The sequence below is a fragment of the Arenibacter catalasegens genome (assembly GCF_002909235.1).
GTDB lineage: Bacteria > Bacteroidota > Bacteroidia > Flavobacteriales > Flavobacteriaceae > Arenibacter > Arenibacter catalasegens.
This window is the reverse complement of record NZ_PHQQ01000023.1, coordinates 57,672-105,797: the sequence shown is the minus strand read 5'-3', so window position 1 is coordinate 105,797 and position 48,126 is coordinate 57,672. Positions and strand designations below refer to the sequence as shown.

Here is a 48,126-nt window from a genome sequence, read left to right as displayed (position 1 = left end):
AAACAAAATCACAGGAATCCTTGGGATCCGTACCGTCCTCTATCTCTTTTTCATTGGTTACTCCGTCACCATCACAATCGGCCGTCAAATAGTCTCCGCTTTGTGCCAAGGTAACATGGGCTGGAACGTAATCGCAGGGATCCAAGGGATCCGTACCATCCGTTTTCTCGTCCTCATTCGTAACACCATCACCGTCACAATCGGAATTCTTCCAATCAGAAGTGGGGGTACAGTTTTGATGCGCTAAAATAAAATCGCAGGAATCAAGTGGATCTGTACCATCTTGTTTCTCCTTATCGTTAGTAACCCCGTCACCGTCGCAATCGGCATTCTTCCATGCAGAGGAGGGAGTACAATTTTGATGGGCTAAAATAAAATCGCAGGAATCAAGTGGATCTGTCCCATCTGTTTTTTCTTTATCGTTGGTAACACCGTCACCATCGCAATCGGCATTCTTCCACGCGGAGGAGGGAGTACAATTTTGATGGGCTAAAATAAAATCACAGGAATCAAGTGGATCTGTACCATCTATTTTTTCTTTATCGTTGGTAACACCGTCACCATCGCAATCGGCATTCTTCCACGCGGAGGAGGGGGTACAATTTTGATGTGCTAAAATAAAATCGCAGGAATCAAGTGGATCTGTACCGTCCTGCTTTTCCTTATAATTGGTAACCCCGTCACCATCACAGTCGGCATTCTTCCATGCAGAGGAGGGGGTGGAATTTTGATGGGCTAAAATAAAATCACAGGAATCATTGGGATTGGTTCCGTCCTCATTTTCTTTAACATTGGTTACTCCGTCACCATCACTATCCGTTGGTGGCACAATCTCTGAACGAAGCTGTAACCCTGAATTAGGATGAAATCCATTTTTGGGATTTAACTCAATATCTACAGAATTAATTCTCTTGGCACTTATTTTGTTTGATGTGGAAAAGCTATTAACTAAAAATGGACTCCAGTAGTACTTCAGTTCATTACCGTCTACCTTAGAGGCAATTCCTATGTCATGACCAAAAGCAAGCACCTCATTTGATTTGGAAGAAACGTCTTTAGGCACATCCGCAAATGTGGGCGTAATTCCAAAAACAAATAAAACGGCAATAAGTAAAATTAAGGGTACTGAATTTCTCCTATATTTCACAAAAGTAATATTCTCCATAAATGATAGTTTTGTTTCAACTAATCACCATGGCATAATAGGTAACAATAGATGTAAGAAGTTGGGGCCAACTCCAAAGTTATATGCAAGATATATCTAAAAAATCAATACTCATAAGGTTTTCAAACCATAAATTAAAGAAAATCTTCCAATAACCGTATTACTCGACAAAGTGTTAATTTTCATTATGAACATCTATAATTAAGTACTGTTTATCTAATAAAAAACCATCACACCGCAGTAAGCACATCTACATTTTTACTTACAAATAAAGTCAGAAAAGTATTCTACTACATAACTATAAACATATAATTAATCTAATAACCAATACGGCTTCTTAAGCTAAAAACCATAAACATAAGTTTCTATAATTTTAGTAGGTACTAATATCTTAAACCAAAAAAGATAAGCCAACTTAAAAAAACGAATAAAAAGTCTACAGATTTGTGTATCGTTACCCTACTTTCCACCAGTATATTCGAAATGCATAAGCCGTAACCCATCTTTTGTCCGACCTACTAAACCCGAATATCTTACAATTAGAAATTCTTTGTTGTATTTAGCAGGATTTGCCAGTAGAAAAAATTAATTTGACTTATTTTTGCCGAAATCAAATGATTGATGAGTTTTAAGGAACAAATTGAAAGAAGGAGGACTTTCGGAATAATATCGCATCCAGATGCGGGAAAAACAACACTCACAGAAAAACTACTGCTTTTTGGCGGAGCCATTCAGGAAGCAGGAGCGGTAAAGAACAATAAAATAAAGAAAACTGCGACGAGCGACTTTATGGAAATTGAAAAACAAAGGGGTATCTCCGTTGCCACCTCTGTTCTTGCCTTTCTATACAAAGACAAAAAAATAAATATCCTGGATACACCAGGCCATAAGGATTTCGCAGAAGATACCTTCAGGACCCTTACGGCCGTAGACAGCGTTATTGTGGTTGTTGATGTTGCAAAAGGTGTAGAAGAGCAAACTGAAAAATTGGTCGAAGTCTGTAGGATGCGAAACATTCCCATGATTGTTTTCATTAACAAATTAGACCGGGAAGGAAAGGATGCCTTCGATTTATTGGACGAGGTAGAACAGAAACTTGGACTTTCCGTAACTCCATTAAGTTTTCCCATTGGAATGGGATATGATTTTAAAGGAATATATAATATATACGAAAAAAACATTAATCTGTTTAGTGGGGATAGCAAGAAACATATTGAGGACACAATTGCATTTGATGACATAAACAATCCTCAACTTGAAAAGATTATTGGCACGAAAGCAGCTACAGAACTAAGAGAGAATTTAGAATTGGCAACAGGTGTATACCCTCCCTTTGATAAAGAAAGTTACCTAAAAGGAACCCAACAGCCCGTATTCTTTGGCTCGGCACTTAATAATTTTGGAGTACGCGAACTATTGGATTGTTTTATAGACATAGCCCCTTCACCGCGCCCAAAAATGGCCGAAGAGCGATTAGTTGAAGCCAATGAAAAAGAATTAACCGGTTTTGTATTTAAAATACACGCCAATATGGATCCTAAGCATAGAGACCGCTTAGCATTCATAAAAATAGTTTCAGGTACCTTCGAAAGGAACAAACCTTATCTTCATGTCCGCCAAAACAAAAACTTGAAATTCTCCAGTCCCAATGCTTTTTTTGCTGAGAAAAAAGAAATAGTAGATATTTCCTATCCTGGGGATATTGTTGGATTGCACGATACCGGAAACTTCAAAATTGGAGATACCTTGACCGAAGGTGAAATATTACATTACAAGGGTATCCCAAGTTTTTCTCCAGAGCATTTTAGATATATCAATAATGCCGACCCTATGAAAGCCAAACAGCTAAACAAGGGTATTGACCAATTGATGGATGAAGGGGTAGCACAATTATTCACCTTGGAAATGAATAATAGAAAGGTGATTGGAACTGTTGGTGCTTTACAGTTTGAGGTAATCCAATACCGTCTGGAACACGAATATGGCGCCAAATGTACCTATGAAAATTTTCCGGTTTACAAGGCGTGCTGGGTAGACCCAAAAGATAAGAACAGTGAAGAATATAAAGAATTTAAACGTGTTAAACAGAAGTTTTTGGCGAAGGATAAGCGGAAGCAACTTGTTTTTCTTGCCGATTCCCAATTTTCATTGCAAATGACCCAGCAAAAATATCCAAATGTAAAGCTTCATTTTACTTCGGAATTCAATTAAAAAATACAATGAAACAAAAAAACCTTCTGTTCGCACAGAAGGTTTTTGCTTTTTAAGCCTCGCCTGTAGGACCAAAATTTAATGGTATCGGGGGCTGTTCATAATCCTTTATTGTACCATGGGCCTTTTCAAAGCGACTCACATTCTCTGCCAGTGCCTTTAAAAATTTCTTGGCATGTTGCGGGGTCAGTACAATTCTACTCTTAACCTTGGCCTTGGGAGCCCCTGGCATCATACTAATAAAGTCCACTACAAACTCGGAAACAGAATGATTAATTATAGCTAAATTGGAATAAATTCCCTCAGCTGTCTTTTCATCCAATTCTATATTGATCTGTTTTTGTTTTTGATCTTTATCACTCATTTTATAAAATGATTAACTATTACTTGTTTGTTACACTACATTGAACTATTTCCTGTCCGAATGTCCAAAAAAAAACCTCGGTGAATAACACCGAGGTTCTAATTATTTAGAATTTCAATTCTTCTTTTCGAGCCATGATTTCATCGTATTCTTCTTTTGAACCTACAATGATATTCTCATAATCCCTCATTCCCGTACCTGCAGGTATTTTGTGACCAACAATTACGTTTTCCTTCAATCCTTCCAACGTATCTATCTTACCACTTACCGCAGCTTCGTTAAGTACTTTGGTCGTTTCTTGGAAAGAAGCAGCAGAAATGAATGATTTAGTCTGTAAAGATGCACGTGTAATTCCTTGAAGAATAGGTGTCGCCGTTGCTGCAACAGCATCTCTAGCAGAAACCAAATTCTTGTCATTACGCTTAAGGATTGAGTTTTCATCCCTTAAATCACGGGCACTAATAATCTGACCCGGTTTTAAGTTTTCTGAATCCCCGGCATCCTCAACCACTTTCTGTCCATAAATCTCATCGTTCTCTTTGATGAAGTCATCCTTATGGACCAATTGATTCTCTAAGAAAATAGTATCTCCTGGATCAACTATTCGCACTTTACGCATCATTTGACGAACTACTACCTCAAAATGCTTGTCATTGATCTTCACTCCCTGTAAACGATATACTTCCTGAACTTCGTTCACCAAGTATTGTTGTACAGCTGAAGGTCCTTTGATAGACAAAATATCCTCAGGAGTAATAGATCCATCGGATAATGGCATACCGGCACGTACATAATCATTTTCTTGAACAAGAATTTGATTGGACAATTTAACCAAGTATTTCTTAACCTCACCCAATTTGGATTCGATGATTATCTCACGATTACCTCTTTTAATTTTACCAAAGGAAACAACACCATCAATTTCGGAAACAACCGCCGGGTTGGATGGGTTACGTGCTTCAAATAATTCGGTAACTCTTGGAAGACCACCGGTAATATCTCCAGACTTAGCTGATTTCCGTGGTATCTTAACCAAAATCTTACCTTCGTTGATTTTGTCTCCATCGTCTACCATGATATGCGATCCAACCGGAAGGTTATAAGAACGCAATACTTCATCCTTATTGTTCTTGATCAAAAGGGTTGGTATTAATTTCTTATTCCTAGATTCCGAAATTACTTTCTCTTGGAATCCGGTTTGCTCATCGATCTCCACCTGGTAGGTAATACCTTGGTCAATATTCTCATATGCGATCTTTCCAGGGAATTCTGAAACAATAACCCCGTTATATGGATCCCAAGAACAAATAACCTGACTCTTTTGGATTTTTTCACCGTTCTTAATGAACAATTGAGAACCGTAAGGAATATTATTAGTACTTAAGGTTATGCCAGACTTAGCGTCTACAACCTTTATCTCAGAAGTCCTAGAAATTACAATTTCAGATTTTTTACCTTCACTATCTTGACTAGTAACCGTTCTTAAATCTTCTATTTCTGCAATTCCACCAAACTTGGCTTCCAATTTATTTTCTTCAGAAATGTTACCTGCAATACCCCCAACGTGGAATGTACGCAAAGTTAACTGTGTTCCTGGTTCTCCGATCGACTGAGCAGCAACAACACCAACAGCTTCCCCTCGTTGTACCATTTTATTGGTAGACAAGTTTCTTCCGTAACACTTACCACAGATACCTTTCTGAGCTTCACAGGTTAGGGCTGAACGAACCTCCACTTTTTCAACAGGAGATGCCTCAATATTCTTAACATCAGACTCCATAATTTCTTGACCTGCCTTTAAAAGCAATTCTTCAGAAATAGGATCATAAACATCGTGTAAAGAAACCCTACCTAGGATTCGCTCCCCTAAAGTCTCCACAATCTCTTCGTTTTTCTTTAGAGCCTCTACCTGTACACCTCTTAGCGTTTCACAATCTTCAATATTGATGATTACATCTTGTGAAACATCCACTAGACGACGTGTCAAGTAACCTGCATCCGCCGTTTTCAAGGCCGTATCCGCAAGACCTTTACGTGCACCGTGAGTAGAAATAAAGTATTCCAAAATGGATAGACCCTCTTTAAAGTTGGATAAAATAGGGTTCTCAATGATTTCCCCACCTCCAGCTGTAGATTTCTTAGGTTTCGCCATTAATCCACGCATACCGGTCAACTGGCGAATCTGCTCCTTAGAACCCCTTGCACCAGAATCCAACATCATATACACAGAGTTAAATCCTTGTTGATCTTCACGAATACGCTTCATTGCCAATTCGGTCAACATAGCATTTGTGGAAGTCCATACGTCAATTACCTGATTGTAACGTTCGTTGTTGGTGATAAGTCCCATGTTATAGTTGGCCATAATACCATCTACCTGAACATTGGCTTCATCAATCATGGATTGTTTTTCAGGTGGAATAATAATATCCCCCAAACTAAAGGACAAACCACCCTTGAAGGCGAATTCATACCCCATCGTTTTAATCTTATCCAAGAAATCAGCAGTTGTTGGTACATCGGTAACTCTTAAAATATTACCAATAATATCCCTAAGCGATTTCTTGTTCAATACCTCATTGATATATCCCGCTTCCTCTGGAACTACCATGTTAAACAATACTCTACCAACTGTAGTTGGTATAATTTGATTAACCAATTCCCCTGCTTCATTAAAATCTTTGGCACGAACTTTTATACCGGCGTTAAGATCCAATCTTCCTTCATTAAAGGCGATTACCACCTCTTCATAAGAGTAAAAGGTTAATCCTTCACCTTTTACAGTTACCTCAGGTGTAGTCTTCCTTTCTTTAGTCATATAATATAGACCCAAGACCATATCCTGTGATGGTACGGTAATAGGTGAACCGTTTGCAGGATTCAAAATATTATGTGAAGCCAACATTAATAATTGGCATTCAAGAATAGCCTCTGGACCTAATGGTAAATGAACTGCCATTTGATCTCCATCAAAATCCGCATTAAATGCAGTACATACCAATGGATGTAAGCGAATGGCTTTTCCTTCAATAAGTTTTGGCTGGAAAGCTTGGATACCCAATCTGTGCAATGTAGGGGCCCTGTTCAACATTACAGGGTGTCCTTTTAATACATTTTCCAGGATATCCCAGACTACTGGTTCCTTCTTGTCTATTATCTTTTTAGCCGATTTTACGGTTTTCACAATACCCCTTTCTATCAACTTACGGATAACAAAAGGTTTGTAAAGCTCAGCTGCCATATCTTTTGGCAAACCACATTCGAACAATTTCATTTCAGGTCCAACAACGATTACCGAACGGGCGGAATAATCCACACGTTTACCTAAAAGGTTTTGACGGAAACGACCTTGCTTTCCTTTTAATGAATCTGAAAGGGACTTTAATGGTCTGTTGGATTCAGTTTTTACTGCAGATGCCTTACGAGTGTTATCGAATAAAGAATCTACTGCTTCCTGAAGCATACGTTTCTCATTTCTAAGAATCACCTCTGGTGCCTTAATCTCCACCAATCTTTTTAGACGGTTATTTCTTATAATTACCCTTCTATAAAGATCATTCAAATCCGAAGTTGCAAAACGACCTCCATCCAATGGCACTAACGGACGTAATTCAGGTGGAATTACAGGAATAACCTTCATGATCATCCAATCTGGTCTGTTTTCCCTATTTTCCTGAGATTCCCTTAATGCTTCCACAACCTGAAGTCTTTTCAAGGCTTCGGTTTTACGTTGTTTGGAAGTTTCAGTATTGGCTTTATGTCTTAAATCGTAAGACAATTGGCTCAAGTCTATTCTGGCCAAAAGATCAATAAGACATTCCGCACCCATTTTAGCAATAAACTTGTTGGGGTCAGAATCTTCCAAGTACTGATTCTCTTGTGGAATGGACTCTAATATATTTAAATATTCCTCTTCGCTCAAGAAATCCATTTTTTGAATTTCCTCGCCGTCTGGTCCTTTGGCAATACCTGGTTGAATTACTACATAACGTTCGTAGTAAATGATCATATCCAATTTCTTGGAAGGTAAACCTAAAAGGTAACCAATTTTATTTGGCAGGGAACGGAAATACCAGATATGGGCAACAGGAACTACCAAATTAATGTGTCCTACCCTATCTCTACGTACTTTTTTCTCTGTTACTTCTACCCCACAACGATCACAAACAATACCACGATAACGGATTCTTTTGTATTTTCCACAGGCACATTCATAATCCTTTACAGGACCAAAAATACGCTCACAGAATAGACCGTCCCGCTCAGGCTTGTGCGTTCTATAGTTAATAGTTTCAGGTTTTAAAACCTCACCTCTTGACTCTGCCAAAATAGCTTCTGGAGATGCCAAACCGATTGAAATTTTATCGAACCTTTTAATGGTATTATTATCTTTTAGTCTAGCCATAACTATATTCTGATACTAATTTAATTCTTGTTATTAGGAATAGTGTTCAAAACCTATCCTTGTTATTCTTCCAATCTAATATCCAAACCTAATCCCTTAAGTTCGTGCATTAGTACGTTGAAAGATTCTGGCAAGCCAGGTTCTGGCATGGTCTCTCCTTTTACGATCGCCTCATAAGTCTTGGCCCTACCAATAACATCATCCGACTTAACGGTCAATATTTCACGTAGTGTAGCTGAGGCACCATATGCTTCAAGGGCCCAAACTTCCATCTCCCCAAAACGCTGTCCACCAAATTGTGCTTTACCACCCAATGGTTGTTGCGTAATAAGTGAGTATGGTCCAATAGAACGAGCATGCATCTTATCATCTACCATATGTCCTAATTTCAACATATAGATAACCCCAACCGTTGCAGGTTGATCAAAACGCTGACCTGTTCCACCATCATAAAGGTAGGTATGTCCAAATCTTGGAATTCCAGCCTCATCAGTATAGGCGTTAATTTGATCTAAGGTAGCACCGTCAAAAATTGGGGTCGCATATTTCTTCCCTAATTTTAGACCTGCCCATCCCAATACAGTTTCATATATCTGCCCAATGTTCATACGGGAAGGTACCCCAAGTGGATTCAATACGATATCCACAGGTGTTCCATCCTCCAAAAATGGCATGTCTTCATGACGTACAATTCGGGAAACAATACCCTTGTTTCCGTGACGACCCGCCATTTTATCACCAACCTTAAGCTTACGTTTTTTGGCGATATAAACTTTGGCCAATTTCATAATTCCAGCTGGCAATTCATCTCCTACAGAAATCGTAAACTTATCTCTTCTGAGGTTACCTTGAAGATCGTTTAACTTTATCTTATAGTTATGTAAAAGATCTGTCACCAATGTATTGCTTTCCTTATCCGTAGTCCAAGTTCCACCAACCAAGTGAGCGAAATCATCAACAGCATTCAACATTTTCATGGTATACTTCTTCCCTTTAGGAAGCACTTCTTCCCCAAGGTCATTTAATACCCCTTGTGAAGTTTTACCATTCACCAATGTAAATAGCTTTTCAACTAGAACATCTTGAAGTTGTTGGAATTTTACCTCATATTCCAATTCTAATTTAGCAAGGTCTTCCTTATCTTCAGAACGCTTACGCTTATCTTTAACTGATCTAGAAAATAATTTCTTTTCAATAACTACTCCTCTTAATGATGGAGAAGCCTTTAAAGAAGCATCTTTTACATCACCGGCTTTGTCACCAAAAATAGCCCTTAATAATTTTTCTTCAGGAGTAGGGTCAGATTCACCTTTTGGAGTAATCTTACCAATTAAGATGTCTCCAGGCTTAACTTCTGCACCAATACGAATCATTCCGTTTTCATCCAAATCTTTAGTAGCTTCTTCAGAAACGTTGGGAATATCGTTGGTCAATTCCTCAGCACCTAATTTGGTATCCCTAACCTCTAAAGCATACTCATCAACATGAATCGAAGTAAAGATGTCCTCACGAACCACTTTTTCTGAAATTACGATCGCATCCTCGAAGTTATAACCTTTCCATGGCATAAATGCCACTACCAAGTTTCTTCCAAGTGCCAATTCGCCACTTTCCGTTGCATATCCCTCACAAAGAACCTGTCCTTTTTTAACTTTGTAGCCCTTTTTAACAATTGGCTTTAGGTTAATACTGGTACCCTGGTTTGTTTTTCTAAACTTGACCAATTCATAAGTCTTGGAATCTTCTTCGAAGCTAACCAATCTTTGTTCTTCGGTACGGTCGTATTTTATGGTGATTTTTTGTGAATCAACATACTCTATAACTCCATCTCCTTCTGCATTGATCAATACCCTTGAATCAGAAGCTACCTGACGCTCCAAACCTGTACCCACAATTGGAGATTCTGGTTTTAACAAAGGAACCGCCTGGCGCATCATGTTAGACCCCATCAATGCCCTGTTAGCATCATCATGCTCCAAGAACGGAATTAAGGAGGCTGAAATAGATGCAATTTGGTTAGGCGCAACATCGGTATACTGAATTTCTCCTGGATCTACTACCGGGAAATCTCCTTCTTCCCTTGCAATTACCTTTTCGGATGTAATTTTACCATTTTCATCCATAGGAATGTTTGCCTGAGCAATTTTCATTCCTTCTTCTTCCTCTGCACTTAGGTAAGTGAAGTCATTAATATTTACGGTACCATTATCTACCTTACGGTATGGTGTTTCCAGGAAGCCCATAGGGTTTACCTTGGCAAATACCGATAATGAGGATATTAATCCAATATTAGGTCCTTCAGGAGTTTCTATAGGACAAAGTCTTCCGTAGTGAGTATAGTGAACATCACGTACCTCAAACCCTGCTCTTTCCCTAGAGAGACCACCTGGTCCCAATGCCGATAATCTTCTTTTGTGCGTAATCTCTGCCAATGGATTTGTTTGATCCATAAACTGTGATAACTGGTTGGTACCAAAGAAAGAATTGATTACCGAAGACAAGGTCTTGGCATTGATCAAATCTATCGGGGTAAACACCTCATTATCACGTACGTTCATACGCTCACGAATTGTTCTGGCCATACGTGCCAAACCAACACCAAATTGCTGGGATAATTGCTCACCAACAGTCCTTACCCTACGGTTGGAAAGGTGATCAATATCATCGATCTCAGCTTTTGAGTTGATCAACTCGATCAAATATTTTATAATGGTAATGATATCTTCTTTGGTCAAGACCTGCTTGTCCATTCCAATATCCAATCCCAATTTTTTGTTCATTCTATAACGTCCAACCTCACCAAGATTATAACGCTGATCAGAGAAGAACAATTTATCTATAATACCACGAGCTGTCTCTTCATCTGGCGGTTCAGCATTACGCAATTGACGATAAATATGTTCAACAGCCTCTTTTTCAGAGTTTGTTGGATCCTTTTGAAGGGTGTTATGGATAATGGCATAATCGCTTTGTGCATTATTCTCTTTGTGCAAAAGAATAGTTTTCACATCAGCCTCGATTATCTCATTTATATGATCCTTTTCTAAAATGGTATCACGGTCAAGGATAATCTCATTTCTCTCAATAGATACTACTTCACCGGTATCCTCATCCACAAAATCCTCGTGCCATGTATTCAATACTCTAGCCGCCAATTTACGACCCAATACTTTTTTCAAGCCGGCATTGGAAACCTTAACCTCTTCAGAAAGGTCAAATATCTCCAAAATATCTTTATCCCTTTCAAAGCCTATAGCTCTGAACAAGGTGGTAACCGGTAATTTTTTCTTTCTATCAATATAGGCGTACATAACACCATTGATATCTGTTGCAAATTCTATCCAGGAACCTTTAAAAGGAATAACCCTAGCAGAATACAATTTAGTTCCGTTTGCATGGAAAGATTGACCAAAGAATACCCCTGGAGAACGGTGCAACTGAGAAACAACAACACGTTCTGCTCCATTGATAACAAAGGTACCACTAGGAGTCATATAAGGAATAGTACCTAAGTACACATCTTGTACAATTGTTTCGAAATCCTCATGCTCAGGATCCGTACAATATAATTTTAATCTTGCTTTTAATGGAACACTATAAGTAAGTCCACGCTCAATACATTCTTGAATGGAATATCTAGGTGGGTCTATGAAGTAATCTAAAAATTCTAATACGAACTGGTTCCTCGTGTCTGTAATGGGAAAGTTTTCCATGAAGGTGTTGTACAACCCTTCATTGCCCCTTTCGTCAGATTTAGTTTCAAGCTGAAAAAAATCTTGAAATGATTTAATCTGAATGTCCAAGAAATCCGGATAGTTCGGAGTGTTCTTAGCGGATGCGAAACTTATTCTTTCAGTCTGATTTGTGAACATCTATGGACAAAATTTTGAACGTGAATATTTTAATTGGGTAGTGTACTATATTATACACGATATGTATAAAAAGGCTTAGGTCTAGCCACAAAAAGCGGAAAGACCTAAACCAAAATAATAATGGTTGTTGTTACTATTATTTAAGCTCAACTTCCGCTCCTGCTTCTTCCAAAGATTTTTTAATTCCTTCAGCTTCGTCTTTAGAAACACCTTCCTTAACGGCTTTCGGTGCGCTATCAACGATATCTTTAGCATCTTTCAATCCCAAACCAGTTAATTCCTTAACCAATTTAACTACAGCCAATTTAGAAGCTCCAGCTGCTTTCAATATAACATCAAACTCTGTTTGCTCTTCAGCAGCCTCACCACCATCAGCAGCACCGCCACCAGCAGCAACAGCAACTGCAGCAGCTGCAGGCTCTATACCGTATTCATCTTTTAATATATTAGCCAACTCATTTACTTCCTTTACTGTAAGGTTAACCAATTGTTCTGCGAAATCTTTTAAATCTGCCATTTTTCTATCGTTTAATAAAATTTTAAAATATAATTGTTTTTAGTGCGTACAAATTATCTTTCTGATAATGTCTTAAGGATTCCGGCAAGTTTACCACCACCAGATTTAAGTCCAGAAATAACATTCTTGGCTGGGGATTGTAACAATCCAATAATTTCTCCAACCATTTCTTCTTTAGACTTAATGCTTTCTAAAGCATCCAATTGATCATCACCAACATAAATCGCCTCGGCAATATATGCTCCTTTCAACAAAGGCTTATTAGACTTTTTTCTAAAAGTCTTAATTAGTTTTGCAGGCGCATTTCCGGTTTCCGAAAACATTAAAGAGGTATTCCCCTTCAATACAGTAGGAAGTTCACCGAAATCTTTATCCGAAGCTTCCATTGCTTTTGCAAGCAAGGTATTTTTAACTACAGCAAGTTTTATATCAGCTTTGTAGCAAGCCCTTCTTAAAGCTGAAGTTGTTTCAGCATTTAATCCAGAAATGTCAGCTAAATATATAGTGGAGCTATCCCCTAACTGTGCAGTTAAATCTTGTATAACATTTAATTTCTCTTCTCTTGTCATAATAAAAACTTTTAACTACCAGTTAAACTACTTTTGGATCTAATGCAACACTTGGACTCATTGTACTGGACATGTAAATAGTTTTTACATAAATTCCTTTAGAAGCTGATGGTTTCAATTTCATCAAGGTATCCAACAGTTCGTTGGCATTATCTGCAATTTTATCAGCTGAGAAAGAAACTTTCCCTATTGCAGCATGCACAATTCCCGTTTTATCAACTTTAAAATCGATTTTACCAGCCTTTACTTCTGAAACCGCTTTGGCAACATCCATAGTAACCGTACCAGTTTTTGGGTTCGGCATAAGACCTCTTGGCCCTAAGACCCTACCTAAAGGACCTAACTTACCCATAACACTTGGCATAGTGATGATAACATCAACATCGGTCCAACCGTTTTTAATTTTCTCCAAATATTCATCCAACCCAACGTAATCAGCGCCAGCTTCTTTAGCTTCTGCTTCCTTGTCCGGTGTTACCAAAGCCAAAACTTTCACATCTTTACCGGTACCATGGGGAAGTGTAACTACTCCACGAACCATTTGGTTGGCCTTTCTTGGATCAACGCCCAAACGTACTGCCAACTCTATAGATGAATCGAATTTTGTATTGGTTATTTCTTTTACTAAAGCAGATGCCTCTTCAACAGAATAAAGTTTATTCTTATCTATTTTGCTGTGGGCTTCTTTTTGCTTCTTTGTTAATTTTGCCATTCTAAATTGCTTTTAAGATTTTAAAAAGGTCTATTACCTGAAACTTTTAAACCCATAGATCTAGCTGTACCTGCAATCATACTCATTGCGGAATCTACCGTAAAGGCATTTAGATCTACCATTTTGTCTTCAGCGATCAACTTGATCTGATCCCAAGATACACTTGCAACCTTGTTTCTGTTAGGCTCGCCAGATCCTTTTTTAATCTTAGCCGCTTCCATTAATTGAACTGCCGCCGGCGGTGTCTTTACAACGAAGTCGAACGACTTGTCTTTATAAACCGTGATCGCAACTGGCAATACTTTGCCTGGCTTATCCTGTGTACGCGCATTGAATTGCTTACAGAATTCCATAATGTTGACCCCGGCAGCACCTAAAGCGGGTCCAACCGGTGGCGACGGATTCGCTGCACCTCCCCTAACTTGTAGTTTAACTACTTTACTTACTTCTTTTGCCATTGTTTTAAATTAAATTTAAAAAGTGTTAATTTGGAAGCAACACTTCTTTTAACTATGTAACAGTTCTTATTAAACTTTTTCTACTTGCATATAACTGAGTTCCAATGGTGTTTTTCTTCCAAAAATTTTCACCATCACTTCCAGTTTGCGTTTTTCTTCGTTAATTTTTTCTACAGTTCCGTTAAAACCATTAAATGGACCATCAATAACCTTTACAGTTTCACCAAATACAAATGGTATAGCAACACTATCGGTCGTTATAGCCAATTCATCTACTTTCCCCAGCATTCTATTCACTTCCGACTTTCTCAAAGGAACAGGATCCCCGCCTTTGGTCTCGCCCAAAAATCCAATAACATTGGTAATCGAACGGATAATATGAATCATCTCCCCTCCAAGGTTAGCTTTGACCATAATATAACCAGGAAAATAAACACGTTCCTTATTTATCTTCTTTCCATTTCTTATTTGAATCACTTTTTCAGTAGGAACAAGAACCTCTTCCAAATAATCTTCAAAACCAAGTCTAGCGACTTCCGCCTCTATATAGCCTTTAATTTTGTTTTCCTGACCACTTACAGCTCTTACAACATACCATTTCTTATCCAATACCTCTGACATACAGTGCTTCTTAATTGATTATGTTATTGAAATAAAGTTTTATCAACTTGCCAAACAAACTATCAACACCCCAAGTCATTAGCGCAAAAATTATAGAAAATACCGCAACAATTACCATTAAGTTGGAAGATTCCGCCCTTGTAGGTAAAGTAACATTATTCCTAAGTTCGTCTATAGATTCTTTTATATATGTAAACATGCTGCGAAATATTTATTTTCTTAACTTTAAAACAAGGCCTTAAAGACATACTGACCACCCTTATCACAATCAGAAAAGAACTCATTATATTTTGCACGGGCGGAGAGGCTCGAACTCCCGACACCTGGTTTTGGAGACCAGTGCTCTACCAACTGAGCTACACCCGTTTATATTTACATTGAAAGGTATCCCGCTTTAGCAAGACACCCTCAATGTAAAAAATACTGTACTTAAATATTAATCCAAAATCTTGGTAACCTGACCAGCACCAACTGTTCTACCACCTTCACGGATCGCAAAACGCAGACCATCGCTAAGAGCAATTGGAGACAACAGATCAACAATAATGGTAAGGTTATCACCAGGCATAACCATTTCAACTCCACTTGGAAGATTAATAGTACCAGTAACATCGGTAGTTCTTACATAGAACTGAGGACGATAGTTATTATGGAATGGAGTGTGACGTCCACCTTCTTCTTTTTTAAGGATATACACCTCAGCTTCAAATTTAGCGTGTGGCTTAACAGAACCTGGCTTACAGATTACCATCCCTCTTTTGATTTGAGATTTTTCAATACCTCTCAAAAGGATACCAACGTTATCACCAGCTTCACCTCTATCCAATATTTTACGGAACATTTCAACCCCAGTAATTGTAGAGTTCAATTTCTCAGCTCCCATACCAATGATCTCAACAGGATCTCCAGTATTTGCAACTCCAGTCTCAATACGACCAGTAGCAACAGTACCACGACCTGTAATAGTAAACACATCTTCAACTGGCATTAAGAAATCCTTATCAACATCTCTCTTAGGCAATTCGATCCAGCTATCAACAGCTTCCATCAAAGACATAACTGTATCAACCCATTTTTGTTCACCATTAAGAGCTCCCAAAGCAGAACCAGAGATAACAGGACCATTGTCACCATCATACTCATAGAAAGAAAGCAATTCCCTTACTTCCATTTCAACTAATTCCAAAAGCTCCTCATCATCAACCATATCAACCTTATTCAAGAAAACAACGATTCTTGGAATACCAACCTGACGTCCTAAAAGGATGTGCTCACGAGTCTGAGGCATAGGACCATCAGTAGCAGCAACAACCAATATAGCACCGTCCATTTGAGCAGCACCAGTAACCATGTTCTTTACGTAATCCGCGTGACCTGGACAATCCACGTGAGCATAGTGACGGTTCGCGGTAGAATATTCTACGTGAGAAGTATTAATAGTAATACCTCTTTCCTTTTCTTCTGGAGCGTTGTCGATAGAATCGAAACTTCTCATTTCAGAAAGTCCTGCGTTTGCCAATACCGTAGTAATCGCAGCAGTCAATGTAGTTTTACCGTGATCCACGTGTCCAATAGTACCTATATTTAGATGCGGTTTGGAACGATCAAATGTTGCCTTTGCCATGTTTGTTAATTTTAATTCTTAGTTTATATTAGTGTACAAATAATGCCTTAATTGAGCCAATGATGAGATTTGAACTCATGACCTCTTCCTTACCAAGGAAACGCTCTACCCCTGAGCTACACCGGCATCTTTAATTTTAACTATTGAGCCAGGCCCAATCTAAAACTATACCCTATACCCAAAGTTTAAGAGCGTTGACGAAGTTTACCCTCGGCGTCGCTCTGGACAGGATACTACAATCATGTCCAATTAATTTTAATTGCGCAAAGCCCCATCAAAGGAGCTTTTGCTTTTAAAATCTTGAGCGGGAGACCGGGTTCGAACCGGCGACATTCAGCTTGGAAGGCTGACGCTCTACCAACTGAGCTACTCCCGCATTGTAATTTTTAGGCAAACCTAAAAATTAATTTCATTATTTCAAAAAAAACTTTCTGTATTTTCATACAAAGACTAATAAAAGCCTTTTTGTGGGGAGAGCAGGATTCGAACCTGCGAAGACGTAGTCAGCAGATTTACAGTCTGCCCTCGTTGGCCGCTTGAGTATCTCCCCAAACCATATTTTAAAGAACTTAAGAAAATTAAATTTTCTTACTTTTTTTTTGAGCCGATAGAGGGACTCGAACCCACGACCTGCTGATTACAAATCAGCTGCTCTAGCCAGCTGAGCTACATCGGCTTTTATTCCTTTTTTAGTTAAAAAAAAGTCCGCTATTTCTAACGGACTGCAAATGTAGATATTTATTTATTTAATCAAAACTTTTTTTGATAAATTTTTTACGCATTTAATCTTATTTTTTCTTTTCGCTTAACCAGCTTTCTTTCTAGCGAACTACAAGCAGTGTCGATAGCCTCTTCAAAAGACTTACATTGTTTTTTAACTACAAACTTATCTTTTGGCACTAGCACCTTGATTTCCACAATTTTATTCTCCTTAGCACTTGTATTTTCCACCTTGAGATATACATCAGAGCTAATTACTTTATCATAAAACAGTTCCATTTTATTCAACCTTGTCTGAATAAAATCAATAAGCTTTCCGTCTGCAGTGAAATTCACCGATTGTGCATTTACTTTCATAGAATGAAGTTTTAATAGAGTTAAACAATCTAATACAACTGGAGCACTATTTCTTGTTTCTAGGATGGGCCAAGAAATGTACCTTTTTTAATTCCGCAATACTGTTATGGGTATACACCTGTGTTGACGCCAAACTGGAGTGCCCCAACAATTCCTTCACGGAATTTAAATCCGCACCCTTATTTAGCATATGTGTAGCAAAGGTATGTCTTAAAATATGCGGACTTTTTTTTACCTTGGCCGACACTAAACTAAAATACTTATTTATTATTCTATAAACAAGCGTTTCATACATTTTATTGCCTTTTTCCGTAAGAAAAATATACCCCTCATCCTCGATTGCTCCCAATTCATTGCGCAGTAGAATATAACTCAAAAACAATTCTTTGGTCGCTTCCAAAAGGGGGATTATCCTTTCTTTATTGCGCTTCCCCAAAACCTTTATTGTCATGGTCTGATAATCAACATCTTTCACTTTAAGCCCAATCAGTTCAGCCCGTCTTATCCCTGTAGTGTATAGCAATTCGATAATCAATTTATCGCGCCTGCCTTCAAAATTATCCTCGAATGGCATTTGGGAATGTACCCCTTCCATTTCTACTTCTGAAAAAGGAATCTCAATTTTTTTTGCAGTTTTTAGAGCTTTATGCTTAGCCAAGGGGTTGATAGCTAAAATTCCAAGACCTAACAAAAACTTGTAATATGCTTTTAAGGAGGCTATTTTCCGATTTACCGACCTATGGGATACACCGGATTCCACCAAATACACAACCCAACTCCTAATTAAGCTATAGGACACTTGATCAATGTCATCGACATTAAACCGTTCCTCACAGAAGCTTTGAAACGCCATTAAATCGTTGTGGTAGGCTTTGGTAGTATGCGGAGAATAGTTTTTCTCCAATGACAAATAGGAAATAAAGGATTTGATGGCCATAAATCAAAGTTACAAAAGATAATACCCATTTTGATATGGCACAAAAAAAAAGTCCCACATTAAGTGGGACTTTTTATACTGATATGCATTCAAGCGGAATTAGATTTCTTCGTTATCCCTTAGACCTTGAATATATTGAGCTTTCTGAATCTTAGCTCTGTTCACTACAGATGGTTTTGTAAACTGTTGACGTTTTCTCAACTGTCGCATTGTACCTGTCTTATCGAACTTTCGCTTGAAACGCTTTAAAGCTCTATCGATGTTTTCTCCTTCTTTTATTGGTATTATTAGCATGGGCAATAACCTCCTCTCTTTTGTGATTAAGGCTGCAAATATAAACCTTAATACCGAAATACAAATTATTATTTTAAAATTTTTCTAGCAATGACCACTTTCTGTATTTCAGTAGTTCCCTCTCCAATGGTACAAAGCTTGGAATCCCTATAAAATTTTTCCACCGGAAAATCCTTCGTATAGCCATATCCACCGTGAATTTGAACCGCTTCATTAGCTACTTTTACACAAACTTCCGAGGCAAACATTTTAGCCATAGCACCCATCTTGGTCACATTACGACCTTCATTTTTAAGAAAAGCAGCCTTGTGCAGCAGCAATTCCGAAGCCTCAATTTCAGTAGCCATATCAGCTAGCTTAAAGGAAATGCCTTGAAATTGACTAATAGGCTTTCCAAACTGAACTCTTTCCTTAGAATATTTTAAGGCCGCTTCATAAGCCCCTTTAGCAATACCCAGGGACAACGCTCCAATAGATATTCTTCCTCCATCCAAGATTTTCATGGACTGCACAAAGCCTTCCCCTACTCCTCCCAGCCTATTGGCATCTGGAATTTTGCAATTATCAAAGACCAATTCGGCCGTTTCACTGGCTCTCATTCCCAATTTATTTTCTTTCTTTCCACTTGTAAACCCAGGAGTTCCCTTTTCTACAACAAAGGCGGTCATACCATGACTATCCCCTTTCTCTCCAGTCCTTACAATCACTACTGCAACATCCCCACTCTTGCCGTGGGTAATAAAATTCTTTGCTCCATTCAACACCCAGGAGTCACCTTCCTTGACCGCTGTGGTACTCATTCCTCCTGCATCGGAACCTGTATTGTGTTCCGTAAGACCCCAAGCACCTATCCATTCTGCAGAGGCCAATTTTGGGATCCATTTTTTCTTTTGACCATCATTACCAAAAGTCAAAATATGATTGGTACACAAAGAATTATGTGCCGCAACAGATAAACCAATAGAAGGATCCACTTTAGATATCTCTTCTAGTATAGCTACATATTCGTGATAGCCCAAACCTGACCCACCGAGCTCCACAGGAACCAAAACTCCCATAAAACCCATTTCCCCTGCCTTCTTGAATACTTCAACAGGAAAGGTCTGTGCCTCATCCCATTCCATTACATTGGGTCTAATATGTTGTTCAGCAAATTCTTTGGCAGAAGCAGCTACCATTTGTTGAGTTTCAGAGTAATCAAAACTCATTGTTGAAGGGGTATCAATAACCATTTTTAGCAATTTTTTTTATAATTGCAAATATAACTCAATTATATCTATTTTTTCTGCGGGAAAATCTTCGATTTTTGTTAATTCATCAAACGAACTAATACCTCCGTTCATCTCCCTAAAGGCGACAATCCTGGAAGCTACATCATATGGAATATAAACCAATTTTGAAAGATCATATTGTGAAGCTTGATTAATATTGATTTTAGATATGGATGGACTTTCCAAAATTTTAAATCGACCAAGTATTCTTTCAATTACCTGCGGCTCTAGGCCGTAGACATGATCTAGTTGCTTTTCGACCACAAAGCCTCCTAATAGATCCCTAAATTTTACAATGCGATGGGACAAAACATCCCCAACCCCATAAATCGACCTTAATTCCGCTGCACTGACTTTGTTAAGATCTTTGATCGGACCTTTATTGGCAGAAAGCAATGTTGCTTGAATCGGTCCTATTTCAGCGTTATTTGAATGACCCGACCTAGCACCAACTGTAGATTGTCCCATACCAGGATTTGTCCATTCCGGAAACTTAAAATAGGGCGATATACTTTCCAATAGTGAATCTGAAACCAAGGTAACATTTTGAAATTCCATACTGGAGTTTACGTATTGGTCCTTAGCCCTAAAGGCGTGCAAACGATCTATTTCTTCAGTAGACATCCCTAGGGTATAGCCCTTATAATCTGATATAAAGTTGGGATTAAATGGATATATCAAAAGGGAATCCTTGTTTTGGCTTTTACCTTTAAGTTCATCCAATTTGGCTTGGTATGCCTCATCCACCACAAAAGAATTATCCTTATCGGATATCGGATAGGACTTGCCAACAAAATAAAGTATTTGAAAAATAACTATAAAAAGCAGTAAAAAGAAAATCCCACTTCGCTCCTGTTTATTGAACTTAAAGTGGGATTTAAATGAATTTCTGTTCACAACTCAATCTTTTTGCCCAATCATCAACCTATCGTTATCTGAATAGGAGTCCGGTTCTGGTTTAGTTGACGTGGTCAAAACTCTATAAAACAAATAGGCCGCAAAGGAGATTACAATTCCTTGTGCCAAAAGCATTATTACCATAGCTGCTGAATTCATAAAGTTGCCATTTCTTTGCGTCTTCGCTTGTTGAAATCTAAATATACTAAAATTGGGATAAATATAAAAAGCATAGCAATAAGAATTTGCCACTATCCCTTATTCATATTTTATATAAAACTTGGGAGACTTACCCTGAAACCTTTCCAACTGATGCCCAAATAACAATTTAACAGACTAAATAATCTATAAATCAGATCCTTTTAAACCTGTCGCCATTCCAAATATTCAAGCGAATAGGATTCCTTAAACAACTGCAGTATTGAATTAATTGTATTAAAAGAAAAATCCCACCTCATTCCTGTTTTTGGAATTCAAAGCGGGATTTAAAATTATGAAGCGAATATTTATTTATGCATCACCTTTTTTCTTATAAAGCAAATTCGCTTTTAGCTTTATCAAATATTCATCAAGATCTCTTTTTACCTCACCAGACATCAGATACAGTCCAATAATATTAGGAAAGGACATGGCTAGAATCATCATATCGGAAAAATCCAATACTGCTCCCAAACTTACCGATGCACCGATGACCACAAAAACAAGGAATAGCATTTTATATATAAATTCCACTTTTTTACTCTTCCCAAAAAGATAGGTCCAAGCACGCATCCCATAATAGGACCAAGAAATCATAGTAGAAAATGCAAACAAGAAAACCGCCAAGGCCAAAACATATGGGAACCATGAAAGAACACTTCCAAAAGCATCGGAAGTTAATTGAGCGCCTGCCATCCCCTCTACCTCATGCATTCCAGTAAATATTAATACCAAGGCAGTTAAAGTACAAACCACCACAGTATCTATAAAGGGCTCCAAAAGTGCTACAAACCCTTCAGAAGGCGGATGATTTGTCTTCGCCGTACTATGTGCAATTGCAGCAGAACCTACACCTGCTTCATTAGAGAATGCAGCCCGCTGGAAACCAACGATCAAAACTCCTACAATACCTCCCTTAAGTGCACTTGGGCTAAAAGCACCGTCCACAATGGCTGCAAATGCAGGTCCAACATTCTGTATATTAATAATGATTACCGTTAAGGCAGCTAGAATATAAATGGACGCCATAATGGGAACCACTTTACCGGTTACTTTTGCAATACTATTTATTCCTCCAATGATTACCACACCAACTAGAATTGCAGTTATAATTCCAAACCAGAATCCATTGCCCTGTAACGCTGGGAACTGTCCTGAAAGCTGTTCAAAAGATTGATTGGCCTGAAACATATTTCCTCCTCCAAAGGAAGCACCTACCGCCAACACAGCGAATAGCCCAGCAAGAACTTTACCTAAGCCCTTTAAATTTCTTTTCTCCAAGCCGTAACGCAAATAATTCATGGGGCCGCCAAAAACTCGACCATCCGGAAGGATATTACGGTATTTAACGCCCAAAGTACATTCCACAAATTTGGAGGACATACCCAACAATCCACAAACGATCATCCAAAATGTTGCGCCCGCACCACCAAGAGAAACCGCTACTCCTACACCGGCAATGTTCCCTAGCCCCACAGTACCAGACACCGCTGTGGCCAAAGCTTGAAAATGTGTTACTTGCCCTGGTGCATCGGGGTCATCATATTTACCTCTTGCCAAATCAAGGGAATGCCTGAAGCCCCTTATATTAATAAAGCCCATTCTCAAGGTAAAGAAAGCTGCTCCAATTACCAGCCAAACTACTATAAATGGAATTGCCTTTTGTTGTGGGTCCCCATTGGGATGGGTAATAACAACGGGTTCGTTATATTTTATCTGGGCCAAAATATGCGCCCCTTGTTCTATAACATGTTCTTGGTTTTCGGAGTTGTAGATTACCCCACCTTCCTTGGCTAAGTGTTTTAGTTCCCCGTTCACTGGCGAAATAATCGTTTCAGTGGTTCCATTACTTCTAGAAATAATAGCAATTTCATCTCCCTTTTTAACTTCTTGCCCTTCAGTCTTCAACCACTGTTTTAAAATAAATTTATCATTTACCTCTGTAGACCATCCAGGAATCCCAATACGTTTAACATCTGAGTACATCACCGGGTCATAGATTCCAATTGCAGCAAATGGATCCCAAAAAAGAACAGACCCCAAAGCACTTACAGCTGGTGTCATAATTCCATTAAAAAATTCAGTAATGGCCTCCGCTGGAACCTTGAAGGATTTGGTGACCTGTTCCGCCTTGGCATCCGTGACAATGACGGTATAAGCTAGACCTTCCACCAAATTAGTGGCCTGATTGGAAGTTAACGAAGTGTTTTGGTTACTCCACTTATACTGGTATGGCGGAGTACCTCCTTCGACCTCCAATTTTATTACGCCGTCATTGATATTACTTGAAGGATTATAAATAGACTCCTTAACAACAAGAATTTGAGAAAATAAAGTAAATGAAAATAATAAAAAAAAGATAGATATATATTTCTTCATAAGTAGTTGAAAAGGGTTATTTTTTGTTGGTTTGGCCTAAAATATCTTAGCAATATCTTAAAAAAAATTCGTGGAATCAAATATAATTGGTAATATACTTAATCTATATGGAACATGTCATTTAATTTTTTAATCTGTTCCGGCCTTCCCAATACAATTACTTTACCCTGTGGCTGCAATTTCAAATCGGCCTCAGGATTTATAATATAATTGCCGTTTGGTTCTATATAACCAATGATCGTACAGCCAGTCTTATTTCTCAAGTCCAGATCGCGCAAGGAATGATTCTCCACCTTTGCCATAAAAGTTTCTATAGTTACCTCTTCCAAATTCGTAGTATGCTCACCTTCAGTAGAAAGTTTGTCCATAAAAGTGATCAGGTCTGGCATGACCACCAAGGACGCCATATGATCTCCGCCTATCTTATCCGGCATTATTACTTTGTCCGCGCCCGCAAGTCTTAATTTTTTTTGGGAAGTTAATTGTGATGCCCTACTTATTATAAAAAGATTCTTATTTAGTTGTCTAGCAGAGAGCACTACAAATAGGTTCGCTGCATCATCCGGCATTGCGGTAATTAAATATTGTGCTCTATCAATCCCAGCTTCGACCAAGGTTTCATCCTCATTGGCATCACCTTCAATAAAAAGAATCTCCTCTTCAAATTTCTCGATAACTTCCTTGTTCCTTTCAATTACCACAAAAGGTTTGTTATACGCCTTTAATCTTTCTGCGGCCTGATTACCGTTTCGACCAAAGCCGCAAATAATGACGTGATTGCTTATACTGCTTATTTTATTTTTCACTTTTTTTTTCTTTAAAAGTTGAAGTGAATTTCGACTTAGGACATATTCTGTTATTACTGAAATTGCAAATGCAAATATAAATACACTGGTGATTATTAAAATTACTGTAAAGATTTTAGCCTCAGCATCCAAAGGACGTACCTCAGAAAAACCAACGGTAGTTACCGTTATTATAGTCATATAAAAGGCGTCTATCCAAGTATAATCTGACAAGAATCTGTATCCTAATACTCCGAACAACAAAACCATGACCAACAAAGCCATCGCCAAGTACATTCGAGAGCGAAAAAGTCTAATCATATTTAAAGATCAAATACCGAGGTTCTTTTAGTGTATAACAAGTCCTTTATCCTTAGCCAAAAAGCCATAAAAAGATACAGTGCAAAACCAAAGCCCAAGGTAACGAAAGTAAGATATATAAAAGTAGTACGGACCACTCTGGTTCTTATTCCCAAACGCTCAGCTATTCGCCTACAAACCTCAAATCCTCTTTTCTGAAAATAATAAAGTACTTTGTAGAAAATGTTCATGCGTTAAAATTAGGGTTTTCTATTTAATAATTGATGACCCACAGCACATTGTAAACATTTATTTTTTGTACAGTATTCATTGTACAACTGCAAAACAGCCTGACTCTCTTTGGCCGAAGGAAATTGAAGTTTAAGCATCCCAAATTTTGAAATGACCGTATTGCTTTCAGATGCAATATCGGATATAATATTAATTATCTCCTCATTTACATCCCTTCCCAAATGCTTTGCGTAACTTAATTTTATAGGGAGTATGGTGTTAATAATTAATAGATCCACGAACTTTCTTGAAAGCTTCTTGCTATAATTCTTGGAAATTTTTCCAAACGTATAATGGTTGTCCCAATATTCGCTAGCCGTAACCTTAAAAACCGAATAAATTTCCTTAGCACTCTTAGCTCCAATAACTTTGCTGAAAATGCTCTGTTGCAATGTATACAAATTAGCCAATTGCGACAGTCTTATTGTGGGAAAATTGGAAGGTCTTAATTTAAAAAATTCAGGTTTACGCAACAGGGTATCCAAAAGAGTATACTTTGCTTTCAGAAAAACAAATTCACTTTTAAGACTTTTAAAATAGTCATCATTAATAGTATCATCTTCCAAAAGTCCGGCAAGACCATAAAGTACACTTTCCAATTGTAAGGGATGGCCCTGTATTTTGCGTACTATTGGAAATTGCAACTGTTTAGCAATTTCAAAAAACACCTCGCCATTTATTTTTAAACCAAAATTTTTGGCCAAAAGGATAAAAAAAACTTGCTCCCAATCGTTGTTGAATTCAATAAGAAGTTCGTCAACCTGGTTCGTTTTCTTTTCCAAACGCTCAAAATAGAGTACCTCCAACCAATTCTGTAAAACGAAATCATCTATATTACCAATCTCATTACTACAATTGATTGCTGCCTTGCCTTTGTGATAAAACAATTTTTGATATTCCAGTAAAATATTTGAGGAAATATAATCTTTGAGTATTAAGGTGGTAATTGCCGTATTATCACTCCTAAAAACATCACAATCGTCCTCCCAAACCACATGGAGTATTACGTTATGATAATTGGGATCAATTTCGTGATTATGGGCATACCAATCTGAAGACTTTATATGCATTTCTACAGTACCCGCCCATAACTGTTGATCTATCTCTATCTTGGCGTTAAAAAAATCGGGGCCCGATAAAAGGTTGTGAGATCCCACATCCAATATTTGAATGGACTCGTTCTTGGAGCCAAGTAAATTCTTCAACTGAAGTTTTTTGTACTTCCAAATAAAATGCAAAAGATCTTCCCGCATAAACCAATGTAAAGAAAAAACTACTACATCACAAAGTTAAAACCGGAATAAGATATGCACTACCAAGATTCCTAGCTAACCTTGACTTAAGGATTATGGACTTGCAACTAGGTTACTCTACTACCTCACCTTCCCAGTTCATAAAACCACCTTCTAAGTTAAAGGCGTTTTCAAAACCTAATTTGTTCATAATGGCACATGCCTGACCACTACGCTGACCAGACCGACAATAAACGTAATAGTTCTTTGTTTTGTCCAACTTTTCCAATTCGGTTACAAAATCCTGCCCTAAGTATATATCTATATTAGTAGCGTTCGGGATATAGCCTTCTTCTACTTCTTCCGGAGTCCTAACATCCAATAAGAAGGCATTCTCATCGCTTTCCAATTGTTCACTCCACTCCTCTTGTGATAAATTTGCCATTAATTTTTTTATTTAGTCCTCAAAAATAATGCATTACAAAAAATCATCCAATAATTGAGGTATAAATATAACAGCAGCCGCATAATAAGAATACCCCGTCCCAGTCATTATATTTCTAAACCCATTTAATTTTTAACAAATTTTTATCACCTACACCATTGCAGCAATTAAATAAATACATACATTTGTATATACAATTATTGTAACGACATGAATGTTGAGAAAATTATTAAAACGGACAAACAAATTCCTGTTTCTAGTAGGACTATTATACATTTAAGTTTAGTAGAGAGTAAGATCAATGAAATTATGACCTCAGCACTTAAACCGCACGGCGTATCCTTGCAGCAATTTAATGTGCTAAGAATTTTAAGGGGTCAAAAAGGGAAACCTGCAAATCTTTCCACGCTGAACGAAAGAATGGTAACCAAGATGAGCAACACCACTAGACTTGTAGACAAGTTGATTTTAAAAGAATATGTGGATCGTATGGTGTGCCCGAGCAATCGCAGGAAAGTGGAAATAAATATTACACGCCAAGGAGAAAGCGCATTGTCCCAAATGGATCTAGCCTTAAAGGAGGCCGAAGACAAATTATTAAAAAACTTTACTGTGCAGGATTTAACCGCCTTAAATGTTTTATTGGATAAATTTTAAAATGAATAACGAATAGAAATAATTATTAAATTCAAAGCATGAATACATATATTGAAAATTTAAACTGGCGATATGCCACCAAAAAATTTGATGCTTCTAAAAAATTGTCAAAAAAAGATTTAGAAGATTTATTGGAAGCTACCTCCTTAAGTGCCTCATCCTACGGATTACAACCATATGAAATACTAGTGATTGAGGATCCAGAGCTAAGAAATAAATTGCAACCGGCGGCCTGGGGACAGTCCCAAATTACGGAGGCCTCGCATTTAATTATATTGGCAAACCAGTCAACTTTTGGAGAAGAATTGGTAGATGACTACTTAGAGAATGTAAGTGAAACAAGAGGCATTCCTACAAACGATCTGCAGGGGTATTCAGATTTTATGAAATCTAAACTTATGCCCTTATCTGAGTCGGCCAAAGCCACTTGGACGACAAGACAGACTTATATAGCCCTAGGTAATTTATTATCGGCTGCTGCGGATTTGAAGATAGATAGCTGTCCTATGGAAGGTTTTGACAATGCCCAATTCAATGAAATTCTTGGGTTGACCAAAAAAGGACTTAACGCTGCTGTTCTTGTTGCTGTAGGTTATAGATCAGAAGAAGATACCACGCAGCATTATAAAAAAGTGCGTAAATCAAAAGAAAATTTAATTACACATATATAAACAGAAACACTAACACAAATTATTTAAAATTCAGAATTATGAAGAAAAATGCATTAAGTATAGTATTGGCAGTATTTACAGGTTTAACCGCAGTTGCTTCTACTCCAGTGGACAAAGAAGTAAAACAAGTAAAAACATCGGAGAGTACCGTAACATGGAAAGGATATAAGGTTACCGGTTCCCATCACGGAACTATCGCACTAAAGGAGGGCTCACTAATTTTTGAAGGTGATAAACTTTCAGGAGGAGAATTTGTGGTAGATATGCCAACTTTGGTTTCAAATGATTTACAAGGTGAATATAAAGGAAAGCTAGAAGGTCATTTAAAATCCGATGACTTTTTTGGAGTTGAGGCGCACCCTACCTCTAAATTGGTTTTCACCAGCGTAAAAGCCAGTGGAAAAAATTCATATGAAGTAACTGGAAATCTTACAGTAAAAGGAAAATCTAATCCAGTTGCTTTCGATATCTCCGTTTATGGCAACAAGGCAACGGCTACTATGAAGATTGACCGTTCCTTATACGACGTTAAATACGGGTCAGGGAGTTTCTTCGACAATTTGGGCGACAAAACAATTTACGACGAGTTTGATCTAGTAGTGGATTTGGTATTCTAAACGCATCCATTTAACAATGTTTAAAACCTCACAATTGTGGGGTTTTTTATTTTTTACGTAACACAGGTTTGTTAATTTGAAATTCCTTCTTATATTTGGCCTTCAATGAAGAACATGGTATCAAATACTTGGTGGTGGAGCAACTTACGAAAAACGTCGTGAGCAAAGCATCATTGTAGTATAACTATATAAAAGGCTTGTCATCACGACAAGCCTTTTTTTCGTTTATCATAGAAATCAAAAACCTATTGGCATAGAGTAGCCATAAACAGAATTAACATGAAATACCAATTAGTTTCACATCATAAAAAAATACTTGCAGACACCATTACCCCTGTAAGCGTTTATTTAAAAATAAGGGACAGATTTCCAAATAGCATCTTGTTGGAAAGTAGTGACTACCATGCCAACGATAATAGCTTTTCCTATATCTGTTGCAATCCCATTGCTTCCATTAAAGTGGAGAACGAGACCATCACCAAACAATTCCCCGATAGAACCACAGAAGAAATTGGAATTACGGAACTCACGGACATTCCCGGCATTTTACACGATTTTAGTCAGCAATTTGACTCCCAGAATAACAATTTCAAATTTATAAACAATGGATTGTTCGGATATATGGCCTATGATGCGGTGCGATATTTTGAAGATATAGATATTTCTAAAAAAGATAACAGCATTTCCATACCTGACATCTATTATGCTGTCTACCAAAATATAGTGGCCATCAACCATTTTAAAAACGAGGCCTATATTTTTGCACATTGTTATGAATCTGAAAATAACATTGGGGAAATAGAACAAATTCTAAGTGCCAAGAACTTTGCCTCCTACAATTTCTCCAAAGATGGAAACCCAATTTCTAATTTAAAGGATGAGGAATACAGGGAACAAGTAGAGCTGGCCAAAAAGCATTGCAACAGAGGGGATGTCTTTCAATTGGTATTGTCCAGAAGATTTTCACAAGAATTTAAGGGTGACGAATTCAACGTATATCGAGCTTTACGTTCCATAAATCCTTCGCCTTATTTGTTTTATTTTGATTATGGCGACTTCAAAATATTTGGTAGTTCTCCAGAGGCCCAATTGATCGTAAAGGAAGGCAAGGCTGAAATTCACCCTATTGCAGGAACTTTTAAAAGAACCGGCAATGATGAGCAGGATGCCGAGTTGGCCAAGAAATTAAAAATAGATGATAAGGAGAATAGTGAGCACGTAATGTTGGTTGATCTTGCTAGAAACGATCTAAGTCGTAATGGAACCATGGTAAAAGTAGAAAACTATAGAGAGGTTCAATTTTTTTCCCATGTCATCCATCTAGTATCCAAAGTAACTGGACAAAAGAAAAAAAATATTCCAACCATGAAAGTGGTTGCCGACACCTTTCCTGCCGGTACACTAAGTGGTGCCCCCAAACATATGGCCATGCAGCTCATTGAAAAATATGAGAAAACTAGTAGGGGTTATTACGGTGGGGCTATAGGTTTTATGGATTTTAATGGCAACTTTAACCACGCCATTATGATTCGTACATTTTTAAGTAAAAATCATCAATTACATTATCAGGCCGGAGCTGGTCTGGTAGCCGCATCCATTGCTGAAAATGAACTTCAGGAAACATACAACAAATTAGGAGCGCTGACCAAAGCACTTGAAATAGCGGAAACTATATAAAAACTCCCATTAATTTGCCTTGGCTCTATTTACGGGGCATTTGGCAAGAACAATTTTAAATGTTCAAAAAAGGACATCACTAATATGAAAGAGAATACAGATAATAAAACAAGTACCAACTCCTTGAGCAAAGGACAAGGAACGTCCATATTGGTAGTAGACAATTACGATAGTTTTACCTACAACCTAGTTCATTATTTGGAAGATTTGGATTGCACGGTAACCGTTAAAAGAAATGATCAAATACGCCTAGAGGAAATAGAGGCCTTTGACAAGATCGTACTGTCCCCAGGTCCAGGAATACCAGATGAAGCTGGCTTGCTCAAAGAAATTATTGCGATGTACGCCCCCACAAAAAGTATATTTGGGGTATGCTTGGGACAACAGGCCATTGCCGAGGTTTTTGGAGGTTCATTGGTAAACATAGATCAAGTCTACCATGGTATAGCCACCAAAATAAATATTGTAAAGGAAGATGTTTTGTTTGATGGATTGCCTAAAGAAATTGAGGTGGGCCGCTACCATTCTTGGGTAGTAAACCCCAATCTTCCAGAAGTATTGGAAGCTACATCTTTTGATGAAAATGGACAGGTAATGTCTTTACGCCACAAGATATATGATGTTAGCGCCGTTCAATTTCATCCGGAATCGGTTCTTACCCCTGATGGAAAGAAAATATTGCAAAACTGGGTGACAAAATAAGGAAGTCAAATGGGTATACCTTGTTCATTTTTTAAAGTAAACTCAATTAATAACAAAGAAATAGGGAATGCCAAGTACACGGTACTAGTATATTAATACAAAAGAAACCATGAAAGATATTCTAAACAAACTGATCAATCACGATGTGCTTCCCAAAGAGGATGCCAAACAGGTATTGGTCAATATTGCCAAAGGGGACTACAATACAAGTCAGATTGCAGCCTTTTTAACGGTTTATATGATGCGTAGTGTCACCATTGAAGAATTGGAGGGCTTCAGGGACGCCTTATTGGAACTGTGTTTGGCGGTAGATCTATCACAGTACAACCCAATAGACCTATGTGGTACAGGTGGTGACGGCAAGGACACCTTCAACATTTCAACCTTGGCCAGTTTTGTAACAGCAGGGGCCAATGTTAAAGTAACCAAACACGGCAACTATGGTGTATCATCCAAATGTGGCAGTAGCAATGTTATGGAATTTTTGGGCATAAAATTTAGTAATGATGCTGGATTTCTTGAAAAATGTATAGACGAGGCGGGCATCTGTGTATTGCACGCTCCATTATTTCACCCTGCCATGAAAAACGTAGCTCCAATCCGCAGGGAGTTGGGTGTTAAAACTTTCTTTAATATGTTGGGACCTATGGTAAATCCTGCATTTCCAAAGAACCAGATGGTGGGTGTGTTCAACTTGGAGCTGGCCAGAATGTACGGTTACCTATACCAAAAGACCGATAAGAAATTTACAGTATTACATGCCTTGGACGGTTATGACGAAATTTCATTGACAGGAAATACAAAAACCATTACCAACAAAGCCGAAGGAATGTTAAAACCTTCCGATTTTGGAGTTGAGGCCATCTCTGCCTCTGACATTGTTGGCGGGGATAGTATTGAAGAATCCGCTCAAGTTTTTCTTAATGTATTACAGGGAAAAGGGAGCATACCACAAAATAATGTGGTCTGTGCCAATGCCGGTATCGCCATTGCTACCGTAAAAGGAATAAGCCCTAGGGAGGGTTTTGAGGAAGCCAAAGAATCCTTGGCCAGTGGAAGAGGGTTGGCTGCATTAAAAAAATTACAGACCTTGAGTCAATAAAAAACAATCATAAAACTGCCTTGCATAAGCGGGCATTACAGTACCCATGAATATACTGGACAAAATAGTTTTGGATAAGAGGAAGGAAGTTGATTTAAAAAAATCGATTATCCCGGTTTCCCAATTGGAAGCTTCCGTATTGTTCAACAGACCTGTAATTTCTTTGGCAAGTGCACTTAGAAATAGCAATAGTGGCATAATAGCAGAGCACAAACGTAGGTCCCCTTCCAAATCGGTCATCAACCAAAACAACAGTGTTGCAGATGTAGCGGTCGGTTATGAAAATGCAGGTGCCTGTGGCATGTCCGTCTTAACCGATGGTAAGTATTTTGGAGGTTCTTTGGACGATCTATTATTGGCTAGGGCATCTGTTCAAATGCCATTGCTTCGCAAAGAATTTATCATAGACGAATACCAACTGCTGGAGGCCAAGGCTTATGGCGCAGATGTAATTTTATTAATTGCAGCCATATTGACCCGTGCCGAGATAAAAGCATTTTCAGAATTTGCAAAACAATTACATCTGGATGTATTGTTGGAGGTTCATAACGAAGAGGAACTACATAAATCCATTATGCCCAGCTTGGATATGTTGGGTGTAAATAATCGAAATCTAAAATCATTTGAGGTAAGCCTCGATACCAGTAAAAATCTTTCAAACTTAATTCCTGACGAATTTGTGAAGGTTTCAGAAAGTGGTATAAGTTCCATAGAAGCTATTCAAGAATTAAAACCCTACGGATATAAGGGATTTTTAATTGGTGAAAATTTTATGAAAACTGATAATCCGGGAGAGAGCGCCCTCAATTTTATTAAATCGATAAAATAATAATATAACCATGAAACTGAAGGTGTGTGGAATGAATTTGAATACTCTGGAGGTAGCCACGCTAATTCCAGATTATCTAGGTTTTATATTTTGGGAACCCTCCAAAAGGTTTTTTGAAGGTAACCTTCCAGAATTACCACCATCCATTAAAAAAGTGGGTGTTTTTGTCGATGCCACTATTGAGGAAGTTTTGGAAAAGATTGATACTTATGGGTTGGATGCAGTTCAATTGCACGGAGAAGAAAGTTCTGAATTCTGCGGTAATCTTAAAAAGAGGAACCTTTACCGTACACAAGCTTTGGGGGTAGCAAGCCTTAAAATCATTAAAGTGTTTTCTATAAAGGACGATTTTGATTTTGGTATTTTGACTCCCTACGAAGAGTTGTGTGATTATTATCTCTTCGACACCAAAGGAAAATTACCGGGAGGCAATGGCTACACCTTTAGCTGGGAGGTCCTGAAAAACTACCCTTCCACCAAACCCTACTTTCTAAGTGGTGGAATAGGGCCGGATGAGATTGAAAAAATAAAGAAATTCCAACAAAGACCAGAATCAAAATATTGCCATGCCATAGATGTCAATAGTAAGTTTGAATTGGAACCGGGATTGAAAGATATTGACAAATTGAAGGAATTTAAAGAAGTATTGAGAATTGAATAGCAAGAATCCACCACTCAACACTTAATACTCAGTACTGAATACTAGATTATAAAACGATGAATTACAACGTAGACGAAAAAGGATATTATGGGGAATTCGGAGGAGCTTTTATTCCTGAAATGCTCTACCCTAATGTTGAAAACCTTAGGCAGCAGTATCTGAAGATAATGGCAGAGCCTTCATTTAAAAAGGAATTTGACCAATTATTGAAGGATTATGTAGGCAGGCCCTCTCCTCTATATTTCGCTAAACGTTTGTCCGAAAAGTACAACACCAAAGTTTATTTAAAGCGCGAAGACTTAAATCATACCGGTGCCCATAAAGTTAATAATACCATCGGGCAAATATTAATGGCAAAACGCCTTGGCAAAACAAGAATTATCGCCGAAACAGGTGCCGGTCAACACGGTGTAGCTACAGCCACCGTTTGCGCCCTTATGGGAATGGAGTGTATTGTGTATATGGGGGAAATAGATATTGCCAGACAGGCTCCCAATGTGGCCCGTATGAAAATGCTCGGAGCAGAGGTAAGGCCAGCACTATCCGGCAGCAGAACCCTCAAAGATGCCACCAATGAAGCCATTCGGGATTGGATCAACAACCCTGTAGACACGCATTACATTATTGGATCGGCGATTGGTCCACACCCATACCCTGATATGGTTACACGGTTTCAATCCATTATTTCGGAAGAGATAAAATGGCAGTTAAAAGAGAAGGAAGGCAAAGAAAACCCTGACTATGTCGTGGCATGTATAGGTGGTGGCAGTAATGCTGCTGGGACCTTTTATCATTTCCTACATGAAAAGGAAGTAGGCATTATAGCTGTTGAAGCAGCAGGAAAAGGAGTGGATAGTGGTGAAAGTGCCGCAACTTCTGTTCTTGGAAAAATGGGAATTATTCATGGATGCAAAACCCTATTGATGCAAACTGTAGATGGGCAGATAACAGAACCCTATTCCATTTCAGCGGGACTTGATTATCCAGGAGTTGGACCCATGCATGCACATTTATACAAAACAGGGCGGGCAGAATTTATTGCCGTAACGGACGATGAGGCCATGCAGGCCGGTATGGAACTATCCAAATTGGAAGGAATTATACCCGCTATTGAGTCCTCACATGCCTTTGCCATTCTGGAAACCAGAAAATTCAAACCAGAAGATGTGGTGGTTATCAACCTATCTGGTCGTGGTGATAAGGACTTGGACACCTACATCAATTATTTTAAACTGTAAGCCACTTAAACATTCCAGCTATTGTGGGAATGAAAAAAATAAAGTTAGAATGAATAGAATACATCAAAAACTACAGGCAGATAAAAAAATATTGTCCATATACTTTACTGCGGGCTACCCATCTGTGAACGATACCGTAAAGATCATTCAAGACCTAGAAAAAAACGGAGTGGATCTAATAGAAATTGGACTGCCCTTTAGCGATCCATTGGCCGATGGCCCTACCATACAAGCTAGTTCTACCAAAGCTCTCAAGAATGGAATGACCACAGCACTATTATTTCAGCAGTTGAAAGATATTAGAAAATCCGTTTCCATACCCTTGATCCTCATGGGATATTTTAATCCTGTACTGCAATACGGGGTAGAAGATTTCTGCCGCAAATGTCAGGAAATTGGAATAGACGGACTTATTTTACCCGATCTTCCATTGGACGTGTATCAGGAAAACTATGAAGCAATATTTAAAAAATATGGCCTTGTGAATGTTTTCTTGATTACTCCGCAAACCAGTAACGATCGCATCCATCAGATTGATGCTGCCTCAGACGGTTTCATTTATATGGTAAGCTCCGCTAGTGTTACCGGTTCCCAAAATGGTTTCGGCAACACTCAGGAATCCTACTTTAAGCGCATAGCGGATATGAAATTAAAAAACCCGCAGGTAGTTGGTTTTGGAATAAGCAATTCAGAAACCTTTCAACAGGCAACTAAACAGGCAAAGGGCGCAATTATTGGCTCTGCCTTTATTAAATTTTTGACAGAAAATGGTGTTGATAAAATTGAGGGATTCATAAAGGGAATTCGAAAATAGATCTATGGAAATTTTAAATAATTGGAAACTAATTTTGATTTTATGCCTTACCCTTGGGCTGGCTCCTTTTTTACCTGAACCCCATATTCTAGGCAAATTAAAATGGATATTGGGAGGTGCTACAGGAATGAAACCTTTGGACTGGTTCGATGTACTTTTACATGGATCTCCATTTGTGTTGTTAATTAGGATATTGGTCATGAAAGTCGTGAAAAAGTAAGTTGCCGAATACTTATCTAAGTCATTTTTGGATTCCTGCCTGCGCAGGAATGATATTGAAAACAATCCGCCATCCATTCATATTAAAGGCACCTTTAATAATATAGTTGACATTTTAAGCTATTTGGACAATACTCAAAACAGCAACATTAAAAATAGATTCCTGCCTACGCAGGAATGACATTCAACACTGTTCGCTATACTTTTCACATGACAGGCGCTATCAGATTCCTGTCTGCGCAGCAATTATATTGAAGGTAGTCTGCCATGATTTCAAGTGACATACAGCATTGGAATTCTAATTACGCAGGAATCTACCAGACTAGAATATACTTTTGGAGCACAAACAAATCAATCTTAATCTAATAAGGTTGATGTTTTTTATTTGAAAATCCTACTTAAAATCATTACAAAGGAGTAATATATCGTTGTCACAATTTAACCACAATTAATTTCGCATTATTTCAAAGATATTAATAGGGTCGGTAAATGTACACTTTGTCATTCCTGCGCAGGCAGGAATCCAAAGGTCCGGAATTCGTCCTCGGCCAAAATCATTTATTCCTTTCTAATAGTTTACGGTAAACCAGAATAGGTATTCTGCCCTGATTCCTCTTTATACTAATATTTATAAAATTGGTCCAAACAATGTACTTGCACCCTTCCTTTCATTCCTGCTTAGTAAGAAATCAACCGGTCAAGGCTATGATTTTGGAACACAAACAAATCATCATTAATCAAATAAACATTATCTTATATTTAATTTGAAAAGTCACCAATAAAATTATCACAGGGGAGCTTGGTGTTAGCGATACGAAATGCACAAAACTAATCATCAATATTATGTCTATATTCTGACCAATAAAAAGAATGGAACCCTTTATATTGGAATGACCAATAATTTACAGCGAAGAATTTATGAGCATAAAAACAAATTTACAGACGGATTCACCAATAAATATGGTTTGGATAGGTTAGTCTATTTTGAAACCCATCAATTTGTTGACGATGCTATTAAAAGGGAAAAAAATCTTAAAAAATGGAAACGTGAATGGAAAATTAACCTAATTATAAAAGACAATCCTCAATGGCAAGACCTAGCAACTGATTGGCAACCTCAATAATAGATTCCTGCCTGCGCAGGAATGACATTGAAAACAATCCGCCATCCTTTCATATTAAAGGCACCTTTAATAATATAGCTGACATTTTAAGCTATTTGGACAATACTCAAAACAGCAACATTAAAAATAGATTCCTGCCTACGCAGGAATGACATAAACACTGTCCGCAATACTTTTCACGTTACAGGCGGTATCAGATTCCTGCCTGCGCAGGAATGACATTCTAAACAAACAGGCATACCGCCGGTCTATAATTATTTATATATCGTCCATTTTATTTAACCATAAAGCAGATTGTTTATCCAAATTTAACATCTACCTTTAATACAATAAACCACTAATTCTTAGCCCTTTAAATACCTTAAAAAAGTAGTTGCCCCCTGAATAAGATGAATAATTAAATTGTCATTAATAAAAATGTCATGAAAACAATTCGCTTACTTCTAGCATTACTACTTGTCAGTTCTATTTTAGTAGGACAGACTAAAGAATTCTCCAAAGATTATTTTTTACAGAAAAGCAAAAAACAAAAAACCACCGCTTGGATATTACTTGCAGGTGGAACGGCAATGGTCTTTGGCGGTGCAGCCTTATTTGACAACAACTATGATTACTGGGATAGTCAATCCAACAGTGGTGAGAGCATAGGCAGTGTTCTTATGTTGGCAGGAGTCATAGCCGATGGGGCCAGTATTCCCTATTTTATCAGTGCCGGAAAGAATAAGAGGACAGCCATGTCCATTACCTTTGACTATAAACCAATTTATTTATCCGGGGAAAATTTGGCTGCTACAAAGACCTACCCTGCGTTAAGTCTAAAAATTAAAATATAGTTTTTCTCTTAATGAAGTTTTGTGGATTTCTTCTAGAAAAATTTTTGATACTGCAAAACCCTGAAATCGATCGTATTGAATTCAGGGTTTTTATTTTTCATTGCTTTATAAGCCTCCAAGCTTCCCACAGCCCTATTGGCAGCACCGGAAGGCGCAGTCAAAGACACTGTTTTTATAATTCTCTCTTTATAAATTGAGGTCTTTTCGGAGGAGCTTAATGAAATTTCTTCCTTTATCCTAGGTAGCCTAAATTGGTGAATGCGTGGTACCTCATTGGAAATCAATTCCAGTGTTGCACCATGTTCTTTTAAGTATTTTCTAAAAAAGTATTCCGGACCATTTTTACTATTGCCCCCAGTAAACAAAAGGGTTTCCACCTTGGAAGACTGTTGAAGATAGGCAAACAGGTCTCTTAAAACAATATTCTCCATCCCTAGATCTGAGGCATCGATCTTGGTACGTTCTGCACTTTTCACTATATCACAAATACCGATTTTTCGCTCTCTTAAAAAATCCATGCGTTGCTGAATGGCTTTTTCCGTAGTTGCAAAATCCAAATTCAGTTCAAAAATACGATCTAAAATCGGCCATAATTGACCATCGCGGCTACCATAACAGAAATTGACATCCCCTTCCTTTAATTCGCCGATAGTAAATCTTGGCGGTGGAAGCGTACCTACAATTAGTTTTGTGGCATCCTCAAACAAAAAGGGTTCATATGGATGGGTGTGAAAAAACATTACGATGGGCTTAAGAATATGTATGGGCTTTTGAGCCCATAAAGGTAAAAGGCTAAAATAAAAGTTGCAGGGTTTTCCAAAAAAAATCGGATTAACCCTGCAACTATCCCATAAGGTAAGTCAACCTACCTATTATTTCAACACCAACACCAAATCCTCGGAATTCACCAAGGACCCACCCTGTAATAGTACTCTGTCCACAATACCTTCTTCAGTGGCCGTAACTGTGGTTTCCATTTTCATGGCCTCAATTACAAACAAGGGCTGGTTCTTTTTTACTTCCTGATTTTTCTTTACAAGGACACTGGACAACAAGCCTTGCAATGGCGCCCCAATCTGCTTGGCGTCAGAGCTGTCTACTTTAGTATTCTCAATCTTATCTACCTTAACAGATTTATCCTTAATGATTACATTTCGCAACTGTCCGTTTAACTTAAAATAGATACTAACATTACCAGCATCATCTGGCTCACCTTTGAGCATTAGTGAAACAAGAATATTTTTTCCCCTGTCCAACTCCACAATAATCTCCTCCCCTATTTCCATTCCATAAAAGAAATTCTTGGTAGGGATATTCATAACATTACCATACTTCACATGATGATTATAGGCATCTGTGAAAACTTTTGGATATAATTTATAGGATAAGAAATCGGTAATAAGCAATTCACGCCCCATTCCTAAACTGAACTTTCTTTTGAATGCATTGAATTCCTTATCGAAATCTATAGGTTCCAAATGGGCATTTGGCCTATCTGTAAATGGTTTTTCATCCTTTAAAACGATTTTCTGCAACATTGCCGGAAAACCTCCGACCGGCTGTCCCAAATCTCCTTTAAAGAAACCTATTACAGACTGAGGAAAAGAAATAGTTTCCCCTCTTTGCAGAACATCTTCTACCGTAAGCCCATTGCTGATCATATATTGCGCCATGTCCCCAACCACTTTGGAGCTAGGGGTTACTTTTACAATATCACCGAATAGTTTATTTACCTCACCGTACATTTTGGTGACCTCTGGAAATTTATCTTCCAATCCCAGCGCTATTGCCTGTCCTTTTAGATTGGAATATTGTCCGCCCGGAATTTCATGTTGGTATACCTCACCGGTACCTGACTTTAATCCTGACTCAAAAGTGTAATAATAATTTCTGACCGTTTCCCAATAATTGGAATATTCAGCCAATTTATCGGTATTTAAGTTATTCTCGCGTTCATTAAAACGCAACATCTCTACCACCGAATTAAAATTAGGCTGGGAAGTAAGCCCAGACAATCCACCCAAGGCAACATCTACCACATCTACCCCGGCTTCAATGGCCTTTAGATACATGGCTGCTTGCGTGGATGAAGTATCGTGAGTATGTAAATGTATAGGGATATTTATTTCAGATTTCAAAGCGGAAATCAATTCGTAGGCAGCGTAAGGCTTTAATAATCCAGCCATATCCTTTACACCCAATATATGTGCCCCTGCATTTTCTATGTCCTTTGCCAATTGCACATAATATTTTAAATCGTACTTAGTTTTGGAAGGATCTAAAATATCACCGGTATAACAAATGGACCCTTCGGCCAATCCTCCTGTTTTGGTACGAACGTACTCTATACAAGGCCCCATAGATTTCATCCAGTTGAGAGAATCAAAAACTCTAAATACATCTACTCCAGATTTATAGGATTCCTCAACAAATCGCTCTATCAAATTATCCGGATAGGCTGTGTAACCCACCCCATTGGAACCTCTGATCAACATTTGTAGCAATATATTGGGCATCGCTTTCCGCAACAACTCCAACCGTTCCCATGGGTTTTCTTGTAAAAATCTAAGGCAAACATCAAAGGTAGCCCCTCCCCAAACTTCCATACTAAAAATTTCAGGATGGTTCTTGGCATAACCTTCGGCTACTTTCAACATATCTATTGTCCTCATACGTGTCGCCAACAAACTCTGATGGGCATCTCGCATGGTAGTATCAGTAAAGTGGACCTTTTTTTCCGCCTTCAACCACTGGGCAAATTTCTCCGGTCCTAATTCGGTAAGAAGGTCCTTGGTTCCTTTGGGATAAACCTCGGACTTATCAAAAGAAGGGACTTTTGGCTTGGAAAAAATATGGTCCCTATCCAATTTTTTTACATCTGGATTACCGTTTACAATAGTTTCCCCCAAAAAATCGACCAATTTATTGGCCCGGTTCCTAGGTTCCACAAACTTAAACAGTTCGGGTTCGTTCTTAATAAAATTCACGGTCACCTTACCTTCCCTAAAAGTTGGGTGTTTTAAGATGTTGTCCAAGAAAGCCATATTGGTCTTTACACCACGAATACGGAATTCCGCCAATGCCCTACGCATTTTTCTACAAGACCCGTCCAATGTTCTACTAATTGCAGATACCTTGACCAACATGGAATCGAAAAAGGGGGATATAGCTACACCTTGATAGATACTACCCGCATCTAACCGAATACCTAAACCTGAGGCACTTCTATAGGTGGTGACAACCCCATAATCTGGTTTAAAATCATTCCCCGGATCCTCGGTAGTTATTCTACATTGTAGTGCGTATCCTGTAATAACTATAGCGTCTTGATCTTGGATTTTAATCTGCTTATCAGAAAGCTTATATCCTCCAGCAATGAATAGCTGGGCCTTGACCAAGTCAATATTGGTAATCATTTCGGTTACCGTGTGCTCTACCTGAATCCTTGGGTTTACTTCTATAAAATAGATACTGCCATCATCATCCACCAAGAATTCGACCGTTCCAATATTATTATAGTCAACTGCACGGCATATATCAATGGCATATTTGTAAAGATTATCCTTTGTTTCCTGTGGCAGGCCAATGGAAGGAGCAAATTCAATTACTTTTTGATAGCGTCTTTGCACGGAACAATCCCGTTCATATAAATGCACAATATTACCATGTGTATCAGCAACGATCTGGATTTCTATATGTTTGGGATTTTCTACAAATTTCTCCAGGAAAACCGTATCATCGCCAAAAGCATTCAGGGATTCCCTTCGTGCCTCCGGAAAACCTTTTATAAGCTCATCCTCAGTCCTGATAACGCGCATACCCCTTCCTCCACCTCCCGAAGCGGCTTTGAGCATTAAAGGATAACCGATCTCCGCAGCCTCTGAAAGTGCAATATCAATATCTGTCAAATCCTTATCACTACTTCTAATGATCGGTATTTTATTAGCCACAGCAACGTCCTTGGCGGTAATCTTGTCCCCCAAAGCTTTTAAAACCGACACCTTGGGACCTACGAAAATAATTCCGTTATCCTCACATTTTTGAGCAAATTTGGCATTTTCGGACAAGAATCCATATCCCGGGTGAATGGCGTCCACATTATTCTCCTTAGCAATTCTAATCAAGGCGTCCATGTCCAGATAAGGTTTTAAAGGTTCATTATCCTCTCCTATCTGGTAACTTTCATCTGCTTTGTAACGATGCAGGGAATAACGGTCTTCGTAGGTATACACCCCTACTGTTTTAAGTCCTATTTCTACACATGCCCTAAAAATACGTATGGCAATCTCTCCCCTATTTGCGACTAATACCTTTTTTATTTTCAATCTTTAACGTTTTAGAATTGCTCAATTTAACATAATTTTATAATTATACAAATTTAGCTTATTAGGGCTAGGTCGCCAATACGTTAAAAGTATATCTTTCAAGAAATTTGTTACAAATCAAAATTAGGGGTGAAAAGTAGTTTATTCGAAACTTGATAATGAATTATTTATGTGCTAACTTTAAAAAGATAAAATATAAAAACAAATGGGAAAAGGAGATAAAAAATCGAAAAGAGGCAAAATTGTTAATGGTACTTGGGGTACTAGACGTAAAAGAAAAATTAAAAAAAGACCCACTATAGAAGAAAAGATAAATCCTAACAAAAAAAAATAAGGGACACCCTAAAATTCTAGCTAATCAACTATAAAATTTAAAATAATATCCCCCTCCTCGGAGATACTTAGTCCATAGGTGTAGAACCCATTTTCCAAAGGTGTCTCACCAACAAAATCAATAGGCTGCGAGACGTAATTCTCTTCGCCTACAGTTATATTTATGTAAGCATATTCATAGGCCGTTTCATATTTCAAATACCCAGAATATTCGTCAGGACCAATAAGCTCGTGTAGCATTTCCGCACTGCCCACTTGCACCAGATCATACGTAACACTGCTTTCATTTTTTATTCTGATATTCACCCCATCGAGGTTATCATCCCGATCGGAACAAGCAGTAATAAAAATAACAACCAAAAACAAAAAAGCGAATCGTTTCATTTTAATCTCAATTAAGTAGTAGGACTTATTAGAAAATAACGCTTTTTTTTGAAAAATATTCTATCGTATAAAAACAGGCTGATTTTCCTTTAAAGTATGTTCCTTACTAAACATATATCCGTCTAGATCAAACCCTTTAACATCCTCTAAAGTTTTAGCATCTGTATCCAAAATATACCTTACCATAGCTCCCCTGGCTTTTTTTGCGAAAAAACTGATAATCTTTAAATGATCATTCTTCCAATCCTTAAATATTGGTGTAATTACAGGCACTTTTAGATGTTTCTCATCCACGGAACTAAAGTATTCATTACTCGCCAGATTCAGAAACAACTCATTATCCTCTAATTCTAAATTTAAATAATCTGTAATCGGTTTTTTCCAATATTCGTATAAATTCTTTTTGCGGCCTATTTTTAATTGGGTTCCCATTTCCAAGCGATAGGGCTGCATAAGATCTAAAGGTTTTAAAACACCATACAAACCTGATAGTATTCTAAGATTATTTTGAAGGCTCTGTAATTTTTTAGTCGCAATGGTATAAGCATCAAGTCCTTGATAAACATCACCGTTAAACGCATATATTGCAGGTCTGGCATTTTCCTCAGTAAAAGGCACTGAAAACTGCTGGTTCCTTTCCCAATTTAATTCTGCCAGATTGGCCGAAATCCCCATTAATTTTGACAAAGCCTTTGGGTTTTTTTTGGCCAAAACCTTATTCAATTGTTCTGCCTCCCTGAGAAAATTGGGCTGCGAAAACTCACTAGTGGGCAATTTACTTTCAAAATCCAGAGATTTTGCGGGTGATATTACTATTTTCATGCTTGGATAACATTAACGATCAGGTCAAAAATAATAGCTGAATATTGAATTACCTAACCCTTTAATATCTTGTTTTCAATATTGGTATAAATGAAACCTATTCTGCCTGACTATGTTTGGCATAATGTCTCCATTTTTCAATGCAGTTGGCCATGTCCTCTGGAATTTCAGAATCGAATCTCATAAACTTGCCGGTAACAGGGTGAACAAATCCCAAGGTTTTTGCATGAAGGGCCTGTCTAGGTAAAATTTTAAAGGCGTTATCTACAAATTGCTTGTATTTTGTAAAAGTGGTTCCCTTTAATATTCTTTCACCGCCATAGCGCTCATCATTAAAAAGTGTATGACCAATATGTCTTAAATGCACCCTAATTTGATGTGTTCTACCCGTTTCCAAAGTACAGGCAAGCAAGGTTACATATCCATATCGCTCCAAGACCTTGAAGTGGGTAATCGCCTCCTTACCTTGATCACCTTCAGGAAAAACATGCATTTGCAATCTGTTTTTAGGATTCCTACCTATATGGCCCTCTATGGTACCATTATCCTCCTCCACATTCCCCCAGACTAGGGCTAGATACTCACGTTCACTGGATTTATCAAAAAACTGCTTCGCCAGATGGGTCATAGCAGCTTCCGTTTTGGCCACTACCAATAGACCTGAAGTGTCTTTATCTATTCTATGCACTAGGCCAGGGCGTTCATCACTGTTCTTTGGTAAATTCTCAAAGTGATAGATCAAAGCATTGATCAAGGTTCCTGAATAGTTTCCATGTCCAGGATGCACGACCATTCCCGCCTGTTTATTCACCACCAAAAGAACATCATCCTCATAAACAATATCTAAGGGTATGTTTTCGGGTATCAATAAATTTTCATGTGGAGGATGCGCAAACATGACCCGTATGTGATCCCCAGCCTTAACCTTGTAATTTTGCTTAACTACCAATCCATTTACCCAGACATTGCCATCTCTTGCCGACTGTTGAATTTTATTACGTGTGGCGTTTTCAATGAAGTTCATTAAAAACTTATCTATTCTTAAAGGGTCTTGCCCTTTGGAAGCTATAAAGCTATGATGCTCAAAAAGTTCCTCCTCATTTAATTCAAACTCCTCCTGTGCTTCCATACTTATTCGGACTCGGCCTTAACTTCTGCTCTTGCGGTAATATTACCATTGCCACAAACCAACTCGATTTTCGAAGTTTTAGGCAGTTTGTCTCCAGGGACAATATATTTTCCTTTATATTTAATATTGTATACCATATCCTTTCCCAATTCATCCACATAGGTAACACGTTCCACTTCCAATCCAACAGCTTTGAGCATAGAACTGGCGTTCCTCTGGGTGACCTGGATAATATTGGGGATGGTAACTTTTTTATATCCAGATGGATTTACAGTAATATATATTTTTCTGTTCTCCTTAACCTTACTGCCTGCACGTGGCGTCTGATCTATGATAGAAAACCTTGGATAGGACGGATTGTAATTGGCCGAATCCAGGACCTCATATCGCAATTGGGATTGATCGATCTTCGATCTCATCTCCGAAACCGATAATTTGGATAAATCAGGGACCTCAACAAACTTACCGTGATTGGTAGTGCTTTTAAGCCACTTCATTGCACCAAATACCAATAATATGGAGACCACCAATGCTAACACTAGCTGAATCAGAAAAGATTTACTCCTTAAAAAATTAAAAAAATTTCGCATAGTATATTTTCTTGTGTCGCAAAGATAGAAAACCGGACGCTTTTTCTTTACTTTGAATGAATGATATTTGATTATTGATTTTTAATGGCAGATTACCTTAAGAACCAAGCCTTATACTTGAGGCTATTCTTTCAACTTGCCTAATTACCAATAATCTACTTTGACCATCGAAAATTTGAGTATTAAAAATTAGATTTAAGGCATGAAAAAAAATATTGCAATTATAATGGGTGGCTACTCCAGCGAGTATAAAATCTCTTTAATAAGCGGAGGGGTAGTTTATGATTATTTGGACAAGGAAAAATTTAATGCCTTCAAAATCCACATTTTTAAAGACAAATGGATCTATAAAGCCCACGACCATAAAGAATACAATGTTAACAGGCATGATTTTACGGTAACCCTCGACAACGAAACCTTAAAATTTGACTGTATATTTAACGCTATACATGGATCACCTGGAGAAGATGGTTTAATGCAGGCCTATTTCCAAATAATCGGAATTCCACAAACTGCCTGCGATTATTACCAAGCAGCTTTGACCTTCAACAAGCGAGACCTTCTAAGCGTTTTAAAGCCCTACGGTATTAAATCCGCACCTTCCTATTATATGAATTTAGGCGACCCTGTTAACGAGGATGCAATTATAGAAAAAGTTGGCTTGCCTTGTTTTGTAAAGGCCAATAAGGCTGGTAGTAGTTTTGGTATTTCCAAAGTCTATAAGAAAGAAGAATTGCTAAAGGCCATTGATAATGCATTTCTTGAAGACAATGAAATACTTATAGAATCTTTTTTAAATGGAACCGAAGTCTCCGTAGGAGTGATCAAATTCCAAGGACAGACCAAAGTACTACCCATAACTGAAATAGTTTCGGAGAATGATTTTTTTGATTACGAAGCTAAATATGAAGGAAAGTCACAAGAAATTACACCTGCAAGGATAAGTAACTCTCAGGAGGAAAAAGTTACCAAAATGGCAAAAAAGGCCTATGAAGTACTTAAAATGAAAGGTTTTTCAAGAAGTGAATTCATATTTGTGGATGATGAACCTTTTATGTTGGAAATGAATACAACGCCGGGACTTACCACAGAAAGTATTTTACCCCAGCAAGCAAAAATAGCAGGTATTTCCCTTTCAGAACTCTTTGAAAGTGCCATTTGGGAAGCATTGGGATAAATTAAGTAATTTTAAAATCCGTACCCTACCAAAGAATAACGGGTATTTATAATAACTAACTACTCCCTATGCCATTTACAACATTGGGAAAAGTTAACCATAATAGTTTAAAAATGAAAAGACGCGCCATCTTTCCGGGTTCATTTGACCCGCTGACCCTTGGACATTACGATATAATAAAAAGAGGAATCACACTTTTTGATGAGCTCATCATTGCCATAGGCGTAAATACAGATAAACAATACATGTTTCCCCTAGAGGAACGTAAAAAATTTATTTCCGAAGCCTTTAAGGATGAACCACAAATAAGTGTTCTTACCTACCAGGGTCTTACCGTGGACTTTTGTAAAAAAGTTAATGCCGGATATATCCTAAGAGGTCTTAGAAATCCAGGGGATTTTGAATTTGAAAAGGCTATAGCACACACCAATCGCAAACTTTCTGAAATAGAAACAGTTTTCTTGCTTACCTCCTCCGGCAAATCTTACATTAGTTCCTCGATAGTAAGGGATGTTATAAGAAATGGTGGCGACTACACAGGTTTAGTACCAGATTCAGTTAGAACAAAATAGGACAGTTCCCTTATTTTAAATCTCAATGTAAACATTTGCACTTATTGCATTATCAACAATTCCACTGACCTATGGACTACAGTTTTCACGGCGTGAAGGGTCGTAAATAGAACTTAATTTGATATAAAATTACTTCATACTAGCGTTACACCACTAATTTTGTCCAATTCACAACAATCTATTCGCAGGTTCGCTGAATCAGATTACTATTGTAGGAAAATGCGACAGATGATTATGAAGACCCCCACTGTAACAAACCAATTCCTGATAAAACAGTTGCCTAAGCCAACTGCTTTTATCAATAGGGAGTTCAAGGTTGTTTACGCATCTGACCAGTGGGCCGAAGATTTTCATTTTAAGGGAACGGATTATATTGGTAAATCCATATATGATTTGTTTAATAATGTCAGCAATAAATGGACAGAGACTTTGTTGGCTTGCTTCGAAGGGAAATTTCCCGAAACCGCAACAGATGTTTATTTAGATGACGACTCTAAAGACAAATGGTTTCAGTGGAACAATATTCCCTGGTACGATGAACAGGAAAACATAATTGGCGCCATTATTCAAACCGAAGATGTAACAGAGCGGGTTAAAAGCGAATTAAAAATTGAGAAACTCGAATTTCTGCAAAAAGAAACAGGTAATCATGGAAAAATAGGCAGCTGGGAATATCATAAACAACAAGATAAGTTTATTTTCTGTGGGATGATCAGGCGTATTTTCGAGGTCGATGAAGATTATGAAATAGACATAGATAGCTCCGTTAATTTTTATAAAATGGGCTATAGTAGAAATACTATTTCCATGGCCATTTTTTCGGCTATGGAGAAAAAAACCTCTTGGAACGAAAAATTGCAGATAGTTACCGCTAAAGGAAATGAAAAATGGGTAGTTGTTTCCGGTAAGCCATTATACAAGAGCGGCGAATACGTGGGTCTTATAGGAATAGTTCAGGATATAACGGATTATGTTCAAAAGGAACAAAAAACCAAAGACAATGAGCACCTGCTCAAAACTCTTATC

45 protein-coding genes, 5 tRNA genes and 1 pseudogene (1 of these 51 cut by a window edge) are annotated in these 48,126 nt (G+C 37.9%); 18 read left to right on the top strand and 33 right to left on the bottom strand.

The window, feature by feature from the left end; all coding sequences use genetic code 11:
• A pseudogene (locus CWD90_RS16990) lies at positions 1 to 1,165 on the bottom strand (thrombospondin type 3 repeat-containing protein); the annotation flags it as partial.
• Positions 1,166 to 1,786: 621 nt separating this feature from the next.
• Here CWD90_RS16990 and CWD90_RS16985 point away from each other — a divergent pair.
• Complete coding sequence (locus CWD90_RS16985) at positions 1,787 to 3,376, top strand: peptide chain release factor 3 (RefSeq protein WP_103477263.1); 1,590 nt, start codon at positions 1,787 to 1,789, stop codon at positions 3,374 to 3,376.
• A 52-nt stretch (positions 3,377 to 3,428) separates the two neighbouring features.
• Here the strand turns inward: CWD90_RS16985 and CWD90_RS16980 are convergent, their stop codons facing one another.
• The 26 genes from CWD90_RS16980 to CWD90_RS16855 all read right to left on the bottom strand — a co-directional run bounded on the left by CWD90_RS16980 (position 3,429) and on the right by CWD90_RS16855 (position 26,624).
• Positions 3,429 to 3,740: a DUF3467 domain-containing protein gene (locus CWD90_RS16980; protein ID WP_103477262.1), complete on the bottom strand. Its 312-nt coding sequence runs from the start codon at positions 3,738 to 3,740 to the stop codon at positions 3,429 to 3,431.
• 106 nt (positions 3,741 to 3,846) lie between these two features.
• Positions 3,847 to 8,145, bottom strand: coding sequence for a DNA-directed RNA polymerase subunit beta' (gene rpoC / locus CWD90_RS16975; protein WP_103477261.1), 4,299 nt, complete (start codon positions 8,143 to 8,145; stop codon positions 3,847 to 3,849).
• A 62-nt stretch (positions 8,146 to 8,207) separates the two neighbouring features.
• Positions 8,208 to 12,017 (bottom strand): DNA-directed RNA polymerase subunit beta, encoded by a 3,810-nt coding sequence (gene rpoB, locus CWD90_RS16970; RefSeq protein WP_103477260.1) that lies wholly within the window; start codon positions 12,015 to 12,017, stop codon positions 8,208 to 8,210.
• Positions 12,018 to 12,153: 136 nt separating this feature from the next.
• Positions 12,154 to 12,534, bottom strand: a complete 381-nt coding sequence (gene rplL, locus CWD90_RS16965) for a 50S ribosomal protein L7/L12 (RefSeq protein WP_103477259.1) — start codon at positions 12,532 to 12,534, stop codon at positions 12,154 to 12,156.
• Between the two features lie 53 nt (positions 12,535 to 12,587).
• Positions 12,588 to 13,103, bottom strand: a complete 516-nt coding sequence (gene rplJ / locus CWD90_RS16960) for a 50S ribosomal protein L10 (protein ID WP_103477258.1) — start codon at positions 13,101 to 13,103, stop codon at positions 12,588 to 12,590.
• A gap of 22 nt (positions 13,104 to 13,125) precedes the next feature.
• The gene (gene rplA, locus CWD90_RS16955; RefSeq protein WP_103477257.1) at positions 13,126 to 13,815 is read right to left on the bottom strand and encodes a 50S ribosomal protein L1; all 690 of its coding nucleotides are present in this window, start codon (positions 13,813 to 13,815) and stop codon (positions 13,126 to 13,128) included.
• 20 nt (positions 13,816 to 13,835) lie between these two features.
• Positions 13,836 to 14,273, bottom strand: coding sequence for a 50S ribosomal protein L11 (gene rplK, locus CWD90_RS16950; RefSeq protein ID WP_103477256.1), 438 nt, complete (start codon positions 14,271 to 14,273; stop codon positions 13,836 to 13,838).
• A gap of 69 nt (positions 14,274 to 14,342) precedes the next feature.
• Positions 14,343 to 14,894, bottom strand: coding sequence for a transcription termination/antitermination protein NusG (nusG, locus tag CWD90_RS16945; protein ID WP_103477255.1), 552 nt, complete (start codon positions 14,892 to 14,894; stop codon positions 14,343 to 14,345).
• A 10-nt stretch (positions 14,895 to 14,904) separates the two neighbouring features.
• Positions 14,905 to 15,093, bottom strand: coding sequence for a preprotein translocase subunit SecE (gene secE, locus CWD90_RS16940; RefSeq protein ID WP_103477254.1), 189 nt, complete (start codon positions 15,091 to 15,093; stop codon positions 14,905 to 14,907).
• Between the two features lie 94 nt (positions 15,094 to 15,187).
• Positions 15,188 to 15,260 (bottom strand) — tRNA-Trp (locus tag CWD90_RS16935).
• A 70-nt stretch (positions 15,261 to 15,330) separates the two neighbouring features.
• Positions 15,331 to 16,518 carry an elongation factor Tu gene (gene tuf / locus CWD90_RS16930; protein WP_103477253.1) on the bottom strand — a complete coding sequence of 396 codons (1,188 nt, stop codon included), beginning with the start codon at positions 16,516 to 16,518 and terminating at the stop codon, positions 15,331 to 15,333.
• A 54-nt stretch (positions 16,519 to 16,572) separates the two neighbouring features.
• Positions 16,573 to 16,644, bottom strand: a tRNA-Thr gene (locus tag CWD90_RS16925).
• A 177-nt stretch (positions 16,645 to 16,821) separates the two neighbouring features.
• A tRNA-Gly gene (locus CWD90_RS16920) sits at positions 16,822 to 16,894 on the bottom strand.
• A 92-nt stretch (positions 16,895 to 16,986) separates the two neighbouring features.
• Positions 16,987 to 17,068: transfer RNA gene (locus tag CWD90_RS16915), tRNA-Tyr, on the bottom strand.
• Between the two features lie 52 nt (positions 17,069 to 17,120).
• Positions 17,121 to 17,194: transfer RNA gene (locus CWD90_RS16910), tRNA-Thr, on the bottom strand.
• A gap of 98 nt (positions 17,195 to 17,292) precedes the next feature.
• Positions 17,293 to 17,595, bottom strand: a complete 303-nt coding sequence (gene hpf / locus CWD90_RS16905) for a ribosome hibernation-promoting factor, HPF/YfiA family (protein ID WP_103442758.1) — start codon at positions 17,593 to 17,595, stop codon at positions 17,293 to 17,295.
• Between the two features lie 46 nt (positions 17,596 to 17,641).
• Positions 17,642 to 18,532, bottom strand: coding sequence for a tyrosine-type recombinase/integrase (locus CWD90_RS16900; protein ID WP_103477252.1), 891 nt, complete (start codon positions 18,530 to 18,532; stop codon positions 17,642 to 17,644).
• A gap of 99 nt (positions 18,533 to 18,631) precedes the next feature.
• Positions 18,632 to 18,826, bottom strand: coding sequence for a 30S ribosomal protein S21 (gene rpsU, locus CWD90_RS16895; RefSeq protein WP_103477251.1), 195 nt, complete (start codon positions 18,824 to 18,826; stop codon positions 18,632 to 18,634).
• Between the two features lie 68 nt (positions 18,827 to 18,894).
• Positions 18,895 to 20,034, bottom strand: a complete 1,140-nt coding sequence (locus tag CWD90_RS16890; protein ID WP_103477269.1) for an acyl-CoA dehydrogenase family protein — start codon at positions 20,032 to 20,034, stop codon at positions 18,895 to 18,897.
• 39 nt (positions 20,035 to 20,073) lie between these two features.
• Positions 20,074 to 20,994: a ComEA family DNA-binding protein gene (locus CWD90_RS16885; protein ID WP_103477250.1), complete on the bottom strand. Its 921-nt coding sequence runs from the start codon at positions 20,992 to 20,994 to the stop codon at positions 20,074 to 20,076.
• 3 nt (positions 20,995 to 20,997) lie between these two features.
• Positions 20,998 to 21,153 carry a hypothetical protein gene (locus CWD90_RS23245; protein ID WP_192878040.1) on the bottom strand — a complete coding sequence of 52 codons (156 nt, stop codon included), beginning with the start codon at positions 21,151 to 21,153 and terminating at the stop codon, positions 20,998 to 21,000.
• Positions 21,154 to 21,504: 351 nt separating this feature from the next.
• Positions 21,505 to 23,571, bottom strand: a complete 2,067-nt coding sequence (locus CWD90_RS16875) for an amino acid carrier protein (RefSeq protein ID WP_103477248.1) — start codon at positions 23,569 to 23,571, stop codon at positions 21,505 to 21,507.
• Between the two features lie 98 nt (positions 23,572 to 23,669).
• Positions 23,670 to 24,677, bottom strand: coding sequence for a potassium channel family protein (locus tag CWD90_RS16870; RefSeq protein WP_103477247.1), 1,008 nt, complete (start codon positions 24,675 to 24,677; stop codon positions 23,670 to 23,672).
• A gap of 2 nt (positions 24,678 to 24,679) precedes the next feature.
• Positions 24,680 to 24,907, bottom strand: a complete 228-nt coding sequence (locus CWD90_RS16865; protein WP_103477246.1) for a PspC domain-containing protein — start codon at positions 24,905 to 24,907, stop codon at positions 24,680 to 24,682.
• A 9-nt stretch (positions 24,908 to 24,916) separates the two neighbouring features.
• Entirely contained in the window at positions 24,917 to 26,200 is a 1,284-nt protein-coding gene (locus tag CWD90_RS16860) for a DUF2851 family protein (protein ID WP_103477245.1), read from the bottom strand.
• Positions 26,201 to 26,312: 112 nt separating this feature from the next.
• Positions 26,313 to 26,624 (bottom strand): rhodanese-like domain-containing protein, encoded by a 312-nt coding sequence (locus tag CWD90_RS16855; RefSeq protein ID WP_103477244.1) that lies wholly within the window; start codon positions 26,622 to 26,624, stop codon positions 26,313 to 26,315.
• A 210-nt stretch (positions 26,625 to 26,834) separates the two neighbouring features.
• On the opposite strand from CWD90_RS16855, the gene CWD90_RS16850 reads away from it, so the two are divergent.
• From CWD90_RS16850 to CWD90_RS16790, 13 genes are all read left to right on the top strand, one after another.
• Positions 26,835 to 27,281: a MarR family winged helix-turn-helix transcriptional regulator gene (locus CWD90_RS16850; RefSeq protein WP_103477243.1), complete on the top strand. Its 447-nt coding sequence runs from the start codon at positions 26,835 to 26,837 to the stop codon at positions 27,279 to 27,281.
• 38 nt (positions 27,282 to 27,319) lie between these two features.
• Positions 27,320 to 27,952 (top strand): NAD(P)H-dependent oxidoreductase, encoded by a 633-nt coding sequence (locus CWD90_RS16845; RefSeq protein WP_103477242.1) that lies wholly within the window; start codon positions 27,320 to 27,322, stop codon positions 27,950 to 27,952.
• 38 nt (positions 27,953 to 27,990) lie between these two features.
• Complete coding sequence (locus tag CWD90_RS16840; RefSeq protein ID WP_103477241.1) at positions 27,991 to 28,569, top strand: YceI family protein; 579 nt, start codon at positions 27,991 to 27,993, stop codon at positions 28,567 to 28,569.
• A 279-nt stretch (positions 28,570 to 28,848) separates the two neighbouring features.
• A complete protein-coding gene (locus tag CWD90_RS16835; protein ID WP_103477240.1) occupies positions 28,849 to 30,246 on the top strand; it encodes an anthranilate synthase component I family protein in 1,398 nt (465 codons plus the stop codon).
• Positions 30,247 to 30,330: 84 nt separating this feature from the next.
• Positions 30,331 to 30,948 carry an anthranilate synthase component II gene (locus tag CWD90_RS16830; RefSeq protein ID WP_103477239.1) on the top strand — a complete coding sequence of 206 codons (618 nt, stop codon included), beginning with the start codon at positions 30,331 to 30,333 and terminating at the stop codon, positions 30,946 to 30,948.
• Between the two features lie 109 nt (positions 30,949 to 31,057).
• Positions 31,058 to 32,050 carry an anthranilate phosphoribosyltransferase gene (trpD, locus tag CWD90_RS16825; protein ID WP_103477238.1) on the top strand — a complete coding sequence of 331 codons (993 nt, stop codon included), beginning with the start codon at positions 31,058 to 31,060 and terminating at the stop codon, positions 32,048 to 32,050.
• A 46-nt stretch (positions 32,051 to 32,096) separates the two neighbouring features.
• A complete protein-coding gene (gene trpC, locus CWD90_RS16820) occupies positions 32,097 to 32,879 on the top strand; it encodes an indole-3-glycerol phosphate synthase TrpC (protein ID WP_103477237.1) in 783 nt (260 codons plus the stop codon).
• Between the two features lie 10 nt (positions 32,880 to 32,889).
• Complete coding sequence (locus CWD90_RS16815) at positions 32,890 to 33,540, top strand: phosphoribosylanthranilate isomerase (RefSeq protein WP_103477236.1); 651 nt, start codon at positions 32,890 to 32,892, stop codon at positions 33,538 to 33,540.
• Positions 33,541 to 33,596: 56 nt separating this feature from the next.
• Positions 33,597 to 34,778, top strand: coding sequence for a tryptophan synthase subunit beta (trpB, locus tag CWD90_RS16810; protein WP_103477235.1), 1,182 nt, complete (start codon positions 33,597 to 33,599; stop codon positions 34,776 to 34,778).
• Positions 34,779 to 34,827: 49 nt separating this feature from the next.
• Positions 34,828 to 35,592, top strand: a complete 765-nt coding sequence (gene trpA / locus CWD90_RS16805; protein WP_103477234.1) for a tryptophan synthase subunit alpha — start codon at positions 34,828 to 34,830, stop codon at positions 35,590 to 35,592.
• A 4-nt stretch (positions 35,593 to 35,596) separates the two neighbouring features.
• On the top strand, positions 35,597 to 35,812 hold the full coding sequence (locus CWD90_RS16800; RefSeq protein ID WP_103477233.1) for a hypothetical protein: 216 nt from the start codon (positions 35,597 to 35,599) through the stop codon (positions 35,810 to 35,812).
• A gap of 817 nt (positions 35,813 to 36,629) precedes the next feature.
• Complete coding sequence (locus CWD90_RS16795) at positions 36,630 to 36,935, top strand: GIY-YIG nuclease family protein (RefSeq protein WP_103477232.1); 306 nt, start codon at positions 36,630 to 36,632, stop codon at positions 36,933 to 36,935.
• A 422-nt stretch (positions 36,936 to 37,357) separates the two neighbouring features.
• Entirely contained in the window at positions 37,358 to 37,768 is a 411-nt protein-coding gene (locus CWD90_RS16790) for a hypothetical protein (protein WP_103477231.1), read from the top strand.
• 32 nt (positions 37,769 to 37,800) lie between these two features.
• Here CWD90_RS16790 and CWD90_RS16785 read toward each other — a convergent pair whose 3' ends face one another.
• Positions 37,801 to 38,508, bottom strand: coding sequence for a uracil-DNA glycosylase family protein (locus tag CWD90_RS16785; RefSeq protein WP_103477230.1), 708 nt, complete (start codon positions 38,506 to 38,508; stop codon positions 37,801 to 37,803).
• Positions 38,509 to 38,640: 132 nt separating this feature from the next.
• A complete protein-coding gene (locus CWD90_RS16780; protein WP_103477229.1) occupies positions 38,641 to 42,093 on the bottom strand; it encodes a pyruvate carboxylase in 3,453 nt (1,150 codons plus the stop codon).
• Positions 42,094 to 42,298: 205 nt separating this feature from the next.
• On the opposite strand from CWD90_RS16780, the gene CWD90_RS16775 reads away from it, so the two are divergent.
• Positions 42,299 to 42,427: a 30S ribosomal protein THX gene (locus tag CWD90_RS16775; protein ID WP_103477228.1), complete on the top strand. Its 129-nt coding sequence runs from the start codon at positions 42,299 to 42,301 to the stop codon at positions 42,425 to 42,427.
• Positions 42,428 to 42,447: 20 nt separating this feature from the next.
• On the opposite strand, the gene CWD90_RS16770 is transcribed toward CWD90_RS16775, so the two are convergent.
• The 4 genes from CWD90_RS16770 to CWD90_RS16755 all read right to left on the bottom strand — a co-directional run bounded on the left by CWD90_RS16770 (position 42,448) and on the right by CWD90_RS16755 (position 45,351).
• Positions 42,448 to 42,810, bottom strand: a complete 363-nt coding sequence (locus CWD90_RS16770) for a hypothetical protein (protein WP_103477227.1) — start codon at positions 42,808 to 42,810, stop codon at positions 42,448 to 42,450.
• Positions 42,811 to 42,870: 60 nt separating this feature from the next.
• On the bottom strand, positions 42,871 to 43,632 hold the full coding sequence (yaaA, locus tag CWD90_RS16765) for a peroxide stress protein YaaA (RefSeq protein ID WP_103477226.1): 762 nt from the start codon (positions 43,630 to 43,632) through the stop codon (positions 42,871 to 42,873).
• A 97-nt stretch (positions 43,633 to 43,729) separates the two neighbouring features.
• The gene (locus CWD90_RS16760; RefSeq protein ID WP_103477225.1) at positions 43,730 to 44,761 is read right to left on the bottom strand and encodes an RluA family pseudouridine synthase; all 1,032 of its coding nucleotides are present in this window, start codon (positions 44,759 to 44,761) and stop codon (positions 43,730 to 43,732) included.
• Between the two features lie 2 nt (positions 44,762 to 44,763).
• Entirely contained in the window at positions 44,764 to 45,351 is a 588-nt protein-coding gene (locus CWD90_RS16755) for a PASTA domain-containing protein (protein WP_103477224.1), read from the bottom strand.
• 202 nt (positions 45,352 to 45,553) lie between these two features.
• Here CWD90_RS16755 and CWD90_RS16750 point away from each other — a divergent pair, with 202 nt between their 5' ends.
• The 3 genes from CWD90_RS16750 to CWD90_RS16740 all read left to right on the top strand — a co-directional run.
• Entirely contained in the window at positions 45,554 to 46,528 is a 975-nt protein-coding gene (locus tag CWD90_RS16750) for a D-alanine--D-alanine ligase (RefSeq protein WP_103477223.1), read from the top strand.
• A 68-nt stretch (positions 46,529 to 46,596) separates the two neighbouring features.
• Entirely contained in the window at positions 46,597 to 47,100 is a 504-nt protein-coding gene (coaD, locus tag CWD90_RS16745) for a pantetheine-phosphate adenylyltransferase (RefSeq protein ID WP_239986549.1), read from the top strand.
• Positions 47,101 to 47,328: 228 nt separating this feature from the next.
• Positions 47,329 to 48,126, top strand: the beginning of a protein-coding gene (locus CWD90_RS16740; protein WP_103477222.1) for a PAS domain-containing sensor histidine kinase. The gene runs 1,053 nt beyond the window's last position; the window shows 798 of its 1,851 coding nt (coding positions 1-798); its start codon is at positions 47,329 to 47,331; its stop codon lies off the right edge, out of view.

Bases quoted from the DNA above. Each gene is read 5' to 3' on its own strand.
- CWD90_RS16985 (WP_103477263.1), top strand. From the start codon at position 1,787: ATGAGTTTTAAGGAACAAATTGAAAGAAGGAGGACTTTCGGAATAATA.
- CWD90_RS16980 (WP_103477262.1), bottom strand. From the start codon at position 3,740: ATGAGTGATAAAGATCAAAAACAAAAACAGATCAATATAGAATTGGAT.
- rpoC (WP_103477261.1), bottom strand. From the start codon at position 8,145: ATGGCTAGACTAAAAGATAATAATACCATTAAAAGGTTCGATAAAATT.
- rpoB (WP_103477260.1), bottom strand. From the start codon at position 12,017: ATGTTCACAAATCAGACTGAAAGAATAAGTTTCGCATCCGCTAAGAAC.
- rplL (WP_103477259.1), bottom strand. From the start codon at position 12,534: ATGGCAGATTTAAAAGATTTCGCAGAACAATTGGTTAACCTTACAGTA.
- rplJ (WP_103477258.1), bottom strand. From the start codon at position 13,103: ATGACAAGAGAAGAGAAATTAAATGTTATACAAGATTTAACTGCACAG.
- rplA (WP_103477257.1), bottom strand. From the start codon at position 13,815: ATGGCAAAATTAACAAAGAAGCAAAAAGAAGCCCACAGCAAAATAGAT.
- rplK (WP_103477256.1), bottom strand. From the start codon at position 14,273: ATGGCAAAAGAAGTAAGTAAAGTAGTTAAACTACAAGTTAGGGGAGGT.
- nusG (WP_103477255.1), bottom strand. From the start codon at position 14,894: ATGTCAGAGGTATTGGATAAGAAATGGTATGTTGTAAGAGCTGTAAGT.
- secE (WP_103477254.1), bottom strand. From the start codon at position 15,093: ATGTTTACATATATAAAAGAATCTATAGACGAACTTAGGAATAATGTT.
- tuf (WP_103477253.1), bottom strand. From the start codon at position 16,518: ATGGCAAAGGCAACATTTGATCGTTCCAAACCGCATCTAAATATAGGT.
- hpf (WP_103442758.1), bottom strand. From the start codon at position 17,595: ATGAAAGTAAATGCACAATCGGTGAATTTCACTGCAGACGGAAAGCTT.
- CWD90_RS16900 (WP_103477252.1), bottom strand. From the start codon at position 18,532: ATGGCCATCAAATCCTTTATTTCCTATTTGTCATTGGAGAAAAACTAT.
- rpsU (WP_103477251.1), bottom strand. From the start codon at position 18,826: ATGCTAATAATACCAATAAAAGAAGGAGAAAACATCGATAGAGCTTTA.
- CWD90_RS16890 (WP_103477269.1), bottom strand. From the start codon at position 20,034: ATGAGTTTTGATTACTCTGAAACTCAACAAATGGTAGCTGCTTCTGCC.
- CWD90_RS23245 (WP_192878040.1), bottom strand. From the start codon at position 21,153: ATGAATTCAGCAGCTATGGTAATAATGCTTTTGGCACAAGGAATTGTA.
- CWD90_RS16875 (WP_103477248.1), bottom strand. From the start codon at position 23,571: ATGAAGAAATATATATCTATCTTTTTTTTATTATTTTCATTTACTTTA.
- CWD90_RS16870 (WP_103477247.1), bottom strand. From the start codon at position 24,677: ATGATTAGACTTTTTCGCTCTCGAATGTACTTGGCGATGGCTTTGTTG.
- CWD90_RS16865 (WP_103477246.1), bottom strand. From the start codon at position 24,907: ATGAACATTTTCTACAAAGTACTTTATTATTTTCAGAAAAGAGGATTT.
- CWD90_RS16860 (WP_103477245.1), bottom strand. From the start codon at position 26,200: ATGCGGGAAGATCTTTTGCATTTTATTTGGAAGTACAAAAAACTTCAG.
- CWD90_RS16855 (WP_103477244.1), bottom strand. From the start codon at position 26,624: ATGGCAAATTTATCACAAGAGGAGTGGAGTGAACAATTGGAAAGCGAT.
- CWD90_RS16850 (WP_103477243.1), top strand. From the start codon at position 26,835: ATGAATGTTGAGAAAATTATTAAAACGGACAAACAAATTCCTGTTTCT.
- CWD90_RS16845 (WP_103477242.1), top strand. From the start codon at position 27,320: ATGAATACATATATTGAAAATTTAAACTGGCGATATGCCACCAAAAAA.
- CWD90_RS16840 (WP_103477241.1), top strand. From the start codon at position 27,991: ATGAAGAAAAATGCATTAAGTATAGTATTGGCAGTATTTACAGGTTTA.
- CWD90_RS16835 (WP_103477240.1), top strand. From the start codon at position 28,849: ATGAAATACCAATTAGTTTCACATCATAAAAAAATACTTGCAGACACC.
- CWD90_RS16830 (WP_103477239.1), top strand. From the start codon at position 30,331: ATGAAAGAGAATACAGATAATAAAACAAGTACCAACTCCTTGAGCAAA.
- trpD (WP_103477238.1), top strand. From the start codon at position 31,058: ATGAAAGATATTCTAAACAAACTGATCAATCACGATGTGCTTCCCAAA.
- trpC (WP_103477237.1), top strand. From the start codon at position 32,097: ATGAATATACTGGACAAAATAGTTTTGGATAAGAGGAAGGAAGTTGAT.
- CWD90_RS16815 (WP_103477236.1), top strand. From the start codon at position 32,890: ATGAAACTGAAGGTGTGTGGAATGAATTTGAATACTCTGGAGGTAGCC.
- trpB (WP_103477235.1), top strand. From the start codon at position 33,597: ATGAATTACAACGTAGACGAAAAAGGATATTATGGGGAATTCGGAGGA.
- trpA (WP_103477234.1), top strand. From the start codon at position 34,828: ATGAATAGAATACATCAAAAACTACAGGCAGATAAAAAAATATTGTCC.
- CWD90_RS16800 (WP_103477233.1), top strand. From the start codon at position 35,597: ATGGAAATTTTAAATAATTGGAAACTAATTTTGATTTTATGCCTTACC.
- CWD90_RS16795 (WP_103477232.1), top strand. From the start codon at position 36,630: ATGCACAAAACTAATCATCAATATTATGTCTATATTCTGACCAATAAA.
- CWD90_RS16790 (WP_103477231.1), top strand. From the start codon at position 37,358: ATGAAAACAATTCGCTTACTTCTAGCATTACTACTTGTCAGTTCTATT.
- CWD90_RS16785 (WP_103477230.1), bottom strand. From the start codon at position 38,508: ATGTTTTTTCACACCCATCCATATGAACCCTTTTTGTTTGAGGATGCC.
- CWD90_RS16775 (WP_103477228.1), top strand. From the start codon at position 42,299: ATGGGAAAAGGAGATAAAAAATCGAAAAGAGGCAAAATTGTTAATGGT.
- CWD90_RS16770 (WP_103477227.1), bottom strand. From the start codon at position 42,810: ATGAAACGATTCGCTTTTTTGTTTTTGGTTGTTATTTTTATTACTGCT.
- yaaA (WP_103477226.1), bottom strand. From the start codon at position 43,632: ATGAAAATAGTAATATCACCCGCAAAATCTCTGGATTTTGAAAGTAAA.
- CWD90_RS16760 (WP_103477225.1), bottom strand. From the start codon at position 44,761: ATGGAAGCACAGGAGGAGTTTGAATTAAATGAGGAGGAACTTTTTGAG.
- CWD90_RS16755 (WP_103477224.1), bottom strand. From the start codon at position 45,351: ATGCGAAATTTTTTTAATTTTTTAAGGAGTAAATCTTTTCTGATTCAG.
- CWD90_RS16750 (WP_103477223.1), top strand. From the start codon at position 45,554: ATGAAAAAAAATATTGCAATTATAATGGGTGGCTACTCCAGCGAGTAT.
- coaD (WP_239986549.1), top strand. From the start codon at position 46,597: ATGCCATTTACAACATTGGGAAAAGTTAACCATAATAGTTTAAAAATG.